This is a genomic window from Microbacterium sp., assembly GCF_051953575.1.
Classification (GTDB): Bacteria; Actinomycetota; Actinomycetes; order Actinomycetales; family Microbacteriaceae; genus Microbacterium.
Window position 1 is genome coordinate 1 of the sequence record NZ_JBQCIP010000153.1, and the last position, 52249, is coordinate 52249.

General features: G+C 71.4%; 38 protein-coding genes. 24 read left to right on the top strand and 14 right to left on the bottom strand.

From position 1 onward, the window contains the following. Positions 1-863, bottom strand: an 863-nt coding sequence (locus ACTHNQ_RS09480) for an FAD-binding protein (protein WP_440333131.1), incomplete at its 3' end; no start/stop codon positions are given. Between the two features lie 148 nt (positions 864-1011). On the opposite strand from ACTHNQ_RS09480, the gene ACTHNQ_RS09485 reads away from it, so the two are divergent. Together ACTHNQ_RS09485 and ACTHNQ_RS09490 are read left to right on the top strand one after the other, a co-directional pair. Then, positions 1012-2685, top strand: a complete 1674-nt coding sequence (locus ACTHNQ_RS09485) for an N-6 DNA methylase (protein WP_440333133.1) — start codon at positions 1012-1014, stop codon at positions 2683-2685. 56 nt (positions 2686-2741) lie between these two features. Further along, positions 2742-3869 carry a hypothetical protein gene (locus ACTHNQ_RS09490; protein WP_440333135.1) on the top strand — a complete coding sequence of 376 codons (1128 nt, stop codon included), beginning with the start codon at positions 2742-2744 and terminating at the stop codon, positions 3867-3869. Between the two features lie 19 nt (positions 3870-3888). Here ACTHNQ_RS09490 and ACTHNQ_RS09495 read toward each other — a convergent pair whose 3' ends face one another. Continuing rightward, entirely contained in the window at positions 3889-4623 is a 735-nt protein-coding gene (locus ACTHNQ_RS09495; protein ID WP_440333137.1) for a FadR/GntR family transcriptional regulator, read from the bottom strand. A 126-nt stretch (positions 4624-4749) separates the two neighbouring features. Between ACTHNQ_RS09495 and ACTHNQ_RS09500 the strand changes: the two genes are divergently transcribed. The 9 genes from ACTHNQ_RS09500 (at position 4750) to ACTHNQ_RS09540 (ending at position 14949) form a co-directional block, all read left to right on the top strand. Further along, positions 4750-6159, top strand: a complete 1410-nt coding sequence (locus ACTHNQ_RS09500) for an MFS transporter (RefSeq protein WP_440333139.1) — start codon at positions 4750-4752, stop codon at positions 6157-6159. Next, a complete protein-coding gene (locus tag ACTHNQ_RS09505) occupies positions 6156-7922 on the top strand; it encodes a dihydroxyacetone kinase family protein (RefSeq protein ID WP_440333141.1) in 1767 nt (588 codons plus the stop codon). The genes ACTHNQ_RS09500 and ACTHNQ_RS09505 overlap by 4 nt, the downstream gene beginning before the upstream one ends. After that, complete coding sequence (locus ACTHNQ_RS09510; protein WP_440333143.1) at positions 7912-8394, top strand: ribose-5-phosphate isomerase; 483 nt, start codon at positions 7912-7914, stop codon at positions 8392-8394. Before ACTHNQ_RS09505 ends, ACTHNQ_RS09510 begins: the two co-directional genes overlap by 11 nt. Next, on the top strand, positions 8394-9260 hold the full coding sequence (locus tag ACTHNQ_RS09515; RefSeq protein WP_440333145.1) for a triose-phosphate isomerase family protein: 867 nt from the start codon (positions 8394-8396) through the stop codon (positions 9258-9260). Before ACTHNQ_RS09510 ends, ACTHNQ_RS09515 begins: the two co-directional genes overlap by 1 nt. Beyond that, entirely contained in the window at positions 9257-10051 is a 795-nt protein-coding gene (locus ACTHNQ_RS09520) for a sugar phosphate isomerase/epimerase family protein (protein ID WP_440333146.1), read from the top strand. Before ACTHNQ_RS09515 ends, ACTHNQ_RS09520 begins: the two co-directional genes overlap by 4 nt. Next, complete coding sequence (locus ACTHNQ_RS09525) at positions 10048-10911, top strand: phosphogluconate dehydrogenase C-terminal domain-containing protein (protein ID WP_440333147.1); 864 nt, start codon at positions 10048-10050, stop codon at positions 10909-10911. Before ACTHNQ_RS09520 ends, ACTHNQ_RS09525 begins: the two co-directional genes overlap by 4 nt. Before the next feature lie 9 nt (positions 10912-10920). Continuing rightward, entirely contained in the window at positions 10921-11676 is a 756-nt protein-coding gene (locus tag ACTHNQ_RS09530) for an SDR family NAD(P)-dependent oxidoreductase (RefSeq protein ID WP_440333148.1), read from the top strand. Positions 11677-11819: 143 nt separating this feature from the next. Then, positions 11820-13544: a hypothetical protein gene (locus tag ACTHNQ_RS09535; RefSeq protein WP_440333149.1), complete on the top strand. Its 1725-nt coding sequence runs from the start codon at positions 11820-11822 to the stop codon at positions 13542-13544. 64 nt (positions 13545-13608) lie between these two features. Continuing rightward, on the top strand, positions 13609-14949 hold the full coding sequence (locus ACTHNQ_RS09540; RefSeq protein ID WP_440333150.1) for a threonine/serine exporter family protein: 1341 nt from the start codon (positions 13609-13611) through the stop codon (positions 14947-14949). Between the two features lie 12 nt (positions 14950-14961). On the opposite strand, the gene ACTHNQ_RS09545 is transcribed toward ACTHNQ_RS09540, so the two are convergent. From ACTHNQ_RS09545 to ACTHNQ_RS09560, 4 genes are read right to left on the bottom strand one after another with little or no spacing between them, the layout of a single operon-like run. Continuing rightward, positions 14962-17040: a beta-galactosidase gene (locus ACTHNQ_RS09545; RefSeq protein WP_440333151.1), complete on the bottom strand. Its 2079-nt coding sequence runs from the start codon at positions 17038-17040 to the stop codon at positions 14962-14964. A gap of 15 nt (positions 17041-17055) precedes the next feature. Continuing rightward, positions 17056-18564 (bottom strand): apiosidase-like domain-containing protein, encoded by a 1509-nt coding sequence (locus ACTHNQ_RS09550; RefSeq protein WP_440333152.1) that lies wholly within the window; start codon positions 18562-18564, stop codon positions 17056-17058. A 36-nt stretch (positions 18565-18600) separates the two neighbouring features. After that, positions 18601-19647 (bottom strand): LacI family DNA-binding transcriptional regulator, encoded by a 1047-nt coding sequence (locus ACTHNQ_RS09555; RefSeq protein WP_440333153.1) that lies wholly within the window; start codon positions 19645-19647, stop codon positions 18601-18603. Between the two features lies 1 nt (position 19648). After that, the gene (locus tag ACTHNQ_RS09560) at positions 19649-20479 is read right to left on the bottom strand and encodes an NAD-dependent epimerase/dehydratase family protein (RefSeq protein ID WP_440333154.1); all 831 of its coding nucleotides are present in this window, start codon (positions 20477-20479) and stop codon (positions 19649-19651) included. Positions 20480-20592: 113 nt separating this feature from the next. On the opposite strand from ACTHNQ_RS09560, the gene ACTHNQ_RS09565 reads away from it, so the two are divergent. Together ACTHNQ_RS09565 and ACTHNQ_RS09570 are read left to right on the top strand one after the other, a co-directional pair. Then, positions 20593-23184 (top strand): family 78 glycoside hydrolase catalytic domain, encoded by a 2592-nt coding sequence (locus tag ACTHNQ_RS09565; protein ID WP_440333155.1) that lies wholly within the window; start codon positions 20593-20595, stop codon positions 23182-23184. Positions 23185-23339: 155 nt separating this feature from the next. Further along, positions 23340-24317 carry a sugar-binding transcriptional regulator gene (locus ACTHNQ_RS09570; protein ID WP_440333156.1) on the top strand — a complete coding sequence of 326 codons (978 nt, stop codon included), beginning with the start codon at positions 23340-23342 and terminating at the stop codon, positions 24315-24317. Positions 24318-24467: 150 nt separating this feature from the next. On the opposite strand, the gene ACTHNQ_RS09575 is transcribed toward ACTHNQ_RS09570, so the two are convergent. The 4 genes from ACTHNQ_RS09575 to ACTHNQ_RS09590 all read right to left on the bottom strand — a co-directional run bounded on the left by ACTHNQ_RS09575 (position 24468) and on the right by ACTHNQ_RS09590 (position 28374). Next, a complete protein-coding gene (locus ACTHNQ_RS09575) occupies positions 24468-25133 on the bottom strand; it encodes an aspartate/glutamate racemase family protein (RefSeq protein WP_440333157.1) in 666 nt (221 codons plus the stop codon). A 20-nt stretch (positions 25134-25153) separates the two neighbouring features. Further along, positions 25154-26065 (bottom strand): carbohydrate ABC transporter permease, encoded by a 912-nt coding sequence (locus ACTHNQ_RS09580; RefSeq protein ID WP_440333158.1) that lies wholly within the window; start codon positions 26063-26065, stop codon positions 25154-25156. Between the two features lies 1 nt (position 26066). Then, complete coding sequence (locus ACTHNQ_RS09585) at positions 26067-26948, bottom strand: carbohydrate ABC transporter permease (protein WP_440333159.1); 882 nt, start codon at positions 26946-26948, stop codon at positions 26067-26069. A gap of 91 nt (positions 26949-27039) precedes the next feature. Then, positions 27040-28374, bottom strand: a complete 1335-nt coding sequence (locus ACTHNQ_RS09590; protein WP_440333160.1) for an ABC transporter substrate-binding protein — start codon at positions 28372-28374, stop codon at positions 27040-27042. Between the two features lie 245 nt (positions 28375-28619). Between ACTHNQ_RS09590 and ACTHNQ_RS09595 the strand changes: the two genes are divergently transcribed. The 5 genes from ACTHNQ_RS09595 to ACTHNQ_RS09615 all read left to right on the top strand — a co-directional run bounded on the left by ACTHNQ_RS09595 (position 28620) and on the right by ACTHNQ_RS09615 (position 34550). Then, entirely contained in the window at positions 28620-30623 is a 2004-nt protein-coding gene (locus ACTHNQ_RS09595; protein WP_440333161.1) for a glycoside hydrolase family 127 protein, read from the top strand. 5 nt (positions 30624-30628) lie between these two features. Next, positions 30629-31879, top strand: coding sequence for a RuBisCO large subunit C-terminal-like domain-containing protein (locus ACTHNQ_RS09600; RefSeq protein ID WP_440333162.1), 1251 nt, complete (start codon positions 30629-30631; stop codon positions 31877-31879). Then, positions 31872-33140 carry a four-carbon acid sugar kinase family protein gene (locus tag ACTHNQ_RS09605; protein WP_440333163.1) on the top strand — a complete coding sequence of 423 codons (1269 nt, stop codon included), beginning with the start codon at positions 31872-31874 and terminating at the stop codon, positions 33138-33140. The genes ACTHNQ_RS09600 and ACTHNQ_RS09605 overlap by 8 nt, the downstream gene beginning before the upstream one ends. Before the next feature lie 11 nt (positions 33141-33151). Next, positions 33152-33604, top strand: a complete 453-nt coding sequence (locus ACTHNQ_RS09610; protein WP_440333164.1) for an NUDIX hydrolase — start codon at positions 33152-33154, stop codon at positions 33602-33604. A 79-nt stretch (positions 33605-33683) separates the two neighbouring features. After that, positions 33684-34550 (top strand): AraC family transcriptional regulator, encoded by an 867-nt coding sequence (locus tag ACTHNQ_RS09615; protein WP_440333165.1) that lies wholly within the window; start codon positions 33684-33686, stop codon positions 34548-34550. A 21-nt stretch (positions 34551-34571) separates the two neighbouring features. On the opposite strand, the gene ACTHNQ_RS09620 is transcribed toward ACTHNQ_RS09615, so the two are convergent. Continuing rightward, a complete protein-coding gene (locus tag ACTHNQ_RS09620) occupies positions 34572-37694 on the bottom strand; it encodes a glycoside hydrolase family 2 TIM barrel-domain containing protein (protein ID WP_440333166.1) in 3123 nt (1040 codons plus the stop codon). 62 nt (positions 37695-37756) lie between these two features. Between ACTHNQ_RS09620 and ACTHNQ_RS09625 the strand changes: the two genes are divergently transcribed. Next, on the top strand, positions 37757-40645 hold the full coding sequence (locus ACTHNQ_RS09625; protein ID WP_440333167.1) for an FAD-binding and (Fe-S)-binding domain-containing protein: 2889 nt from the start codon (positions 37757-37759) through the stop codon (positions 40643-40645). 8 nt (positions 40646-40653) lie between these two features. Here ACTHNQ_RS09625 and ACTHNQ_RS09630 read toward each other — a convergent pair whose 3' ends face one another. From ACTHNQ_RS09630 to ACTHNQ_RS09640, 3 genes are all read right to left on the bottom strand, one after another. Next, entirely contained in the window at positions 40654-41664 is a 1011-nt protein-coding gene (locus tag ACTHNQ_RS09630; protein ID WP_440333168.1) for a LacI family DNA-binding transcriptional regulator, read from the bottom strand. A gap of 87 nt (positions 41665-41751) precedes the next feature. Next, complete coding sequence (locus ACTHNQ_RS09635; protein WP_440333169.1) at positions 41752-44583, bottom strand: family 78 glycoside hydrolase catalytic domain; 2832 nt, start codon at positions 44581-44583, stop codon at positions 41752-41754. A 50-nt stretch (positions 44584-44633) separates the two neighbouring features. Continuing rightward, positions 44634-47324 carry a family 78 glycoside hydrolase catalytic domain gene (locus ACTHNQ_RS09640; protein ID WP_440333170.1) on the bottom strand — a complete coding sequence of 897 codons (2691 nt, stop codon included), beginning with the start codon at positions 47322-47324 and terminating at the stop codon, positions 44634-44636. Between the two features lie 176 nt (positions 47325-47500). On the opposite strand from ACTHNQ_RS09640, the gene ACTHNQ_RS09645 reads away from it, so the two are divergent. The 5 genes from ACTHNQ_RS09645 to ACTHNQ_RS09665 all read left to right on the top strand — a co-directional run bounded on the left by ACTHNQ_RS09645 (position 47501) and on the right by ACTHNQ_RS09665 (position 52139). Beyond that, on the top strand, positions 47501-48910 hold the full coding sequence (locus ACTHNQ_RS09645; protein ID WP_440333171.1) for an ABC transporter substrate-binding protein: 1410 nt from the start codon (positions 47501-47503) through the stop codon (positions 48908-48910). Between the two features lie 87 nt (positions 48911-48997). Next, entirely contained in the window at positions 48998-49930 is a 933-nt protein-coding gene (locus ACTHNQ_RS09650) for a carbohydrate ABC transporter permease (RefSeq protein ID WP_440333172.1), read from the top strand. Between the two features lie 83 nt (positions 49931-50013). Then, on the top strand, positions 50014-50850 hold the full coding sequence (locus tag ACTHNQ_RS09655) for a carbohydrate ABC transporter permease (RefSeq protein ID WP_440333175.1): 837 nt from the start codon (positions 50014-50016) through the stop codon (positions 50848-50850). Next, on the top strand, positions 50850-51632 hold the full coding sequence (locus tag ACTHNQ_RS09660) for a nucleotidyltransferase domain-containing protein (RefSeq protein ID WP_440333173.1): 783 nt from the start codon (positions 50850-50852) through the stop codon (positions 51630-51632). The genes ACTHNQ_RS09655 and ACTHNQ_RS09660 overlap by 1 nt, the downstream gene beginning before the upstream one ends. A gap of 99 nt (positions 51633-51731) precedes the next feature. Continuing rightward, positions 51732-52139 (top strand): L-rhamnose mutarotase, encoded by a 408-nt coding sequence (locus ACTHNQ_RS09665; RefSeq protein ID WP_440333174.1) that lies wholly within the window; start codon positions 51732-51734, stop codon positions 52137-52139. The last annotated feature ends 110 nt before the right edge of the window (positions 52140-52249 follow it).

Consider the following 52249-nt stretch of genomic DNA (forward strand, 5'->3'; position numbering starts at 1 on the left):
ACGAAGTACTCCGTCTGGATCTCGTCGCCGAACGAGGGCTGCGCGTCCAGGCGGAAGTGCGGCAGGCGCAGAAGCCACGGTCCGGGGACGCCGCCGATCTCGGTGGCGTTGTCGCCGTCCTCGAACGGCGACACCTCGCCGAGGGTGCGGATGCCGTCCAGCAGCGTGTCGGCCACCAGCTGGTCGTCGGTCTCGAGGCGCGTCTTGACCCACACGAATCCGACCGACGGCGCCTCCCAGCGCGAGAACACCGACACGCTGTACCCCGCGGACGTGAGCTCGTCGTAGCGCGAGAGGGCGGCATCCCACGTCACGCCGGTGTATATGTCCTGCCGCAGCCGGAACGCGGGCACGATGTCGAGGGTCAGCGACACCACGATCCCGTAGGCGCCGAGGCCCACCGCGAGCGCGTGGAAGTCGGCCTCGCCGCGGCCCACCTCGTGCACCGCGGCGTCGGCGCCGACGTAGCGCAGGGACCGGACCGACGCCGAGAGGACCTGGTTGCCGTCGCCCGAGCCGTGGGTGCCGGTGGCCGTCGCGCCGCCGACGTTGATGTGCGGGAGCGACCCCATGTTGCGCAGCGCCCAGCCGCGGTCGTGCAGCCACACCGCGAGCACGCCGTAGCGGATGCCCGCGGGCACCGTCACGGTGCCGGCCGCCTCGTCCAGCGCGAACTCGGGCGCGAAGCCGGTCACATCGACGAGGGTCCCGGTCGTGTCGGGCAGATCCGTGAACGAGTGGCGGGTGCCGAGCGCACGCACGCGGCCCGGGGCCGCGAGCACGCGCCGGACGTCATCGACGGTGGATGCCGTCACGATCCGCGGCGCCGTGTACTCGTAGGTGCCCGCCCAGTTGCGCGACATCGCACTCCCCCTCAGATCCGGTCGACCTCTCCATCCTGCCCCGTCCGGCCGGAGTGCTCCGCTCTATGTCGGAACCCGCCCGTACCGTCGAACACGTCTTCGACAGCGCGCGCGTCATGTCGGAACCCGAGCGACAAGGTGGGCGAGAATGAGTATCGTGCCGGAACTGCTGGAGCGAGCCGCGGACGACTCGGCGGGTGCGCGAAAGGCGCGGGGTGCGTTCTTCACTCCCCCGGCGATCACGCGCTTCCTCGCGCAGTGGGCGATCCGGGAGGGGACGGATGCCGTCCTCGAGCCCTCCGCCGGCGACGCCGCGTTCCTCGTCGAGGCCGTGCGTCGCCTGCGCGACATGGGCGCCGCAGAGCCGCCCGCCGTGAGCGGCATCGAGATCCACCCGCACAGCGCCGAGGTCGGCCGCGAGCGCATCCAGCGCATCGGCGGTGCGCCCGCGCTGATCGTGGACGATTTCTTCAACGTCGAGCCGACCGCCCGCTTCGACGCGGTGATCGGCAATCCGCCCTACATCCGGTACCAGCAGTTCACGGGCGAGGCCCGTGCGCGCGCCCGCGAGGCGGCGTTCCGGGCCGGCGTCGCGCTGACCGGACTCGCCTCCAGCTGGGCGGCCTTCACCGTGCAGTCCGCCCTGCACCTGCGGCCCGGCGGACGCCTGGGACTGGTGCTGCCTGCGGAGCTGCTGAGCGTCAACTACGCGGCGCCCGTCCGCCGGTTCCTGTTCGAGCGGTTCGCCCGGCTCGAACTCGTCCTGTTCACCGAGCAGGTCTTCCCCGAGGCCGAGGCCGATGTCGTGCTGCTCATGGCGTCGGGCTTCGACGAAGGCGCCAGCCGTCACGCGACGGTCTACGAGACGACCAACGCCGCCGGGCTCACGTCGCTCCCCGAGGGACTGACGTTCACCCCGACCGACCCGTCCGACAAGTGGAACAGCGCGCTCGTCGATCCCGACGCGATCGAGCCGCTCCACTCGCTGCGCCAGGCGGGCGCCTTCGTCCCGCTCAAGGCCTGGGGCGAGACGACGCTCGGCATCGTCACCGGCAACAACGGCTACTTCACCCTGAGCCCCGAGCGAGCGGCGAAGCTCAAGCTCGACCCGTCGGAGCTGGTGCCGCTCTCGCCCCCGGGCAGCAGCCACCTTCGCGGGCTCGCGCTCACGCCCGTGCAGCTCGCCGAGCTCGGCGATGCGGGACGCGCGACGCTGATGTTCCGTCCGGCCGGCGACACCCTGTCGCCCGCGGCGAAGCGGTATGTGCGCTCCGGCGAGCGCGACCGGGTGCACGAGGCGTACAAGTGCCGCACCCGCAGCCCGTGGTACCGGGTGCCGCTCGTGCCGCCGGCCGATCTGCTGCTCACGTGCATGAATGCCGACACGCCGCGCCTCACGACGAACGAGGCCGGCGTCCACCACCTGAACTCGGTCCACGGTGTCTACCTGGATGCGGCGTTGCGCGAGCTCGGCCGCGACCTCCTTCCCCTCGCGAGCCTCAACTCGGTGACCGTGCTCAACGCCGAGATGGTGGGCCGCGCATACGGTGGCGGCATCCTCAAGATCGAGCCGCGCGAGGCGGACCGCTGGGCCGTCCCGTCGTCCGCCCTCATCACCGAGCGTGCCGCCGAGCTGCGCGCCGTGCGAGACCTCGTCGCGGCCGACCTCGCCGGGGGCCGATTGTGGGACGCCGTGCAGCGGGTCGACGCGGCGCTCTTCGCCGGTCGCGACCTGCCGAGCGACGCCGACCTTCACGCCGTCCGCGCGGCGCACACGCGGCTCATGGAGCGCCGCATCGCGCGGTCCCGCACCGCCCGCTGATACGACCGCGCGCGCCGTGCCGCACTCCGCCCGCCGAATCGAAGGACACCCACTCCGTGCCGATCAGGAAGCCGTCCGTCGCCGAGCAGGGCTGGGCGCTGTTCGACCGCATCGTCGAGCGGGCCACCGCCGCCGGCCACACCTCGCCGTGGACCGTCGAAGACGGCGTCGTCGCGTACCGGCCGGATTTCGAGACGCTGCGCCTGCTGCTGGGCGTTCCCCTGCATCTGGGCGCCAACTCGCAGTCGGGCGTGCCGGCCCTCGCCCTCGACGTGTGGATCGGGTACGAGCTTCGCCGCGCCGGGTTCGACCCCGACGCGGTGTGGCCACGCGAGTCCGACCCCCGCATCATGCCCGCGGCCCTCGCCGCGCTGCTCGAGGCGACACCGGCGCGCAACGGTGAACGGGCGGCGCTGGCTGAGCGCATCCGGATCAGCGGATCCAAGTCGGGACTCGTCGCGGGGAAGGCGAAGATCCTCGGCAAGAACTACCAGAAGCAGGTGGATGTCGTCCTGTCCGACTGGCGCACCGGGCCCGAGGTGCTGATCAGCACGAAGCGCATGGACTCGTCGTTCGGCAAGAACGCCGCGAACCGGGTCGAGGAGTCCTACGGTGACGCGAAGAACCTGCGGCTGCGGCATCCACTCGCCTCGCTGGGCTTCGTGTTCGGGCTGCGGACGACGATCTACGAGAAGGAGTCGGCGAAGGCCGCGTGGCTGATCGATCTGCTCGGAAAGCTCGGCCACGAGGATGACGCGTACGACGCGGTCGCCCTGGTGCTCATGGAGTACGCGCAGGATCCACCCGCCGACGGCGACGACCTGAACGAGCCCGAGAGCGGGCCCGAGCCAGAGCCGGAGGCGGCACCGGAGGGCACGGTCGACCCCGACCAGCTCTTCGCGCTCGATGACCCGGGTTCGGCCGACGCCGCCGCGGTGAGCCGGGCCGCGGAGGTCGCGGCACGAGCCGCTGCGCAAGCCGAGCTCGACGCCGCCATCGCGGTGCTGCCGCCGGTGTCGATCGTGCTCGACGACCGCGTGCCCGACGAGCTGCATCCGGCACGCTTCCTGCGCGCCATGGTCGAGCGGACGCTCGCGATCACGCCGGTCGACCACCACGCCGAGGCGCGGGTGCGCCGGGATGCGGCCGTCAGGGCGGCGCGTCGGGCGGCTGCGCCAGCCTGAGCCGGCAGGCCGGGTGCCCTCAGCCGGCCGCGGCAGCCAGCCGCTCCGATGCTGTCGCCATGTGGGTCGCCATCGCCGAGGCGGCGGCGTCGGGGTCTCCCGCTTCGACGGCGCGGAAGACGGCGCCGTGCTCGTCGATCGCGATGCGTGCCTCGGCCTCGTCGTGGACGGCACGGTCCGCGTACACCTGCAGCAGCGACCGCACCACGTGCAGCAGATCCACGAGCGTGTCGTTGCCCGCGGCGGCGGCGAGGGCGTTGTGGAAGTCGAGGTCGGCCCGGGCGAACGACGTGAGGTCGCCCACGCCGCTGCGCATGCGCTCCAATGACGACTGCAGCGCCTTGCGGTCCGACGTCGTTGCACGTCCCGCCGCCAGACGGGCGACGTAGATCTCCAGGCCCGAGCGCAGCTCCAGCAGCTCGGAGGTGTTCTTCTGGCCGATCAGAAGCCCCCAGCGGAGGGTCTGCGGCAGCAGCTCGCTCGCGGTTCCCCGCAGGTAGGTGCCCGACCCCGGCCGCACATCCACGATGCCGAGGATCTCAAGTGCGGCGAGGGCCTCCCGCACGGCCGACCGCCCGACACCGAGAGTGGCGGCGAGCTGACGCTCCGGGGGCAGTCGCGTCCCGACCTCCAGGTCGCCGCTGGTGAAGAGGTCCATCAGTCGCCGCGCGACCTCTGAGACGGGCGTACCGCTCGGCAGGGCCCCCAGGGCCGCCGTGATCTCGGCTGAACGGTCGTCAGGGTACGCGGGCATGCGAACAACCTATCCTGCGACATTTCCGGTCGAACAGATTTGGTCAACCGGTTCTTGCAATTGGTCAACCGGTTTGTCACACTGGGGCTACCCACCTCGATCACCGTCGATGAGCCAGGAGTCACTGTGGACCAGAACCAGACCACCCCCGCCGCGCCCGCCGTGGCACGGTCGACGATCCGCAAGGTGTCGATACGCCTTGTGCCGTTCGTGGCCCTGATGTTCTTCATCAACTACCTCGACCGCACCGCGATCGGGTTCGCCGCCCCCAACGGCATGAACGACGACCTCGCCCTGAGCGCCGCTCAGTTCGGCTTCGCGTCGGGGGTCTTCTTCATCGGCTACATCCTGCTCGAAGTCCCCTCGAACCTGGCGCTGCATAAGTTCGGGGCCCGCCGCTGGCTCTCGCGCATCATGGTCAGCTGGGGCATCGTCGCTCTCCTGTTCACATGGGTGCAGAACTTCGAGCAGCTGGTCGTGCTGCGGTTCCTGCTGGGCGTGGCCGAAGCCGGGTTCTTCCCCGGCGCGATCCTGTTCCTCAGCCTCTGGGTGCCGGCGCAGTACCGCGGCCGCATCCTGATGCTCTTCTACCTGGCTCAGCCGCTCACGACCGTCATCGGCGCCCCGCTGGCCGGCTGGCTCATCCAGCAGCACGGCGCGCTCGGGCTGGAGGGCTGGCGGTTCATGTTCCTCGGCGTCGCGATCCCGGCGATCGTCGTGGGCGTCATCGCCTGGTTCTACCTCAAGGACAAGCCGACCGACGCGAAGTGGCTGACCCCCGACGAGCAGGTCTGGCTGACCGATGCGCTCGATCGCGAGAAGGCCGCGACGCAGAAGCAGGAGCAGGGCCACGTCTCGGCGAAGTTCGCGTTCAAGAGCGGTCGCGTGTGGGTGCTCTCGTTCATCTACTTCGGCTTCATCTACGGGCTGTACGCGCTCGCATTCTTCCTGCCCACGATCATCGAGGGCTTCCAGACCCAGACCGGCCAGACCTTCGACACGTTGCAGAAGGGACTCATCACCGCGATCCCGTACCTTCCCGCGGCGGTCGTCATGTACTTCTGGTCGCGAAGCGCGTCCAAGCGCGGACTGAAGACGTGGCACATCGCCGGGCCCGCGATCGCCGGGGCCGTCAGCATCCCGCTCGCCCTCTTCGCCGGCTCGCCCGCCGCCACGATCGCGGTCATCACGGTCACGGCGTGTGCCATCTTCGCCGCGCTGCCGAACTTCTGGACGCTGCCCACGCGCTTCCTCACGGGTGCCGCTGCGGCCGCCGGCGTCGCGCTCATCAACACGATCGGCAACCTGGCCGGATTCTCCGCGCCGTTCATCACGGGCGCGGTGCACGACTGGACCGGAGGCTACGAGGTGCCGATGTTCATCGTCGGGTTCGTCATGCTCGTCTCGGCCGTGCTCATGGTGCTGCTGGCGCGCAGCAACCGCATCAACCCGGTGGTCGTGGACGAGGGCCACCCCGCGGATGCGGCGACCGTCCTCGCCGCACCGGCCGACGCGGGGATGGGCGACGCACGATGACGCGGCTGTGGAACGACCCCGCGGACTTCGCGGACGAGATGATCGACGGCTTCGTCGCGGCCAACGAGCGGTACGTGCGGCGGGTGCCGGGCGGCGTGGTCCGCTCGACGGCCTCGCCGGCGGGCCAGGTCGCGGTCGTCGTGGGCGGCGGGTCGGGCCACTACCCCGCGTTCGGCGGGCTCGTCGGCCCCGGTCTCGCGCACGGCGCGGCCATGGGCAATCTGTTCGCCTCGCCGTCGACGCAGCAGGTCGTCTCGGTGGCGAAGGCCGCCGACAACGGCGGCGGCGTGTTCTTCTCGTACGGCAACTACGCCGGTGACGTGCTCAACTTCGATTCCGCCCAGGAGCACCTGCGCGCCGAGGGCATCGCGTGCGAGACCGTCACCGTGACCGACGACGTCGTCAGCGCGACACGCGACGAGAGGCACAAGCGCCGTGGCATCGCCGGCGATCTGACGGTGTTCCGCATCGCCGCGGCGGCTGCCGAAGCCGGCGCGGACCTCGCCGAGGTGACCCGCCTGGCGCGCCTCGCGAACGAGCGCACGCGCTCGTTCGGCGTCGCCTTCACCGGCTGCACGCTGCCCGGCGCCGAGCAGCCGCTGTTCACCGTGCCCGAGGGCCGCATGGCGGTCGGGCTCGGCATCCACGGCGAGCCCGGTATCGATGAGACCGGGATCCCGACGGCCGACGGCCTGGCGGCGCTGCTCGTCGAGAGGCTGCTGGCCGAGGTGCCCGACGGGGTCGACGCGGTCCGGGGGGCCCGCGTCGTGCCGATCCTCAACGGCCTGGGCTCGCTCAAGTACGAGGAGATGTTCGTCGTCTACCGGCGCATCGCCCAGCTGCTCTCGCACGCAGGCATCGAGGTGATCGACCCGCACGTCGGCGAGTACTGCACGAGCTTCGACATGGCCGGCACGTCGCTCACCCTCTTCTGGCTCGACGAGTCCCTCGAGGCGCTGTGGCAGGCTCCCGTCGACACGCCCGCGTACCGGCGGGGCTCCGTGGCGCCCCGGGAGCGCGTGGGCCCCGCCGTCGCTGCGGCCGCCGGCGGCTCGGACGCGGTCGCGCCGACGGACGAGGCATCCCGAGCCGTCGCCGGGACGGTGCTCGCCGCGGTGCGGACGATCGCCGAGACCGTCGACGCCCACGTGGACGAGCTCGGCCGCATCGACGCCATCGCCGGCGACGGTGACCACGGCATCGGCATGCAGCGCGGCTCGCGCGCGGCCCTCGCCGCCGCGACAGCGGCGGTCGATGCCGGTGCGGGCGCCCGCACGACCCTCGAGCGCGCGGGCGACGCGTGGGCCGACAAGGCGGGTGGCACCTCCGGCGCACTGTGGGGCGTGATCCTCACCGCGATCGCGGCACGGCTCGGCGACGAAGGCACGCCCGAGGCCACCGCCGTCGCGGAGGGAGTGGCCGCCGGGTCGCAGGGCGTCATGGACTACGGCAAGGCCGCGGTCGGCGACAAGACCCTCGTCGACGCGCTCGTGCCGTTCGCGGCCACGCTGTCGCAAGGCATCGACGGCGGGGCCGGGCTCGTCGACGCCTGGCGCGCGGCCGCGGCCGTCGCGACCTCCGCCGCAGAGGCCACCGCCGAGCTGCTCCCCCGGATGGGCCGCGCCCGCACTCACGGGCAGAACAGCGTGGGGACGCCCGACCCGGGCGCGATCTCGCTCGCACTCATCGCCACCGCCGTCGGCGAGACGCTCGTCGGCCTGGCGGCCTCCAACGACGACAAGGAGAACGCATATGTCGACTGACAACGCGCAGCCGCTGCGCATCGTGATCGGCGCCGACGACGCCGGCTTCGACTACAAAGAGATCCTCAAGAAGGACCTGGAGCAGAACCCCGGGGTCGTGTCGGTGGTCGACGTGGGCGTGGACGCCGACGGCCACACCCCGTACCCGAAGGTCGCCATCGAGGCGGCGCAGCGCGTGGCCGCGGGCGACGCGGACCGTGCCCTGCTCGTCTGCGGCACGGGCCTCGGCGTCGCCATCGCGGCGAACAAGGTGCCCGGTATCCGCGCCGTGACCGCGCACGACTCGTTCTCGGTCGAACGCGGCGTCCTGTCCAACAACGCCCAGGTGCTCACAATGGGCCAGCGCGTCGTCGGCATCGAGCTCGCCCGCCGCCTCGTGCGCGAGTGGCTCACCTACCGCTTCGACACCACGTCGGCGTCGGCCGACAAGGTCGCCGTCATCGACGAGTTCGAGACCACGGGCAGCTGCTGATGACCGAGCACGAACTCCTCGCACACGCACCGGATGCACACGATTCCGCGGCAGATCCGCGCGGAACGCGCGACCGTGCGGAGTTCGTGCACCCCCAGGTCACGGTCGGGGTGAGCCTGAAGACCTACTTCGGGCACGAGCAGGCGCGCGCGTGGTTCGCCGAGGTCGTGCAGCGCGCGGCCGTGCATCCGGCCGTGATCTCGGGACACGTGCGGTTGTTCGTGATCCCGACCTACCCGCAGATTCCCGCCGCCCTCGACACGTTCTCGGCAACCCCGGTCCTCGTCGGTGCACAGGACGTGTCGGAGTACGAGCCGGGCGCCTACACCGGCGAGGTCACGGCCGCCGAACTCGCTGAGCTGGGCGTGGCGGTGGCCGAGATCGGGCACGCGGAACGCCGCCGGCTGTTCGGTGAGACCGACGAGGTCACCGCCCGCAAGGCGGCGACCGCCCTCGCCCACGGCATCACACCGGTGCTGTGCATCGGCGAGACCTCGCGAACCGACGCGGTGGATGCCGCCACCGCGACCGTCGCGCAGCTCGCGGCCGACCTGACCGGCGCCCCGTCCGGGCCCGTCATCGTCGCGTACGAGCCGGTGTGGGCCATCGGGGCGCCCGAGCCGGCACCGGTGGAGCACATCGCGACCGTCACCCGCGCTCTCCGCGACGCGGTGGAGGCCGACCCCGCTCGCACGGGCAGCGCCGTCATCTACGGCGGCTCGGCCGGACCCGGCCTGCTCACGCGCCTGGGCGATGACGTGGACGGCCTCTTCCTCGGCCGCTTCGCGCACGACCCGTCGGCGCTGGACGCGGTGCTGGACGAGGCGGCCGCACGGGCCGCCGCCCGTGGTGAGGTGTGCGCATGATCGGGCTGGGCACCTACGCCTTCTTCTGGCAGCACTCCGACCAGGTGCCGCAGCCGCTGTCGCTCGTGGGCGCGTTCGAAGCCACGAAGCGCCTCGGCGTCGACCTCTTCCAGATCTGCGACTACGCGCCGCTGGAGGCCATGGACGACCACGAGCTCGCCGACGCCGCCGCGGCCGCCCGCGACCTCGGGCTCACGATCGAGCTCGGCACGAAAGGCGTCGAACCCGACCGGCTCTCGCACTTCGCCGACCTCGCCGGGCGCTTCGACACGCGCCTCGTGCGCAGCATGCTGTTCTCGGCCGAGAACCGTCCGACGCCAACCCAGGCCGAGGAGTGGCTGCGCGCCGCACTGCCGGCGTACGAGGCATCCGGGATCTATCTCGCGCTCGAGACGTACGAGCAGATCGCGACGGCCGACCTGGTCGCGCTGATCGAGCGGATCGGCAGCCCGCGCCTGGGCGTGTGCCTCGACCCCGCCAACGTCGTCGCCCGCCTCGAACGGCCGCGCGACTGCGTCGAGCAGACCGCGCCGCTCGTGAAGAACGTGCACGTCAAGGACTTCGCCTTCGCCCGTCAGCCCGGCTGGGTCGGCTTCACGTACGGCGGCGCCGCCATGGGCGACGGGCTGCACGACTACCCGCACCTGCTGCAGACCGTCCGACCTCGCGAACGCGGCATCAATGAGGTCGTCGAGCACTGGTTGTCGTGGCAGGGCGACGCAGAGACCACCATCCGCACCGAGCGGGAATGGACCCGCACCACCATCGAGTACCTGAGGAGCCATTCATGAGCACCACCACCGACACCTTCAAGATCGCCGTCGTCGGCGCGGGCGGCAAGATGGGCATGCGCGTGTCGAACAACCTCGTGAAGACCGACCACCAGGTCGCGTACGTCGAGAACTCGCCCGCCGGCCGCGAGCGCACGGTCGAGGCGGGACGCGAGCTGACGGATGCCGCCATCGCCGTCGCAGACGCCGACATCGTCGTGCTGGCCGTGCCGGACCTGGCGCTCCAGTCGGTCACCGCCGAGCTCGTGCCGCAGCTGAAGCCCGGTGCGATCGTCCTGACGCTCGATCCGGCCGCCGCGTACGCCGGGCTGCTCACCACGCGCCAGGACGTCGTGCAGGCCGTCGCCCACCCGTGCCACCCGTCGATCTTCCTGCAGCGCCAGAGCCCCGAGGAGTGGGCCGACACCTTCGGAGGGATCGCCGCGCCGCAGGACGCCATCGCCGCCGTCGAGTCCGACGACCCCGCCAAGAAGGCGATCGTCGAGGCCACCGTGCGCGCGATCTACGCGCCCGTGATCGACGTGCACTGGGTGAGCGTCAAGCAACTCGCGCAGCTGGAGCCGACGCTCGTCGAGACCGTCGCCTGCATGATCGGCGCGCTCCTGAACGAGGCGCTGCACGAGACGGTGCACACCATGGGCGTCCCCGAGGCCGCGGCCCGCAGTATCCTCTACGGTCACACGCAGGTGGCCCTGGCCAACGGACTGCGCGGCGACAACCCGTTCTCGGACGCGTGTCTCATCGCGATGGACTACGGCCGCGAGAGCATCATCAAGGACGACTGGAAGAAGATCTTCCGCGATGACGAGCTCGACAGGAACCTCGCGCGTATGCTCCACCTCGACCACATCGAGCGCTGAGGAGCACCCGTGTCACGACTGCAGGGGAAGACCGCCCTCGTCACCGGATCGGGCACCGGCATCGGCCGCGCGGTCGCCGAGCGCTTCGCCCGTGAGGGCGCGCGCGTCGTCATCGCCGACCGCGACGCCGCGGCCGCGTCGGCCGCCGCCGACGCGATCGGCGAGGCGGCACGCGCCGCCGTCATGGACATCTCGGACGAGGCGTCCGTCGAGGACGCATTCGGTCTACTCGGCGCCGAGGGCTGGGCCCCCGACGTCGTCGTCGCGAACGCGGGCGTGCAGCTGTTCGGACAGGATGCCGCAGCCGCCGACCTGGATCTCGACGTGTGGAGGCGCACGATCGACATCAACCTGACCGGCACGTTCCTGACGGTCAAGCACGCCGTGCGCTCGATGCTGCAGCACGGCACCGGCGGATCGATCATCCTCACCGGCAGCCCGACCGGGGTCAACGGCGAGGGCAAGGACTTCACCGCGTACAGCGCCTCGAAGGCCGGCATCCACGGTCTCGCACGCACCGTCGCCTCGGCGTACGCCGATCGGGGCATACGCGTCAACACGGTGGTGCCGGCGTACACCGAGACCTCGCTCGTGACGACCATCACGAGCGACCCCGAGGCGCGCGCGGCCATCATCGGGCGCATCCCGATGGGACGCGCGGGCGCCCCTGCCGACGTCGAGGGCATCATGGTGTTCCTCGCGTCGGACGACGCCGCCTTCGCGACCGGAGCGCTGTTCGCCGTCGACGGTGGCATGACGATCTGACGGCGCTCGGGCATCGCGAAGACGCACGCACCGCCGGGTTCGGGGTGCATGCTGCCCGGGTGGGGCGCAGCGCGTGCGCCCCAACGGTCATCGCACGCCCCGAGCCCCGGAGGGCTCGGGCACGGACAAGGAGGATGGAGCGCATGACCGATGCGTGGCACGCGGATGAGGCACGGAGGTGGCGCAGCGGACGCTGGTCGCTGGAGGTGCGCGGCGACGAGTTCGCCGATCTCGCCTGCGACGGCCGCGTCGTGCTGCGCTCGGTGCGCGCCGTCGTGCGCGACCGCAACTGGGACACCGCGTCGCTCGTCGTCGACCGCGTCGACGCGTCGGACCTCGCGCTGACCCTGCACGTGCACTCCACCGGGCTCGACAGCGACCTGCGCGGGATCGTCCGCGCCGAGGCGCGCGGCGGGCGGCTGCGCGTGCTGACCGACCTCGAGTGCCTGACCCCGTTCCTGACCAACCGCACCGGCCTCGTTGTGCTGCACCCGCCCGCGCTCGCCGGGGCGCCGCTGCGCGTCACGCACCCGGACGGCGGGGTCGAGGCATCCCGGTACCCGTCTCGGATCAGCGCCCACCAGCCCGCGTTCGACATATCGGGCATCGCGTGGTCGCACGACGGCCTCGACATCACCGTCCGCTTCGACGGCGACGTGTTCGAGATGGAGGACCAGCGCAACTGGACGGATGCCTCGTACAAGACGTACAGCCGGCCGCTCGCGCTGCCCTTCCCGTACCCGCTCGCCGCCGGTGAACGAGTGGTTCAGGCGATCGACGTCGAGGTGGCGGGCACGCCCGTGGCCGTGGTTCCCGACGGGGCGACCCGGATCCGGCTGGCCGAAGGTCCGGCGCTTCCGCAGATCGCCGTGTCTGCGGCGACCGCGCCCGACCCGGCACCGGAGGCGCCGGTCACTGCTGCGGCGGTAATGGTGGAGCTCGACCTCGCCACACGCAACTGGCGTGCCGCGCTCACCCGGGCGGCGGCATCCGGGAGTCCCCTCGACGTGCGGTTCGTGCTCGCGGACGACGACCCGGCGCTCATCCACGAGGGAGCACGGACGCTGCGCGGACTGCCGGTCGTGCGCGCGACGGCGTTCTGGCCCACCGGGCCGGCACGTCACGTGTCCGACATCGAGGCGATCGCCCTGCTGCGCGAGGCGCTCCACGACGCCGGTGTCGAGACGGACGTCGTCGGAGGCGCCCGGTCCCACTTCACCGAGCTCAACCGCGAGCACCACCGCCTCCCGCGAGGACTCGACGGCATCGTGTTCAGCAGCACGCCCCTTTTCCACAGTCTGAGCACCGCACAGCTCGTGGAGTCGCTGCCGATCCAGCGCCTTGTGGCCGCCCAAGCCGTCGAGATCGCCGGCGGGCTGCCGGTGCACATCGGCCCGATCTCGCTGCGCCCGCACTTCAACGACGTCGCCACGACCGCGCCGCCCGTCCCGACGCACGACGATCTGCGCGACGGGTACGGCTCGGCGCTCACACCCGCCGCCGACCCGCGTCAGGGGTCGCCCGAGCTCGCCGCCTGGACCGTCGCGAGCGCCGCGGCCCTCGCCGTGCCGGGCGTCGCGACCCTCGCATACTTCGAGGAATGGGGCGGGCGCGGCCTCCGTGCCGCCGACGGAAGGCCCCTCCCCGTGCTCGATGCCGTGGCGGCCCTCGCCGCAATCGCGGGCGAGCCGGGTCTGCGCGGCGACTCCCCCGACGGACTCGTGTGGGCGATCGGCGCTCTGACCGCCGGCGACAGCACCGTGCTCGTCGCCAATCTCGACCGCGGCCCGCGCTCCGTCGAGGTCGAACTGCCCGACGGCGCCACGCGGTCGATCGAGGTCGATCCGGGCGCCTTCGTCCGGATCTGAGGGGCGTCGGCCGCGGCCCCGCCCGGCGTCGAGGTCGCGCCGGTCCAGGCGCTACCGTGGCTTCGTGCCACCTGGAGCAGAGCGGGACCGCGAGGGCGACGAGGCCCCGGCACCTGCCGCCGAGTTCGCCGAGCTCGGCGTGCTGCTCATCGACGCGGGGCTGTCGGTGACCGATGTGCGCACCTCGCTCGAGTCCGCCCACGCCGCGACCGGCACGGCCGAGGCGATGAGCTTCGCCGTGCTGCCGTCCGCGGTCTTCATCTCGCTCGACGACGAGGGCGGGCGCACCGTGATGGGCAACACCACGTCCGAGGCGCTGTCGATCCGGCAGGCGGCGCGCGCCATGCGCTTGCTGCACCGCGTCGTCGACGGCTCGGTGCCGCTGGCCGGGATCCACGGGCACGCGCGCGGCATCCGGGCGTTCCTGCCGCGGCACCGCGTGATCGCGTGGATCGGCGGCACCGCACTCGTCGCGTTCGGGCTCGCCGTGCTGTTCCGCTGTCCGTGGTGGGCCGTCGTCACATCGGCCGTCGCCGGTGTCGTGGTCGGTGCGATCACTGCGGTGCTGCGACGCTCGGGCGCTGCGTCCTCGATCATGCCCTTCGTCGCGGCGTTCGCCTCGACGCTCCTGGTCGGCGGTGTCGCCGCCTGGCTGGGAACCGGCGCCGTGCCGCTGTTCGCGGTGTGCGCGCCGATCGCGATCCTCGTCCCCGGCGCGCTCATCACCAATGCGTTGCTCGAACTCAGCGCGACCGACATCGTCACCGGATCGGCCCGCCTCGCCTACGGGCTCATCGTGCTGGGCTTCATGACGGTCGGCATCCTCGCCGGCGGCGCGGTCACCGGTCTCACCGTCGACCCAGACTCGGCCGCGCTCGTCGGCCAGGCGGTCACTCTGCAATCGCCGCCCGGCGGCTGGACCGCGCTGCCCCCGCCGTGGGTGTCGTGGGTCGGCGTGGTCGTCCTCGCGGCGGGCGTCGGCCTGGCGTTCGGCGCGGGTCGGCGCCTCATCGTGCTCAGCATCCTCGTCATGGTGTGCACCTACGCGGCCCTCGCCGGGCTCACGCCGTTCGTCGGCAGCGTGCTCGCCACCGGCATCACGGCGGCCGCTCTGTTCGTCGCCGCGCGCATGCTCGAGCACCTCAGCTTCGGCGTGCCCGCCGCGACGACGTTCCAGCCCGCCTTCCTGCTCTTGGTGCCGGGCACCGTCGGTCTCGTCGCCCTCGCGACGCTCGACCGCGGGTCGCTGGAATCGGCGCTCCTCGTCTTCGCGAGCCTCTGCATCGGCACCAAGGCGGGCTCGGTGGTCGTCGACACGCCGTGGTCCCGGGTGCTCGCACGACGGCATCCGCGCGTCCGGAAACGGGGCGGCGCACCGCTCGACGGCGGAACCGCCGCGCGGTGACCCCCGAGGGGCTCAGACCTCGCGCCACACGCGCACGTCCCACGCCCCGAGCACGATGTCGGCCCCGACGTCGTGGCGCGCGTCGTCGATGAGGGATGCCACGTCTCGGCCGACCTGCACCGTCCGGGCCTCGGGCGACCAGTTGTGGACGACCCAGACACGGCCCTGCGGCCCGCTCAGCGAGTGGGCGGTCACCGAACCCGGACGCGCGACGAGCGGTCCGCTGGCCGGACCTGCGACCGACGCGATGACCGAGGCGAGCGTCGTACGGTCGAGGATCGAGCCGATCACGGTGATCTCGCCGCCGCCGACCGCATGCTGTGTGACCGCGGCCCAGCGGCCGAACAGCTCATGCCGGTAGCCGAGCAGCGTCTCCGCGTCCGCGGCCTCGAGTCCGTCGATCCAGCCGTGGGCCGATCCGACGACCTCCCCCGACGGCGAGACGACCTCGACCGGCGCCGCGAGCGCCGCGAACTCGCGATAGCCGACGCCCGCCGCAGCGCCGACGACCGCCGGGGCGAGGGCCGCCCGCATCCGCCCCTCGTCGTCGCCGTAGCCGGTGCGCGGCCCCAGCACGAGCCGACCGCCCAGCCGCGCGTACTCGGCGAGCGTCTCGAGGGTGGGATCGGATGCCGCGACCAGCCCCGCCACGATCAGCACCGGGTACCGCCGCATGAGCTCGACCGCCTCGGGCAGCTGCCGCTCGTTCACGAACCCGACCTGCAGGCCCGCGTCGACGGCCGCGCGCCCGAATGCGCCGACGATGCGCGCGTACGAGCCGCGGTCGCCGTCCACGCCGCCGGGCGCGGCGAGGGGCGGCTCGAACGCCATAGCCCATTCGCTGTCGTGGGCGTACACGAGCCCCACCTCGGCGTCGGGCTCGGCATCCCGCAGCGCCTCGCCCACGGCCGCGAACTGACGGCCGATCGCGGCGATCTCGTCGTACACGCGCCCGGGTGCCAGGTCGTGGCCGAGGATGCCGCCCCAATGCACCTCATGACCGGAGTGGAGGGTGTGCCAGTGCCAGTACGACACGAGGCGCGCGCCGCGGGCGACGAGCAGCCAGGCCGCCTGCGCGAGCTGCCCGTCGTACGGCGGGCGGGTCAGCCACGCCGGCCCGATCGAGGCGGCGCCGGTCTCGGTGACGAGGAACGGCGCCTGCCGGGTCGCCCGCATGCGGTCGGCCATGAGCACGAACTGCGGCACGTCGTCGGCGTACCACTGGCCGCCGTCGCCGTCGCGCTCGAGATCCAGGGCGTCCTGCGCGAGGTAGTAGGCGTTGCCGCTCGCGATGTCGAGCCGTGCTCCCACCGCGACGTCGTCCATCGCCGGGCGCCCGTAGGCGATGCAGGTCGTGAGGAACGCGTCGGCGGCGACGAGCTCGTGCACGATCCCGGCCTGCCAGCCGATGAAGTCGGCGGTGAGCTCGGCCTGGAACCGCCGCCAGGCGAGATCGTACGCGGGGGTCGTGTTGCCCGCCGGCGCCCAAAGCTCATCCCACTCCGCGATCCGGTGCGACCAGTACACGAGGCCCCATTCGCGGTTGAGCGTCTCGACGTCGCCGTAGCGGTCGGCCACCCAGTCGCGGAACCGCCGCATCACGTGGTCGGTGTGGATGAGGTGCAGCCCGGCCTCGTTGTCGAGCTGCACCCCGATGACGGCGGGATGCCGCCCGTGGCGCCCGATCACGGCGCGGATGACCCGCTCGGCGTATCGCCGGAACAGATCCGACGTGTAGTCGACCTCCTGGCGGCCGCCCCATGGCACCGGCGAGCCGTCGCGGCGCACGACCGCGAGCTCGGGATGCCGTCGTGCCAGCCACGGCGGAACCGCATAGGTCGGAGTGCCCAGGATCACGCCGATGCCGCGCCGGTGCGCGGCGTCGAGGATCGGCGTCAGCCAGTCCAGGTCGAACTCACCGTCCCGCGGCTCCCACGTCGACCAGACCGACTCCCCGACGCGGATGACGGTGATGCCCGCCTCGGCCATGAGCCCGAGGTCGGTCTCGAGCCGGCCCGGATCGGGCAGGTACTCGTTGTAGTAGGCGGCACCGAGACGCGGGCCCCCGCGCCATGCCTTCAGCCGATCCATTGGCGCGCCCATTGCTCAGCCTTCGATTCGCGTCATGCGCAGCGCGACCGCGGCCCCTTCGGGGAGCGCGACGGGATCCGAGACGCGGTCGTACGCGTCGTTGCGCTGCACGTCCGTCAGCGTGAAGCGGCGGCCGACCGGCGTGACGGTCATGTTCCATGTGTCGATCACATCGACCTCGAACATGTCGCCCACCTCCACCCGCTCACCCGGCACGCCGATGGGCAGGCGGAACGCCCACGCTGCCGGCGCCGACCGCCCGAGGTACTGCACATACTGACGGCGAGGGACGCCGGCCATGTGGGCCGGGTCGTCCCACTTGTCGATGGGATCCAGGCCGACGACGTCGAGGTCATCGAGCACCTCGCGCAGGAACCCGAGGCGCGCCGGCGAGGCGCCGCGCAGCGGCCCGCCCTCGACCATGTGCAGGCTCCCCGACGCAGTCACGAAGCTCTCGCCGTGGGACGCGTAGCAGCCCGCCACAGTCGCCACCCAGAACTGGTGGACGAGCTGCTCGGCGTCGAGGTGCCCCCAGCGCTCGGGGATGTCGCCCTCGTACTTGATCTCGTCGAGCACGACCGGCTTTCCCCACACATCGCGGTACAGGTTGGCGCGGCCGAAGTCGGTGGTCGCGGAGCCGTTCTGGATCGACGCGTGGGTCACCCACCGCTGATTGTTGTCGTAGAGCTCGATCCAGTTGTGGATGGAGCGCAGGTGGTCGTACGGGTCGATCTCGGCCAACAGCGCGCCGATCCGGTCCCATCTGTCGTCGGGTCGCTCCAGCTGGTCGAACTCGTTGCACAGCGACCACCACACATGCGGGTGCGCGGCGAGGCGGGCGACGAGGTAGCGCAGGTAGGCGGCGTCCTCGTCCTCGGTGAGTCTGTCGAGCCCGAACTGCCCGCGGTCATAGGCGTTGTAGATGAGGACGTCTGCCTGGATACCGCGTTCGCCGAGCACCTCGACGGCGCGGTCGAGTCGCTGGAAGAACTCGGGCACGGGCTTCGCGACGTCCCAGCGGCCGTCCGTCTGCTCGAACGGCATGAGGGTCGGCACGTGCTCGACGTAGCCGCCGCCCTGCGGGAAGACCATGAATCGGAGCTTGTTGAAGCCGGCTTCGGCGATCGCGTCGACGGTCTGCGTGAACAGCGGCTCGTCCTGGTGGAGCCAGTTGTATGCGGTGGCGCCCACCGGCCGGAACGGTGTCCCGTCGGCGTGGGCGAAATGGAACCGGTGCGCCACCCGCACGGGCCCGCGCTCGGTGCCGTGGCCGACCGCGAATCCACCGGATCGCCCGGAGAGCGCGGTGTCGGCACTGTCGGTCCTCCACGTCCACTCCCCCTCGAGGTCGGGAGCGAACCGGGCACGATATGTCGTGCCGCCGTCCCAGAATCCCGGCACGACACGTTCGGTCCGGGATGCGGTATGCCGCAGCCGCACCGTCAGCGGCGTGCGGTCGGCGGGGATGACGGTCGCGCCGTCGAAGGTCAGCTCGATCGGGCGGTACAGCTCGGGGGAAGACACGGAGTTCTCCTTCGATGTCGTGTCGGTCGGGGTCGGTCAGCCGCGGCGCGAGGTCTCGCGCACGATCAATTCGGGTGCGAAGACGCGCCGGGCGGCGGTGAGCTCGGTCGCCGGCCGCGGCCAGTGCTCGATGGCTTCGAACAGCAGGTCGACGGCGGTCGCGCCGAAATCCTCGTGCCGGGCGCGCACACTCGTCAGCGGGATGAGCGAGGCCTCCGCGAACTCGTTGTCGTCGTAGCCGACGAGCGCGACCTCTTGCGGCACCGCGACGCCGCCCGCGACGAGCGCCTGCAGCAGGCCGAGCGCGAGCACGTCGTTGGCGGCGAACACGCCGTCCGGCCGCTCGGCGGCCGGACGGGCGGCCAGCGCGGCGCCGACGGCGCGGCCGGCGGCGATGGAGCGCTCGGCGACTTCGATCACCTCGAGGTCGTACGCACCCGACGTGGCCCGCAGGGCGGCCTGCGCACCGGCGAGCCGGTCGGCCACCTGCTGCACCGGCAGGGGGCCGCCGACGAATGCGGGGCGGCGGCTTCCCTGAGCCACCAGGTGCTCGACGGCCTGGCGCCCCCCTGAGACGTCGTCGATCGAGACCGAGGGCTGGCCGTCGTCGCACGCGCGACGCCCGACGAGCACGGACGGCGTGCCGCGCTCGCGCATGGCGGCCAGGCGATCCTCGACGGGCGCGAACGACGACACCAGCAGCCCGCGCACCTGTCGCTGCTCGAACGCTGCGAGGTAGGCGTCCTCGCGGTCGCGGTCGCCGTGCGAGTGAGCGAAGAACACCGTCATGCCGAGCCGCTCGGCGCGGTACTCGACCTCCTGCGCGATCTCGCTGAAGTGCGGATTGCTGACGTCGGGCGACAGATAGCCGATCAGGCTGCTGACGCCGAGCCGCAGCTGGCGGCCCGCGATGCTCGGCACGAAGCCGAGCTCCTCGATCGCCTGGGCGATGCGTGCCGCCCGCTCGGTCGACACCCGTTCGGGGTGGTTGATGTAGGCCGACACCGTCCCGATCGCGACGCCGGCGCGAGCGGCGACCTGGCGGATGCCGGGCCGTTGGCCCGGGCCGCTCTGCCGCGACACGTCAGCGCCAGTCGTGCTCGGCGACGAAGCCGAGTCGCTCGCGGATGCGGCGGGTCGACAGGAGCGACTCGAACTCGCCGAGGTCGTCGGCCACCGGCGTCCCGGGGAACCAGCGCTTCGCGAGCTCTCGCGACGGCGCGGCGCAGCCCGAGTCGGGCGCGGCGACGTTGTAGACCTCGAAGCCGGGGGCGGCATGCGCGAGGGCGAGCGAGACGGCCAAGGCCCCGTCGCGCGCGTCGACCCAGGAGCCCAGCAGGTCGCGGCGGTAGCCGGGGTCTGCGGCCCGGTCGAACGTGCCGTACTCGTCGGCGGCAACGACGTTCGTGAAGCGCAGCGCGGTGATCGAGGCCTCGGGCGCCCAGTGGACCAGCTGCCCCGCGATCGCCTCCTCTGCCACCTTGCCCAGCCCGTAGGTGTTGTTCGCGCACGTGTAACCCTCGTCGACCGGGAGCACCGGCGGGGCCTCGTCGAACGGGAAGCCCATCGTGGTGATGCTCGAGGCGAGCACCACCGTGCGGATGCCGGCGCGGTGCGCGGCGAACAGCGCGTTGAACGACACCGTCATGTTGTTGTGGAACGTGGCGGCGTCGGGCACCAGTCCGTTCACCGGGATCGCGGCGAGGTGGACGAGTGCATCGAGACCGTCGTGGCGGGCTGTGACCGACAGGAAGGCGTCGAGCGTCTGACCGAAGTCGGTGAGGTCGACGCGGGTGAACCCCGGTCCGGGGGTGCCGACGACGTCGAAGCCCGAGACCACGTGGCCCTCGGCACGCAACCGATCGACCGTCGCACGGCCGAGTTTGCCGCCGCTCCCCGTGACGCCGATCCGCATGCCGTACCTCCTCGCGGGCGCCGACGCACCCGCCACTTGAAACGTTTCGTTCAGGATGCCACACTCACTGTACACCGAAACGAAACGTTTCATCTTCTTCAGGAAGGACCTGGATGTCCGTCATCGTCGACGCGCCCCGCATCGAACACCACCGCGAGCCCCTCGGCATCGGCGAGCGCACGCCACGCCTGTCGTGGCGCATCTCCGACGCCCCCGCGGGCTGGCGGCAGACCGCCTACCGCGTCGAGCTCGAGCACCACGCCGAGACTGCGACCCATGAGGTCGATGGCCCCGACCAGGTGCTAGTGGAATGGCCCGGTGAGCCGCTGCGCTCGCGCCAACGCGTGAGCGTGCGCATCGCCGTCCGCGGCACCGACGGCGCGTGGTCGGCGCCGTCCCCCGCCACGACCCTCGAGGCCGGACTGCTCGAGCCCACGGACTGGATCGCCCGCCCGGTGGGAGCGCTCCGCAACGAGAACCCTCACTCCGACGAGCGGCGCCCGTCGCTCGTGCGGCGCGGCTTCGACGTGCGCGACGGGCTCGTCCGCGCCCGGCTCTATGCGACCGCCCACGGCGTCTACGAGGCGGAGCTGAACGGCGAGCGCGTCGGCGACGACACCCTCTCGCCCGGCTGGACCGTGTACGGGCAGCGGCTGCGGTACTACACCTACGACGTCACAGACCTCGTGCAGCCCGGCGCGAACGCGCTCGGCGCGTGGCTCGGCGACGGCTGGTACCGCGGACGCCTCGGCTGGCGCGGCGGGTTCCGCAACGTGTACGGCTACGACCAGTCCTTCCTCGGCCAGCTCGAGCTGACCTACGCCGACGGCACGCGCGAGGTCGTGGCGACCGACCTGTCGTGGCGCTCGGCACCGAGCCCGATCCTGCACAGCGGCCTGTACGACGGCGAGGACTACGACGCCCGCGAAGAGCAGGCCGGCTGGTCCACCGCGACGTTCGACGATTCGGAGTGGGAGGACGTGTCGGAGCGCCACCGCGACCCCGCGACGCTCGTCGCCCCGACGGCTCCCCCGGTGCGCGCGACGCAGGAGGTGCGACCGGTCGAAGTGCTCACCGGTCCGAGCGGCAGGCGCATCCTGGACTTCGGGCAGAACCTCGTGGGGCGCGTGCGGATCCGCGTCAGCGGGCCGGCCGGCGCGACGGTCACCCTCCGCACCGCCGAGGTCATGCAGGAGGGCGAGATCTACACGCGCCCACTGCGCGGCGCGCGCTCCACCGACAACTACACGCTCGCCGGCCGCGAGAGCGAGGAGTGGGAGCCGCGGTTCACCTTCCACGGCTTCCGGTACGTCGAGGTCACGGGCTGGCCGGGCGACCTCGACGCCGATGTCGCGGCCGGCGCCTTGGTCGCGCGGGTCTATCACACCGATCTCGAGCGCACCGGATGGTTCGAGTCGTCCGACCCGGCCCTCAATCGCCTGCACGAGAACGTGGTGTGGGGCATGCGCGGCAACTTCGTCGACATCCCGACCGACTGCCCGCAGCGCGACGAGCGCATCGGTTGGACCGGTGACATCCAGGTGTTCGGGCCGACCGCCTCGACGCTGTTCGACGTGTCGGGAATGCTGTCGGGCTGGCTGCGGGACGTCGCGCTCGAGCAGCTCCCCGACGGCACGGTGCCGTGGTACGTGCCGGTCATCCCCGCCGTCGACAAGTGGACGCCGCTGCGGCCCGGCGCCGCGTGGGGTGACGTCGCGACGCTGCTGCCCTGGACGCTGTACGAGCGCTTCGGCGACACCGGCGTGCTGCGCGCGCAGTTCGACAGCGGACGCCGCTGGGTCGACCTGCTCGAGCGCCGCTCAGGACCGTCGCGTCTGTGGAACACGGGGTTCCAGCTCGGCGACTGGCTCGACCCGGCCGCGCCGCCGAACGACCCCGCCGACGCCCTGACCGACCGCTACCTCGTCGCCACGGCGTACTTCGCGAAGTCGGCGCGGACGGTCGCGCGCATGGCCGAGGTGCTCGGCCTCGCCGACGAGCAGGCTCACTACGACAGCCTGGCCGACGAGGTCGCGGCCGCGTTCGTCGCCGAGTACGTCCACCCCGACGGGACGATGACCAGCGACGCGCAGACCGCCTATGCGCTGGGGCTGCAGTTCGACCTCATCACCGACCCCTCGATGAGGGAGGCCGCAGCCGCCCGCCTCTCGCAGCTCGTGCACGATGCGGGCAACCGGATCGCCACCGGCTTCGTGGGCACCCCTCTGGTCTCGGACGCACTGAGCGCGGGGGGGCACGTCGACACCGCGTACGACCTGATCCTCGAGCGCGAGTGCCCCTCGTGGCTCTACCAGGTGGAGCAGGGCGCGACGACCGTCTGGGAGCGCTGGGACTCTCTCCTCTCTGACGGCACCGTCAACCCGGGCCAGATGACGTCGTTCAATCACTACGCGCTCGGCGCTGTAGCCGACTGGATGCACCGGGTCATCGCGGGGCTCGCACCCGCGGCGCCCGGCTACCGTCGCATCCGGTTCGCACCGCGGCCCGGCGGCGGCCTGACGTCCGCGTCGGCCCGGCAGCTCACCGCGTACGGCGAGGCGGCGATCTCGTGGCGCATCGACGGCGGACGACTGCACGTCGAGGCGACCGTCCCCGTCGGCGCCGAGGCCGTGCTCGACCTGCCGGGCGCCGACGAAGAGACCTTGGGCGCCGGCATCCACTCGCGCGAGATCGCGATCGGCTGAGCCGCGGGATTTCGGATGCCGCACCGGGCGGCATCCGAAATCCCCGGTCGGTCTGCGAATCCCGGTTCCGCGGGCACTGGCGCCGCGCGCGGAGAGTGAATATCCTTTCGTTAGCGAATCCGAATACACACTGGATCGCCGCGATCGGAGACACCGTGCCACTCACTCCATACACCCGCCCCGCCGACGGGCAGGTGCGCCTGCTGACCAAGGTCGCCCGCATGTACCACGAGCGGGGCGTCCGGCAGGCCGACATCGCAGCCGCGCTCAATATCTCACAGGCGAAGGTCTCTCGTCTGCTCAAGCGTGCCGAGACCGTCGGAATCGTCCGCACCATCGTCACCGTCGCCCCGGGCGTCTACGCCGAGCTCGAAGAGCAGCTCGAAGACAAGTACGGCCTCGCCGAGGCGGTCGTCGTCGACGTCGACCCCGAGGCCGACGAGCGCGAACTGCTCGCCTCGCTCGGCGCCGGCGCGGCCGCCTACCTCGAAGCCACCCTGTCGGGCGGCGACCGCATCGGCGTCTCGTCGTGGAGCCAGACGATCCTCGCGATGGTCGACCGCATGCGCCCGTTCACCGTGCGCGGCGCGACCGAGGTCGTGCAGCTGCTCGGCGGCATCGGGGCCCCTGAGGCGCAGAGCCACTCCAACCGCATCCTCGGCGAGCTCGCCCGCACCCTCGGCGCCGACCCCGTCTACGTGCAAGCGCCCGGCATCGTCGCCGATCCCGGCATCCGTGACAGCCTGCTGTCGGACCCCTCGATGCAGGAGGTCACGCGGCACTGGAACGAGCTCACCATGGCGATCATGGGCATCGGCAGCATCGAGCCCTCGGACGTGCTCGCCACCAGCGGCAACGCGTTCGACGACGACGAGCGCCGCTCCCTGCTCGACCAGGGCGCCGTGGGCGACATCTGCCACCGCATCTTCCGCGCCGACGGCTCGCTCGTCCACGGCGCGCTCGACGACCGCATCATCGCGATCACGGTCGAGAACCTGCTGCGCATCCCCCGCCGCGTCGGCATGGCCGGGGGCGACCGCAAGCTCGAGGCCATCCACGGCGCCTTGGCCGGCGACTGGGTGACGACGCTCGTCACCGACCTGCGTTCGGCCGAGGCCCTCGCCGAGCGCTGAACCCGAGGCACCGACCGATCTCGTGCACCACGCTTCGTCTCGCTGGCGCTCGCTCAGCGACCGCTCCCGAAGCCCACGCAACCCGCCGGTCGCCGAGGGAGGGAGGAACGACCGAGACGAAGCGTGACGCGCGGGCAACCCCGCGCGCGCTCAGCGAGAGGAGACGAGCGACGCTGCCAGGCGCTCGACGCCGAGGCGGGGGCTCGTGAGCACCGGCACGTCGACCGACACCGCCTCGGCTGCGGAGGCCATGGATGCCTGGGCCAGGACGATGACGTCGGCCTCGGCCGCACCGCGCTCGATCGCGGCCGCGACGAGGCGGTCATGCGTGGCACGATCGCCTCCGGCCACGGCGGCGAACGCGCCCTCGATGACCTCGCTCGTCACCTCCGGCTCGACGCCGGCGAGCGCCGCGCGCTCCTGCAGCAGAGCGAGGGTGGGGCGGCACGTGGTCGGGAGCGTCGCGAGCACCCGGATGCGGCGGCCGGCCCGGACGGCGGCATCCGCCATCGCCTCGTCCACGCGCAGCACGGGAATCCCGGCGCCCGCTGCGGCCGGGGCCGCGAGCTCAGAGATGGACGAGCAGGTGAACAGGACGGCATCCGCTCCCCCTGCGGCAGCCGCGCGCACGAGGTCGTCGATGCGCTCCGGAACGGATGCCGCGCGCTCCGCGTCACCGAGGTCGGCGACGATCCGGTCGTCGAGGTAGTTCACCACCGTCGCACCCGGGATCAGCTCCGTCGCCAGCATCCCGAAGGGCGCGATATTGACGGCGCCGGTGTGCAGGAAGGCGATGCGGGGGGCGGCCTGTGTCATGCGAACAGCCTTTCAGCTTCTCAGCCCTTGAGGGCGCCGCCAGCCATGCCGGCCATGATCTTCTTGTTGAGCGTCAGGAAGACGATCAGCAGCACGATGATGTTGATGCTGACGGCCGCGAACAGCGGGCCGTACTGCGTCGAGCCGTACTCGTCGCTGAGGCTCAGCAGCCCGACCTGGATCGTCGCGAGCTCGGGGCGCGTCGTGAACGTCAGCGCGATCAGCAGGTCGTTCCACACGCTGAAGAACTGCACGAGGCCGACGGTGAGGATCGCGTTCTTCATCATCGGGACGCCGATGACGAAGAACGAGCGCAGCGGGCCCGAGCCGTCGACGGTCGCCGCCTCGAAGATCTCACGCGGCACAGACCGGAAGTACGTCGCCATGAGGAACGTCGTCAGCGGCAGGCCCATCACCGTGTACGTGATGATCAGCGGCAGCAGCGTGTCGGTGATCCCCATGCGGAAGTACACGATGAACAGCGGCACGAGGATCATCTGACCCGGCACCATGATGCCGGCGAGCACGTACAGCAGGACCGCGTTGCGACCCTTCCAGATCATGACCTCGAGTGCGTAGCCGGCCGCGACGCCGATGAACACGATCAGCAGCACCGACGGGATCGTCACGATGATGCTGTTGAGGTAGTTCTGCGCCACGTTGCCGTTGGTGAGCGCGGCCACGTAGTTGTCGAAGTTCCACGTCTCCGGCAGCGACAGCGCGGGGTTCGAGAGGAACTCGGACTGCGTCTTGAACGAGCCGAGCACCATCCACACCTGCGGGTACAGCACCACGACCATCAGCAGCGCCACCACGATCCACACCGGGATGCGGCGCACGAGACGCAGCGCGGTGCGTCTGGTCCGGCTGGGAGCCGGCTTCCGCCGGGTCGGGACCGCGACCGTGGTCGGGGCATCCATCGTCGTCGTCATGTCAGACCTCCGCCTTGCGCCGCGACGACCGGAAGATCGCGAGCGTGAACACCAGGCACAGCAGCGTCAGCACCAGGGCGATCGTCGAGCCGTAGCCGTATTCCGCATACTCGAACGCGGTGCGGTACATGTACAGGGTGAGCGGGGCTGTCGACGTGCCCGGGCCGCCGCCGTTCAAAGCCAGCAGGCTGTCGAAGACCTTCAGCGTCGAGTTGAGGCTGAAGATGATCGACGACATCAGGATCGGCAGCGACAGCGGCACGATGATGTGCCGCACGAGCTTCAGGCCGTTGGCGCCGTCGAGCCGTGCCGACTCGATGACCTCCTCGGGGATGTCGAGCAGGCCCGCGTACAGCAGCACGGCGTAGAAGCCCATTGAGCCCCACAGCGTCATCACGATCGCCGTGGTCATGGTGCCGGCGGTCGAGGCGAGCACCTCGACGCTGTCACCGCCGAAGAAGTTGATGATGTCGTTGACCGGCCCCTGGTTCTGGCCGACCGCGACGAAGCTCTTGAAGAGCAGGGCGACCGCCACCGTCGGCAGGATCGCCGGGAAGAACACGATCGTCCGCACGAACGACGAGCCCTTGCGCAGCACGAACACGTACAGCAGGGCGAGGCCGTAGCCGAGGGCGACCTGGCCGACCGTGGCCACGATCGCGAAGAAGATGCTCACCCACATCGACTGCAGGGCGGCGCCGTCGGTGAAGAAGGTCGCGAAGTTCTGGAACCCGACCCATTCGAACCCGCGGAGGGTGTTGCCCTCGAAGAACGACAGGCCGAACGACCATGCCACCGGCACGATCTTGAGCAGCGTGTAGAGCAGGAGCGCAGGCGCCAGCAGGATGAAGATCGTCTTGCGATCTCCGAAGATCGAGTTCATCGGGCGGATGCCTCTCCCGGGGATTTCTGGAGTGTGCCGGCCTTCTCCGAGCCTAGGCCGAAGCCCGGCGCGGAGAAGACCGGCACCATCGTCACTTGTTGGCGTCGAGGCTGGCCTGGAGGTCCTTCATGTAGTCCTCCGGGCTCATCTGACCGGTCGTCAGCAGCGTGACGTTCGTCGAGGCGAGCGAGTTGCTCTTGGGGTCGAACAGCGCCTCGAACCACAGCACCGTCTCGTCGATGCCCTCGATGCGCTGCTGGATGTCGGCCGTGTTCTCCGAGATGCCGGTGACCTCGCCGTTGACCTTGAAGCCCGAGATGACGCCCGCGTCCTGCAGCGCCTGCTGGCCGTAGTTCTCGGCGATGCAGCTGATCCAGTCCTGCACCTTGGGGCCGAACTGCTCGGCGTTGACGATCATCGGCGCGCCGGCGTTGGCCGGGTACTGGTCGATGCTGCCCTCACCGCCGTCGACGGCCGGGAACGGCATGAAGCCGACGTTCTCGCCGCCGATCTGGTTGCGGTCGGGGTCGTTGATCGCGCTCAGCAGCCAGGTGCCGTCGTACGTCATCGCGGCCTGGCCGGTGAGGAACATGTTCGACGAGGTGTCGCCGTCGCGGGTCGAGAACCCCTCGCCGAAGTAGCCCGCCTCGGCGAAGTCCTGCAGCGCCTTCGCGCCCGCCACGTACTCGGGGTCGGTGAGCTTCGCGTCGCCCTTCTGAATGGCCACCATCGCGTCGGGTCCGACGTTGCGGTAGATGTACAGGCCGAGGATGCGGGTGAGCGGCCAGCCGTTCGCACCGGCCTCGGTCATCGGGACGATGCCGGCCTTCTGCAGCTCGGCGGCGTCGTCGACGAGGTCGTCCCACGTCTGCGGCTCTTCGATGCCGTTGTCGGCGAAGATCTGCTTGTTGTAGAAGATGCCCTCGATGTTGTACTGGTACGGCATCGAGAACATGCCACCGTAGACCTGCTCGACGGTGGAGGCCGCGGCGGGCAGCACGTTGTCCCACGCGCCGGCGTCTTCGAGCGCCGCCTTCAGATCGCCGACGAGACCGGCCTTGCCGAGGTCGCCGTCGGGGCGGATGAGCGCGGTGCCGGCGATGGTGTGCGTCGCGAGGGCGCCCTGGCTTGCCAGCAGTGTGACCTTCTGCACGACGTCCGCCTGCGCGACCTTCTGGTGCTCGATCGGCAGCGCCTTGTTCTCGGCCTTGCATGCGCCCGCGGCGAGCGCGTCGAGCTCGTCCGACAGGACCGGGTTCTCGTTCGCGGTCATGACCGTGAACTTGCTGGGGTCCGTGCCGCCCGCGCCGCCGGCGTCGGTCGATCCGGGGGCGGCGGTGCCGCCGGCGCAGGCGGCGAGCGGTACGACCGCGGCGAGCGCGATCCCGAGCGTCGCGATGCGGCGTCGGTTGCTGCGTGTGTTCATAGCGTCCTCCTTGACGACGACCATGCGGGTGAAAGGTACGACCACGACAGTAGGCAGGATTTCAACGTGTGTCAACAGTCAGTACTGAAATTCTATTCACTTTGAGACGATTCAGGGGTTAGACTGCATTTCCATGCAGCATTGCTAGATCTTGCAATGCCTGTGCAGTGTGACCCGCATCGGCCCGTTTCTTGCCGCGACGCCGCGACGAGCACGAGACTGAACGCCACTCGGAAGGAACCGACATGACCGCCACGACCGCGACCCGGGCGCACGCCCGGTTGCGACCCCTCGGCGCCGCGAACGCGCGCTGGGCCAGCGGGTTCTGGGGAGATGTCCACGATCGCACGCGCGATGTCACGATCCCGCAGATCTGGTCGTCGCTCAGCGACCCCGCCATCAGCCCGGGCCTGGCCAACTTCCGCATCGCCGCCGGCCTCGACGCCGGCGAGCACACCGGCCCGCCCTTCATGGACGGCGACTTCTACAAGTGGCTCGAGGCCGCGATCGCCCGGCTCGAGACCGATCCCGATCCCGAGCTGGCCGACCGCCTCGAGCAGATCGCACAGCTGATCGCGTCGGTGCAGCGCCCGGACGGGTACCTCCACACCCCCACCATCATCTCGACCCGCAACCACGAGGACGCGATCGCCCTCGCCGACCGGTTCAACTTCGAGACGTACAACCTCGGCCACCTCATCACCGCGGGCGTGCGCCACTACGAGGTGACCGGGTCGACGACGCTCCTGGATGCCGCACGCAAGGCCGCCTCGTTCCTCGAGGACCTCGCGACGAACAAGCCGCTGGAGCTCGCCCGCAGCGCGATCTGCCCGTCCCACTACATGGCCGTCATCGACCTGTACCGCGCAACCGGCGACGAGCAGTACCTGCGGCTGTCCGAGGCGTTCATCCGGGTGCGCGACGACTTCGAGGGCGGCGACGACAACCAGGACCGCGTGCCCGTGCGCGAGCAGAAGGTCGTGGCCGGCCACGCCGTGCGCGCCAACTACCTCTACGCCGGTCTCGCCGACCTCGTCGCCGAGACCGGCGACCGCGAGCTCGAAGCGGTGCTCGAGCGGCTGTGGCGCGACGTCGTCGACACCAAGCTCTACATCACGGGCGGCGCCGGCGCGCTGTACGATGGCGCCTCGCCCGACGGCTCGCCCTGGCAGGGCGACATCAGCCGCGTGCACCAGGCGTACGGCCGCGCGTTCCAGCTTCCTCACACGACGGCCCACAACGAGTCGTGCGCGAACATCGGCCTCATCCTGTGGGGCGAGCGGATGCTGGCGCTCACCGGCGACGCGTCCTACGCCGACGTGATCGAGCAGGTGGCGTTCAACAGCCTGCTCTCCAGCATCAGCCTGGCGGGCTCCGAGTACTTCTACACGAACCCGCTGCGTCAGGTGCGGGACCTCCCCTACCCGCTGCGCCGTCCCGGCGACACCGCGCTGCACCCGGTGCCGTCGCCGCCACCGTCGGACGAGCGCCTGCGCGAGCCCTACCTCAGCTGCTTCTGCTGCCCGCCCAACATCGCGCGCACGCTCGCGCGGTTCCACGAGCGTGCGGCGTCGCTCGGCGCCGACGGCCTGTACGTGCACCTGTACGGCGGCAGCGCGCTCGACGTGACGGCCGACGACGGCGCGCGCCTGGCCTTCCGCGAGGACGGCGGCTACCCGTGGGGCGAAACCGTGGTCTTCACGGTCACCGCTGCGGTGGGGGATGCCGGCGGCCACGGCCTCCCGCTGCACCTGCGCATCCCCGGCTGGGTCTCGGGTGCGACGCTCACCGTGAACGGCAAGGACGTGCCGGTGACCGCACCGGGAACATACACACGGGTCGACCGCGACTGGCAGGAGGGCGATGTGATCGCGCTGACCCTGCCGATGCCGGTGCGCGTCCTGCGTGCGCACCGCCTGGCCGAGGAGGCGACGAACCAGGTCGCGGTCCGCCGCGGCCCGGTCGTGTACTGCGTCGAGACCGCCGACCTGCCCGAGGGTGTCGTGCTGGAGCAGGTCGCACTGCGTCGCGGCGCGGCCTTCACACCGGTCGAGGCCGACGTCGCCGGGCAGCGCGTGGTGGCGCTCGACGCCGAGGCCGTCGTCCTGCCGCCCTCGGACGAGGATGCGCTGTACGACGATCTCGCCGACCTGCCGCTCACGACGTCGCCGGTGCGCCTGGTCCCATACTTCGCGTGGGGCAACCGCGGCGCCGGCGAGATGTCGGTCTGGCTCCCGCTGGTCTGGTGACGCGCATGGAACACGTCATCGCGACCTACATCATCGAGACCTCGCTGCCGCTGCAGCGTGCCGCGGAGGTGCTCGCCGGCGAGCAGTCGACCGGCACGTTCGTGCGCGTCGAGCGCGAGTCCGACGACCTGCGCGCCCGGTTCGCGGCACAGGTCGAGTCCATCGACGAGCTGCCGCTCACCGGCGCATCGCCCCTGCCCGGCTCCGTGGGCGATCCCGCGCTGCGTCGCCGCGCGCGGCTGCGGCTGCGCTTCCCGCTCGACAACTTCGGCCCCTCGCTGCCCAATCTGCTGGCGGCAGTGGCGGGCAACCTGTTCGAGATCAAGGAGCTGTCGGCGATCCGCCTGGTCGACCTCGAGCTGCCGCCGGCGTTCGCCGAGCGGTACTCGGGTCCGGCGTTCGGCGTCGCGGGAACGCGCCGGCTGATGGGCCGCCCCGATGGCGCGATGATCGGCACGATCGTCAAGCCCAGCATCGGCCTGTCTCCCGCCGACCTCGCCGAGGTGGTGGGGCAGCTCGCGGAGGCGGGCATCGACTTCATCAAGGACGACGAGCTGCAGGGCAACGGCCCGACGGCGCCTCTCGCGGCACGTGTCGCCGCGGTCATGCCGGTGCTCGAGCGCTACGCCGACCGCACCGGCCGCAAGCCGATGTACGCGTTCAACATCACCGACGACATCGGGCGGCTCGAGGCCAACCATGACCTCGTGGTGGCCGCCGGCGGCACCTGCGTGATGGCGTGCATCAACCTCGTCGGCCTGCCGGGGCTGGAGTTCCTCCGCCGTCACAGCAGCGTGCCGATCCACGGCCACCGCGCCATGTTCGGCTCGTTCGGACGCTCCGAGCAGGTCGGGATAGGGTTCCGTGCGTGGCAGAAGCTCGCGCGCCTCGCCGGCGCCGACCACCTGCACACGAACGGCATCAGCAACAAGTTCTACGAGACGGACGACCAGGTGCTCGACTCCATCGCCGCGGTGCGCGAGCCGCTGCTGGGGCTGACCCCCACGGTGCCGGTGCTGTCATCGGGCCAGTGGGGCGGGCTCGCGCACGCCACGTACTCCGCGGTGGGCACGACCGACCTCCTGGTGCTCGCCGGCGGCGGCATTCACGGTCACCCCGACGGTGCGGCCGCAGGCGTCGCGAGCATGCGCGACGCCTGGGCGTCGGCCGCTCGCGGCGAGAGCGCCGACGACGCGTACTCGACCTCGCCGGCGCTGCGCCGCGCGGCCGAGCTGTTCGGGCCGGTCCGTGCGTAGCGAAGGCGCCGTCGTCTTCTACGGCGACGACTTCACGGGCAGCGTCGACGCCCTGCTGCAGTTCGCGCGGCGCGGCTGGTCGGGCCGGCTCTTCACGCGGCTCCCGGATGCCGCCGGCCTGGCCCGCGCGGCCGCCGAGGTCGACGTGGTCGGGGTGGCGGGCATCTCCCGGTCGCTGGCTCCCGACGACATGGACGCCGAGCTGCGACCGGTGTTCGCCGCCTTCGCCGCGCTCGACCCGGCCCTGGTGCAGTACAAGGCGTGCTCGACCGCGGACTCCGCGCCGCACGTCGGGAGCCTCGGCCGCGTCGTCGAGCTCGGCCGCGAGGCGTTCGGCGAGCGCCCCGTGCCGATGCTCTTCGCCCAGCCCGACTTCGGGCGCTACACCGTGCTCGGCCAGCACTTCGCGGCCGAGCAGGGCGTCGTGTACCGCCTCGACCGCCAGCCCACGATGTCGCGGCATCCGTCGACGCCGATGACCGAGGCGCAGCTGGCCGTGCACATCGGCCGCCAGACGGCGCTGCCGGTCGGCTCGCTCTCGCTGCTGTCGTACGACGGTCTGGCAGAGCGGCTGCGTGCCTCCGCCGATGCCGCCGTCGTGCTCGACGCACTCACCGACGAGCATCTCGTCGAGGTGGGCACGGCGCTCGGCGCGCTGCCGGCGCCGGTGTTCGCGATCGGCTCCGGCGGGCTGTCGCACGGCGTCGCGGCGGCATCCCCCGGTGAAGGCACGGCGATCCCCGCCACGTCGTCCGCGACGGGTCCGGTGCTCGTCGTGTCGGGCAGCCGGTCCGCGCAGACGCGGCGACAGGCAGATGCCGCGGCCGCCGCGGGCTGGCTGGTCGGGGCCCTGCCGCTCGAGGCCGGATCCTTCGCGTCCACGACGTCCGAGGTCCTCGCCGCGCTGCGCGCGGGGCGGAGCGTGGCACTCACGTCCGACGACGCCGACGTCGACGCCGCAGGCGGGCGGCCCCTGCTGCCGGCGATCGCGGAGGCCGCGGCATCCCTCGTCTCGGCGGCCGCACGCGAGGGCGCGTCGCGGCGGATCATCGTGTGCGGCGGCGATACGTCGAGCCGGGTCACACGGCTGCTCGGCGTCGACGCGCTCTCGATCGCGGCCAACCCGTGGGGCAACGTCGTGCTGCTGCGCGCCCACTCGGACGACGCCGCGATCGACGGGCTGGAGCTGCTGCTCAAGGGCGGCCAGGTCGGCGCGGACGCACTGTTCACCGACGTCGACGCCATCTCGGCCGCCCGGTAGGGTCTCGTGGGGTGAGCCGCTTCTCCGTCGTCCCCTCGTCCTACGTGTACCTGCGCCGCGGCTCGTCCGTGCTGCTGCAGCTGCGGCAGAACACCGGGTACATGGATGGATGCTGGGCCGCGGGTGCCGCCGGCCACATCGAGCGGGGCGAGACGGCTTCGGGGGCCGCGGTGCGCGAGGCCCGCGAAGAGCTGGGGCTGACGCTCGACCCTGCCGCGCTGTCGGCTTTCGCCGTCATGCAGCGCACCGACGGCACGGACGATCCCCGGGAGCAGCGCGTCGACTGGTTCTTCGCCTGTGACGCGTGGGACGGCGAGCCCCGGATCCTGGAGCCGCGCAAGTGCGCCGAGCTCGCGTGGTTCGATCTGGATGCCCTGCCCGAGCGCATGCCGGAGTACGAGCGCACCGCGCTCGCGGCGCTCCGCGCTGGTGGCTCGGCGACCCTGCTCGACGTGGGCTTCTGACGGCACCGACCGGATCGGACTCGGAAAGTCGGGCGCGGCGACGCGCGGGCGACGAACGTGGAGGGCGAAGGGACAAGCCATGATCGCAACGCTCAACCGACTCGTCGACCACGTCGAAGAGCATCTGACCGACGATCTCGACATCGCGGGGTTCGCCCGCCGGCAGGGCACCACGGAGTACCACCTGCGCCGGATGTTCTCGGCACTGGCGGGATTCCCGCTGTCGGAGTACATCCGGCGGCGGCGCATGACCGTGGCGGCCGCCGACGTGCTCGGTGACGACGATCTGCTGGGCATCGGGGTGCGTCACGGCTACGGCTCGACCGAGGCGTTCGCCCGCGCGTTCCGTGCCGTGCACGGTGTCGCGCCCGGCGACCTCCGCCGCGGTCACGGCTCCCTTCGGACCCAACCGAAACTCAGGTTCCGCCTGACCGTCGAAGGAAGCACCACCATGGACACCCGCATCGCCGACCGCCCCGCGTTCCGCCTCATCGGCCACGCCGCGCGCGTGCCGCTCATCCACGAGGGCGTCAACCCTCACATCCAGGCGCACATCGCCGCGCTGCCGGTCGAGGAGCACGCCCGGCTCAAGGAGCTGAGCTCCGCCGAGCCCGCAGGCCTGCTGCAGGTGTCGGCCGACGTCGATCCCGACTACGCCGAGGGCACCCCGCTCACGTACCTGCACGGCGTGGCGGTGGGCGCGGACGCGTCCGTGCCCGACGACCTCGACGCGATCGACGTGCCCGCCGGCACCTGGGCGGTGTTCCGCTCCACCGGCGACTACCCCGCAGCCCTGCAGCAGACGTGGGCGGCCACGGCCGCCGACTGGTTCCCGTCGAACCCGTGGCGGCTGCGCCCCGGCCCGTCGATTGTCGCCGTCCTGGATCGCTCGCCGGACTTCGCCACCGCGACCTGCGAGCTCTGGCTCCCCGTCGAGCGCGCCTGACCCCCGCCTGCAGGCGGTCGGTCAGTCCGCCTGCAGGCGCACGCTCCAGGCCGTGGGCACGCGAGGGATGCGGTACTGCTCGGGCAGCGCAGGGCCGACCGAGGCCGAGCCGATGCCCTGCTGGGCGTGATCGAGGTTGAGCCACACCCGGCCCGAGTCGGCGAGCTCGTGGGGCTTCGCGGCGCGGGCGAGGTCGTGCGACGTCCAGCGGCGCGCGGTGAAGTCGAACTCGGGCCGGCCGTCGACCCGCAGCGACGGCATCCCGGATCCGCCGATCTCGAGCCACCGGGTCTGCACGTGGTTGCCGTTCTCCTGCGGCACCGGGTAGCGAACCTGAAGGTCGTCGACGGATGCCGCGAACCGCCCCACCCGTGACCCCTCGCAGGAGTCGACGTAGGTCTCGCCCGGGCCGCGGCCGAACCACGTCACACGGTGGGCCGCTGCGGGCAGCGCGAACAGCAGGCCCAGGCGCGGCACGAGGATGTCGCGGCCGAGGTACGGGGTGTCGGTCCACGGACCGACGAAGTCGGCCTCGGCGTCGAGCACCAGACCGTCGCCGTCTGCCGACCACGACATGGTCCACGCGACGCCGTGCGGATGCGTACGCGGGGAGGTCCGTCCGCGCACCGTCAGGCGACCCGCTCGCGCTGAGACCTCGTCGATGCGATGCAGCAGGCGGTCGAGCATCGTCTTGTGCCACACCGAGGCGAGATCGTTCAGCGAGCCCTGCCCGTGGTCGTTCTCGGTGGGCGCCCGGTACAGGTCGAGCGTCGGTCCCTCGATGTGGAGGTCGCCGAGGCGCACGAGGCGCCCGGTCGCCGCGTCGAACGTGCCGGCGCCGACCTCCACCACCTCGCGCGCCGCAGCCGTCGAGAATGCGAACCTCGGCACCGGCACCGCCGCGGCCGGTGCCGGTGCAGCGACGGCTCGCGCCGCGCGGACCACCCGCTGCCCCCACGCGACGACGTGCCCGGCCGGCGCCCACGATGCGTCGGCGGCGAGCGCGGCCTCGACCGTCAGCACGACATCGTGAGGACTGGATGCCGCACCGCCGGCCGTCGCGAGCGCCCGGGCCGCGGCATCCGGGATCGCGATCTCGACGACCGAGCCCGCGGCCGTCGCGGGGACCTCGAGCACTCCACCCGTGACGGGGAGGCCGTCGGCCTCTACGCTCCAGCGGAAGGCCAGGTCGGACGTGTCGATCGTGTGCCGGTCGTTCTCGACGCGCACGGACGCATCGCCCACCGTGATCAGCACCGGCTCGTGCGCCTTGGCGAGCTCGACGAGGCCGGGCGTGGGCGTGCGGTCGCTGAACACCAGGCCGTGCAGGCTGAAGCGGCCGCCGCGCGGCTCGTACGCCACGTCGTCGCCGTGCATCACGTACGGCACGCCGTCGGCGGTCTCGGTGTGGAAGCCGTGGTCTATCCACTCCCACACGAACGCGCCGCACAGGCGATCGTGCGCGCGGATGATGCGCCAGTAGTCCTGCAGCGAGCCGGGACCGTTGCCCATCGCATGCGCGTACTCGACGAGCAGGAAGGGCAGTCCGCGGCGGCGCTCGTCGTCGGCGTCCGAGATGCCGTCGGGAGCGTCACCGTCGGCATCGAACACCATGCCGTGCATGCTGAGGCGGCCGCCGCGCGGCTCCTCCCGCCTGCCGATCCGCTCCAGCAGCTCCAGCGACGGGTACATCAGCGAGTAGAAGTCGGAGTCGCGGTAGCGAGGGTCGCGCTCGTACAGCACCGCGCGCGACGGATCGCGCGCGTCGAGCCACGCGCGCATCTCGCCGAACCCGTCGCCGGTCATGCTCTCGTTGGCGAGCGACCACACCACGATGCTCGCGTGGTTCTTGAGCGGTTCGACGGTGCGGCGCAGGCGGTCCGTGATCGCGTCGCGCCACTCGGGCATCGCGGGCGGGTTGTGCTCCCAGCCCTCGTAGATGAACCCGTGGGTCTCGAGGTCGACCTCGACGACGACCCACAGCCCGTACTCGTCGCACAGTCGCAGGAACTCGGGATGCGGCGGGTAGTGGCTGGTGCGCACGGCGTCGATGTTGGCGCGCTTCATCATCACGATGTCGCGGATCATCGTCTCGCGATCGAGCGTGCGCCCGGTGTTCGGGTGATGCTCGTGCCGGTTGACGCCGCGGAAGGTCACCGGCCGCCCGTTCACCGTGAACACCCCGTCGACGACCTCGACGTGTCGGAAGCCGATCGCGAGCGACACGGTCTCGGTCGCGGTACGGACCGTGCCGCGGTACAGTCGCGGGCTCTCGGCACTCCACGGCTCGACCGGTACGGTGACGCTCTCGCCGGCGCTGACGCGGATGCCGAGCTCGGGCACCTCGACGAGTGCCGCCCTCGCGGCGGAGGCCGCGGCATCCACCCCCGACAGGGTGACGTCCACCCGCAGCGTGCCGCGCCCGGTGACGGCGTCGTAGTCGGCGTGCACGAAGTGGTCGTCGATGCCGCCGACCGGCCGCGCGAGCAGCTCGACGTCGCGGAAGATGCCGGGGAGCCACCACATGTCCTGGTCTTCGAGGTACGTCCCCGCCGACCACCGCTGCACGCGCACGCACAGCACGTTGCGGCCGGGGCGCACCGGCGCGTCGAACTCGACCGGCAGCCGGCTGCCGGTCGACCAGCCGAGCTCCTCGCCGTTGAGCCAGACCTTGGCGCACGAGTCGACGCCCTGGAATCGCAGCACGGCGGAGCCGCCCGCACCTGCGAAGGCGCCGGGCGCATCGAACACGAGCCGGTAGTCGCCGGTGGGGTTCTCGTCCGACACGAACGGCGGGTCCAGCGGGATCGGGTACGCGGTGTTCGTGTACAGCGGGCCCTCGTCGGTGCCGAGCATACGGCGGGCGGGTCCGCCGGCCAGCGGCGTGAAGGGCTCGAGCACCCAGTGCGAGGGGACCGCCATCTCGTCCCAGCCGCTGTCGTCGAAGTCGTCGGCGACGAAGCCGTCGCCGGTGCCCTCAGCGGTCGGGGAGAGGCGGAAGCGCCACGTGCCGTTGAGGCTCAGCACGTCGGCGTCCGTCACCGCCTCGGCACGCGGCGTGCGCCGCCCCGCTCCCGGATTCGTGCTCTCCCAGTACCGATCCGACGCCGTCGCCCGCACGAATCCGCTAGTCTGCATGTCCATAAGAGGTTGCATATCCATTCCTTATTGAATGCGATTGCAGTCTAACTCAGCGAGGAGTCGCCATGGCAAGAACGACCGCCCCCTCCCGGACGCGCAGCACGCAGCCGCCGCACACGCCCGCCGCGGCCGTCCCCGCCGCGATCGCCCGTGCGGTGGGCGAGACATCCCGCATCAAGGCGCGGGCGATCGACCGCGTCGCCTACGCGAGCGACGCCTCCCACTTCCTCCTGACGCCGCGGGCCGTCGTGGTCGCCGCCAACGCCGCCGAGGTCGGCGCGGTGATGCGGGCCGCCGCCTCCTCCGGGGCGTCGCTGACCTTCCGTTCCGGCGGCACGAGCCTGTCGGGCCAGGCATCCACCGACGGCATCCTCGTCGACGTGCGTCAGCGGTTCCGCCGCATCGACATCGAGGACGACGGCCGGCGGGTGCGTGTGCAGCCCGGCGCGACGGTACGGCAGGTCAACGCGCGCCTCGCGCGCCACGGCCACCGCCTCGGCCCCGACCCTGCCAGCGAGATCGCCTGCACGATCGGCGGCGTCGTGAACAACAACTCCAGCGGCATGGCCTGCGGCATCACCGAGAACACCTACCGGACGCTCGACTCGCTCGTGTTCGTGCTGCCGTCGGGAACGGTCGTCGACTCCGGAGCCGCCGACGCCGACGCGGCGCTGCGGGCGGCCGAGCCCGAGCTCGTCGACCGCCTGATGCGGCTGCGAGACCGGGTCGTGTCGAACCCGCGGTCGGTCGAGATCATCCGCCGCCAGTTCGCCATGAAGAACACGATGGGCTACGCGGTCAACGCCTTCCTCGACTTCGATACCCCCGCGCAGCTGCTCGCGCACCTCGTCGTCGGCAGCGAAGGCACGCTGGCGTTCGTCGCCGAGGCCACCTACCGCACCGTGCCGATCCTGCCGCGCATCTCGACCGCGCTCACGGTGTTCCCCGACCTCGAGGCCGCCACGCGCGCCCTCCCCGACCTCGTCGCGACGGGTGCGGCGACGCTGGAGCTGATGGATGCCGCGTCCCTGCGCGTCGGGCAGTCCCTGGCGGGTGCACCGCGGCAGATCACCGGCCTCACGGTGCGCGACCAGGCGGCGCTGCTCGTCGAGTACCACGCGCACACCGACGCGGAGCTCGCCGAGCTCGTCGACCGCGGCACCCGCACGCTCGCGGCCCAGCCGTTGGAGGCGCCGGCCGGCTTCAGCGCCGACGCCGCCGAGCGAGCGCTCGCGTGGAAGCTGCGCAAGGGCCTGTACGCGTCGGTCGCCGGCGCCCGGCCGAGCGGCACGACAGCCCTGCTGGAGGACGTCGTGGTGCCCGTCGAGCGGCTCGCGGCCACGTGCGGGCGCCTGCAGACGCTGTTCGACCGCTACGGCTACGACGACAGCGTGATCTTCGGGCACGCGAAGGACGGCAACATCCACTTCATGCTGACCGACCGGTTCGAGTCCGCCGACCAGCTCGCGCGCTACTCGGCGTTCACCGAAGACATGGTCGACCTCGTGCTCGACGCCGGCGGCAACCTCAAGGCCGAGCACGGCACCGGCCGGGTCATGGCGCCCTACGTCCGCCGCCAGTACGGCGACGAGCTCGCCGAGGTGATGCGCGAGCTCAAGCGGCTGTGCGACCCGCGCGGCATCCTCAACCCGGGGGTGATCGTCGACGACGACCCCGAGGCGCACCTCAAGCACATCAAGCTCGCCGATCCGATCGAGCCCGAAGCCGACCGCTGCGTCGAATGCGGCTACTGCGAACCGGTGTGCCCGAGCCGGGATCTGACCCTGACCCCGCGTCAGCGCATCGTCACGCGTCGCGCGATCGCGCGGGCCGAGGCGGCCGGCGACGACGCGCTCGCCCGCGAGCTGGCGCAGGACTACGACTACGCCGGCGTCGACACGTGCGCCGTGGACGGAATGTGCCAGACCGCGTGCCCCGTGCTCATCAACACCGGCACGCTCGTCAAGCGGCTGCGCCGCGAGGACGCGGGCCGCGTGGCGAGCACCGCGTGGGCCGGGGCGGCGAGCGCGTGGGGTGCGGCGACGCGTGCCGCGAGCGCGGGGCTGAGCGTGGCGGACCGGATGCCGCCGGCCGTGGTGACCGCGGCCACCGACCTGGGCCGCGCCGTGCTCGGCGCGGACACGGTGCCGCGCTACACCGCCGACCTGCCGCGCGGCGGCCGCGCGCGGTCGAAGCTCGGCACGTCGGTCGGAGGCGGAGCCGACGCACCGGTCGCGGTGTTCCTGCCGGCGTGCGTGGGCAGCATGTTCGGCCCCGCCGACGCCGCCGACGGGACTCCCGGGATCGGCGCGACCGAGGCGTTCCGCCGGCTCGCCGAACGGGCCGGAGTGCGCCTGGTCGTGCCCGAGTCCGTCGACACGCTGTGCTGCAGCACGCCGTGGACCTCGAAGGGCTTCGCGGGCGGACGTGAGGCGATGTCGCGCCGCGTCGTCGCGGCGGTCGCCGAGGCCTCACCGGGCGGACGCCTGACCGTGGTGACCGACGCCTCGTCGTGCACGGAGGGCTTCGTGCACCTGCTGGCCGACGCGGGCGTCGAGACCACGGTCGAGGACGCCGTCGCCTTCACCGAGCGCGAGCTGCTCCCACGCCTGGGGGCCATCGCACCGCTCGTCGACACGCTCGCCCTGCATCCGACGTGCTCGTCCACACAGCTGGGCCTCGACCTGGCGCTGAAGACCGCGGCCGCGGTCGTCGCGAACGAGGTCGTGGTGCCCGACGCGTGGGGGTGCTGCGGCTTCGCCGGCGACCGCGGGATGCTGCATCCCGAGCTCACCGCGTCGGCCACGGCGCCTGAGGCGGCCGAGGTGCGGGAGCTCGGTGCCGACGCGCACGCGTCGTGCAACCGCACGTGCGAGCTCGGCATGACCCGGGCCACCGGAGCGGACTACCGCCACGTGCTGGAGCTGCTCGAGGAGGCCACGCGCCCGGCGTGACCCGAGGCTCAGGCCGGCGCCGTCGACTCCCGCACGACGAGCTCGGGCTGGAACCGCACCGTGCGCTCGTACGCGCCGTCGGGCTCCTCGAGCTCTTTGAGCAGCAGGTCGACCGCGGTGTAGCCGATCAGATGGGCGGGCTGGCGCACCGAGGTGAGCGGAACGACGGTCGCCGACGCGAAGTCGATGTCGTCGTAGCCGACGAGCGCGATGTCGCGCGGCACCTGCACGTCCGACATGAGAGAGAAGGCCTGGAGCGCGCCCACCGCGAGCAGGTCGTTCGCGGCGAAGACCGCATCCGGCCGCTCGCCGGGCGCACGCACCCGCAGCTGCTCCCCCGCCGCGCGCCCCTGCAGGACCGACAGCGCGGCCATCTCGATCACCTCGAGCGTCGCACCCTCGACCTCGGCCACGGCCCGGCGCGCCCCTTCGAGGCGATCGGCCACCTGCCGGATCGAACGCGGGCCGCCGATGAACGCGATTCGCCGGCGTCCCGTCGCCAGCAGGTGCGCCACGGCGAGGTAGCCGCCCTCGACGTCGTCGACCGACACCGAGGCGAGCGCGGTCGCGGAGTCCTCATGGTCGACGAGGATCACCGGCACGCCGGCGTTCTGCAGCCGCACCAGAGCAGCCAGGTCGCCGTCGACGGGCGTCACCAGCACGCCGTTCACGCGCTGCTCGCGGAACAGCTCCAGGTACGCGTCCTCACGGTCGGAGCGCTCGTCGCTGTTACCGAGCAGCACGCTCATGCCCGATTCGGCGGCGCGATCCTCGGCGCCGCGCGCGACCTCGGCGAAGAAGGGGTTGCCCGAGTCGAGCACGATCAGCGCGATGCTCCGGCTGCGTCCGGCGCGCAGCTGACGGGCAGCGTCGTTGCGCACGAACCCGAGCTCCTCGATCGCCTGCGTGACGCGCTCGACCGTCGCCGGCGACACCTTCTCCGGCCGGTTGAGCACGTTCGACACGGTCCCGACCGATACGGACGCCGCGGCAGCGACATCCCGCACACTCACCACCATGACGCCCCCAGGGTTTCTTTCCGCTGTCCGCGAGTGTAGGGCACCCCGTGGCCCGGGCAAGCGGTGTCCCGCCTGCCCGGGCCACGGTCAGGCGTCCGCCGCGACCGTCGCACCGGCCTCACGGCGCGCCGACAGGTCGGCCAGCCGCTCCGCGATCGTCTGCTGCACGTCGGGCCCGGCGAACATGAACAGCGCCTCGCCCAGCTCGCGTCGGTCCGACCACCGCGTCGTCGTGCGGAACGCGTGCGCGGCATCCGGGTCGGCAGCCTCGAGCACCGTGCCGATCGCCCGGTAGGCCTCGAGGTCGTCGATGACGTCGGCCAGGGTCGACTCCATGCCGATGCGGGACGGGGATGCCGGCGGTGCGGCATCCACCGTCTCCCACTCGTGCGCACCCGAGCCGACCTCGAAGGACCGGCCGTCGGGCAGCACGACGACGGCCGTCGTGTTGGGCGGCACGGTCGCCGTGAACCGCACGACGCCGCTCTCGCGCGACCAGCCGGAGCGGGCCGTGCCGTACGGGGTGAGGTGCTCGGCCGATGCGGAGTCGAACTCGGCGAGCGGGCGCGGCTCGATGCGCAGGCGCGCGTAGCCGGGCGCATCGGGGGCGAGCCCGGCGACCACGCGGTGCAGCCAGTCGCCGATCGCGCCCAGCGCGTAGTGGTTGAACGACGTCATCTCGCCCGGATTGATGGTGCCGTCGGGCAGCATCGAGTCCCAGCGCTCCCAGATCGTGGTGGCGCCCATCGTCACCGGGTACAGCCACGACGGGTTCTCGGTCTGCACGAGCAGGCGCCGCGCGGTCTCGAGGTGGCCGGTGCGGGTGAGGGCGTCCTGGATGATCGGCGTGCCGACGAACCCCGTGCCGATGCGGTAGCCCGACAGGCGGGTGAGCTCGGCGAGCCGGTCGCCCAGCACTGCCTGCTGCTCGGCCGGGGCGATGTCGAACGTGATCGCCATGGCGTACGCAGTCTGCGCGTCCGACATCATGCGCCCGGCAGGCGTGACGTACTCGGCGAGGAAGGCCTCGCGCACCTCCTCGGCGACCGCGGCGTACTCGCGCGCGTCGGCGTCGTGGCCGAGCAGCGCCGCCGCACGGGCAACGGCATCGGCCGAGCGGAACAGATACGCCGAGGCGACGATGTCGGCGTCCGTCTTCGCCTTGGCCGCCTGCTCCGGCGGTGCGTCCGGGTCCAGCCAGTCGCCGAACTGGAACATGCCCTCCCACAGCCGTCGCGGACCGGCCAGGCCGATCAGCACATCGGCCCAGGACTTCATGCTGTCGTACTGCCGTGCGACGGTCGCTGCGTCGGCGTACCGCTCGTGCAGCACCCAGGGCACGATCGTGGCGGCATCGCCCCACGCGGCGGCGGGGCGCGCGACGCCGAGGGCGTTGGGCACCACGAACGGCACAACCCCGTCGACCTGCTCGAGCGCGAGGTCGCGCAGCCACGAGTCGAGGAAGCCCCGCACGTCGTACAGGAATGCGGCCGTGGGCGCGAAGACCTGGATGTCGCCCGTCCAGCCCAGGCGCTCGTCGCGCTGCGGGCAGTCCGTCGGCAGATAGAGGAAGTTGCCGCGCAGCCCCCACACGATGTTCTCGTGCAGCTGGTTGACGAGCGGGTGGGATGCCTCGAACCAGCCGGTGCGCTCCATGTCGCTGTGGATCACGACGGCGGTGACGGCGTCCGGGTCGAAGTCTCCTGGCCACCCGTCGATCTGGGCGTAGCGGAAGCCGTGGAACGTGAACTCGGGCTCCCACTCCTCCACCCCGTCGCCGGCGAGCGTGTAGCGGTCGGTTGCGGCGGCCGCGCGCAGCGGGCGCGTGCCGAGCTCGCCGTGCTCGAGCACCTCGGCGTGACGAAGCGTGATCTCGGTGCCGGCCGGGCCGGACACGCGGATCCGCAGCCGGCCGACCAGGTTCTGCCCGAAGTCGAGCACGGTCTTGCCCGCAGGGGTCGTGATGACCTCGCGCACAGCGAGCTCGTCGAGCCGTCGCACGAAGGGCGACACCCGGGCTTCGGGCGTGTGCACGGGTTCGCACTCGACCGCCCGCCCCCAGGCGAAGGCGTCGTACCCCGGTTCGGCGAAACCGCGGCCGGCGTCGTCGACGAGGTCGCGACGGGCGTCGTGGTCCTCGCCGGCGTAGAGCCCGCTCGCCGTGACAGGGCCGGTCGATACCTGCCACGAGGCATCCGTCGACACCCACTCGGCCGCGCCGTCGGCGTACTCGATCAGCAGCTGCGCGGCGAACCGGGGTTGGTCGGCATAGAGCGGGCGGGCGTTCTCGCGGAATCCGAAGTGCTCGGTCGCCCAGGCGCCGGCGAGGCGCACGCCGATCGCGTTGCGCCCCTCGGCGAGAAGGGCCGTGACGTCGGTGGTCTCGTGGATCAGGCGCTTCGGGTACGGCGTCCACCCGGGCTTCATCACCTGGTCGTCCACGTCGACGCCGTCGATCGCCACCTGGTACACCCCCAGGGCGGTCGCGTACAGCGTGGCTCGCGCTACCTGGCCGGTGACCTCGAACTCGGTGCGCAGGTACGCAGGCTGCGCGGTCTCGGAAGGCGAGGGCAGGCCGATGGTCTTCGCCTGCCACTCCCCCTCGGCGAGGAACCCCGCGACGACGCGGGCCGGAGCGCTCCAGTCGCTGATGGCTCCGTCCAGGCCCGACACCCGTACACGCAGCGACACCTCCTCGCGCGGCGCCAGCGGTGCGAACGGCCAGGGGACGCGCGTCGAGCTGCGGCCCTCGACCACGTGCGTCGAGACCTCGCCGCTCCGGGTGAGCTCGATTTCGGCCGACGCCTGCAGCCAGTCCGCCCTGTCGGTGTCGGTGCGCCACCCGATCTCTGGTGACGGCGACGCGACGGTGGCGCTGCGGTACGGCGCGTCGATGATGATGTGGGGAACGGTGCTCATGGCACTCCTTCGTGCGTGTCTGGGTCTGGGCTCGGCGCGGCGCGCCGTGGTCAGGTCCGCGCCGGCGCGAGCGCCTGCGCGATGCGGGGCTCGGTCACCACGAGCCGATGGCTGCCCTGGGCGAGTTCTTCGCGCCCCGTGGCTCCGTCCACGGTGACGACGGATCCCTCGGTGACCGGGAGGTCGAGCACCGCACGGGAGCCGAACGGCACGTCGAGGATCGCCTCGAAGACCCCGTCGACGACCCGCCAGTCGATCGCCAGCCGGCCCTGCGGGGTTCGGATCGACGCGGAAGCGTGGTCGAGGCCGCTGGCCGGCCGCGGCGCCACCCGGACTGTCCGGTACCCCGGGTCGGCGGCATCCGGAGCGAGGCCGGCAACGGTGCGATAGACCCAGTCGATCACCGCGCCGTACGCGTAGTGGTTGAACGAGAGCATGCTGCCCTCCTCGCGAGCCGACTCCTCCGACGGCAGCGCGTCCATCGCGCCGGAATGGATGCTGCCGTCGGGCAGGATCGCGTCCCAGCGCTCCCACACCGTGGTCGCGCCGCGGTCGACCTGGTAGAGCCAGGACGGCGCCTCGCGGCGCAGCAGCATCAGGTACGCCTCGTCCAGGTACCCGGCGTTCGACAGTGCGAACAGCACGAGCGGCGTGCCGAGGAACCCGGTGGCGATCCGGCCGCCCTCGCGACGCACGTTCTCGGCCAGTCCCGCGGCGATCTCGTCGCGGCGTGCGACCGGCGCGATCCCGAACTCCAACGCCATGGCGGCACCGGACTGGGTGAGGATCGCCTCCTCGCCCCAGCGCTCGAACGTGGCCGCGCCGACGCGGTCGGCAAGGTTCTCGTACTCCTCGGCTGCGTCAGCGTCGCCGAGGACGCGCTCAGCCCGCGCCAGCAGCCGGGCCGAGTGCGCGTAGAACGCGTTCGCCACGAAGTCGGACGAGACCTTCGCCTCCCACGGACGCTCGCCGGGGGCATCCGGGTCGAGCCAGTCGCCGTACTGGAACTCGCCGCCCGGCAGCACGACGTCGTCGGCCGCTCGACGCCGCAGGTGCTCCACCCACCGTCGCATGCTGCCGCGCTGCCGCGCGAGGACCTCGTCCGAGCCGTACGACTCATAGACGGCGAGGGGCACGATGGTGGCGGCATCCGCCCACCCGGCCCGCCCCATGTTCTCGGTCGGCACACCGCCCATCAGCATGTCCTGCGGGCGGATGATGTCGGGGACGACCGAGGGCACACCGCCCTCGTCGGTCTGGTCGATCTCGAGGTCGCGCAGCCACGACATCCAGAACGACTCCGCGTCCATGAGCGTGTTGGCGGTGGCGGCGAACGCCTGCGCGTCACCGGTCCAGCCGAGGCGCTCGTCCCGCTGCGGGCAGTCGGTGGGGACCGACACGAAGTTGTCGCGCTGCGACCAGAACACGTTCGAGTGGAACCGGTCGAGCGCCTCGTGCGACGACGAGAACGTGCTGCGGGGGGCGAGGTCGCTCGAGATCGCGACCGCGGTCGCCGAGACGACCTCGGCGCCGTCGACATCCGCGTACCGGAACCCGTGGAACGTGAACGCCGGCTCGAGCGTGTGCTCGCCGTCGCGGTCCAGCGTGTAGACGTCGGTCGCCCTCGCCGAGCGCAGCGCCTTGACGTGCAGGTCTCCCGACGGCTCGAGCACCTCGGCGTGCCGCACCGTGACGACGTCGCCGGCGCGGCCGCGCACGGTGAGCCGCACCCACCCCGACACGTTCTGGCCGCCGTCGAGCCGGGTCCGGCCGTCATGCGAGGACGCCGTCATGGGCAGTTCGGCGACGACCCGGACAGGAGGCGCCGAGCGCGGCTCGAAGCGTGCCTGGTCGACCTCGACGACGGATGCCGCCGTCCACCCGCCATCCGCGAACCCGGGGCGGTGCACGCCGGGGTCATCCAGACGCAGGTCAGTGACGGTGCCGTCGTAGATGCTGGCGCTGCGGATGGCGCCGAAGCCGGCCTGCCACGAGGCATCCGTCTTCGCGACGATCTCGCCGTCGGCCTCGATCTGCGCGAGGGCGCCGGTGCGGTCGCCGTAGATCGCCTGCCGACGGGCGAACCCGAAGCTTCCCCGGTACCAGCCGTCGGCGACGGCCAGCACGACGACGTTGACTCCTTCGCGCAGCAGCGCGGTCACGTCCAGGGTGTCGACGAGGACGCGCTCCTGGTACGACGTCCATCCCGGCGTGAGCAGCGCGTCGGTGGCGCGCACGCCGTTGATCCAGGCATCCACGAGCCCGAGGGCGCTGAGCCGCAGGCGCGCCAAGGCGGGCACGCGATCGAGGAGGAACTCCGTGCGCAGCAGCGGGACGGGGCCGTCGGCGGGGGTGTCCCGTCCGATCACCGCGGCGACGAGGTCCGGACCGTCGACCCCGGCCTCGACGACGAGCGGCGGGCTCCATGCGCTCCAGCCGGCGGTGGTGGCCACCCGCACCGAGAAGGCCCGACGCTCGCGCGGAGCGAGTTCGCCCGGGATCTCGACGCCGGTGGTGCGGTGCCCCGCCACCGCGTCGAGGGGCTCCAGCTCCCCCTCGGGAGCGCCCGAGGCGATCTGGTAGCCGATGAGGTGCGCTTCGGGGTCGTCGGTCTCTGCACGCCAGCTCAGGCGCAGACCCCGCAGGGGCACGCCCAGCAGGCCGGCGCCGTGCTGCGTGCGCAGACCGACCACGCGCGTGGCGGCATCGCAGGACGAGGAAGTGGGGAGGGATGCCGTCATGGCCGGGTCCTTTCGGCGGAGCGGCCGCTTCGCCGCCCGCCCCACCATCGTGAAACGATTCACGGTTGCGTGTCAACAGATGCGTAGACCGTTACACGATCGTGATAGACCGATCTACATGACCTGTTGACCTCTGGTGGTGAATCGCCGTACCGTACCAGAGTTGAATGGTTTCAATGCTCGGCATCGATCCGTACAGCACAGGCATCAAGGAATCCGGCAGCGTGGACGGACTCACCGTCCAGCTTTACAAGGAGGTAAAGATGAAGAGCTCCCCGACCAGGAGAGTGCTCCTCACAGGCGCGGGCATCGTGGCGCTGGCCCTGCCACTGGCCGCATGCAGCGGCGGCGGCGGATCGAGCGACGGCAAGATCGAGATCAGCTACCTGACGCAGAGCGACGACGCCAACACGAACCAGGCGAAGGCCCTCATCGCCGCCTTCGAGAAGGCCAACCCCGACATCACGGTCAAGCTCGAGACGCAGCCCGGCGGCACCGAGGGCGACAACCTCATGAAGACGAAGCTGTCGACCGACTCGATGAACGACGTCTTCCACTACAACTCGGGGTCGCTGTTGCAGGCCCTGAACCCCGACCAGACCCTCGTCGACCTGAGCGACCAGGACTGGGTCGACGGCCTCACCGACGACTTCAAGGCGGTCGTCTCCACCGACAACGGACTGTACGGCGCTCCCTGGGGAACGTCGTTCGCCGGCGCGGTCCTCTACAACAAGAAGGTCTACGAGAAGCTCGGGCTCGAAGTCCCGACGACGTGGGACGAGTTCATCGCCAACAGCGAGAAGATCAAGGCCGAGGGCGGCGGCGTCGCCCCGATCCTGCAGTCGTTCGGCGACACCTGGACGAGCCAGCTCTTCGTGCTCGGCGACTTCGCGAACGTCTCGGCCGTCAACCCCGACTGGGCCGAGGAGTACACCGCCAACGACCCGAAGGCCAAGTATGTCGAGGAGCCGGCGTTCGCCGGATTCGCGCACGGCGCCGAGGTGTTCGAGAAGGGGCTGCTCAACGAGGACTTCGCGTCGATGACCAACGCCCAGGCCATGGGCGCACTCGCGACCGGCGCGGGCGCGCAGTACCCCATGCTGTCCGCGACGATCTCGGCCGTGCAGCAGGACTATCCCGACAACGTCAACGACATCGGCGTGTTCGCCCTGCCCGCCGCCGACGCCGCCGACACGTCGATCACGATGTGGCAGCCCAACGCGATCTACATCGCGAAGTCGACCGAGGGCGACAAGCTCGAGGCGGCCAAGAAGTTCGTGGCCTTCGCGAACTCCGATGAGGGCTGCCAGGTGCAGAACGAGGGTGGCTCCATCGCAGGCCCGTATGTCACGAGCGCGTGCACCCTGCCCGATGACGTGCCGGACCTCGTGAACGACATCCAGGCGTACTTCGACTCCGGTAAGACGGGATCGGCCCTCGAGTTCCTGTCCCCGATCAAGGGCCCGAACCTCGAGAACATCACCGTCGCGGTCGGCTCCGGTATCACCTCGCCCGAGGACGGCGCCGCGCAGTACGACGAGGACGTGAAGAAGCAGGCCCAGCAGCTGGGCCTCGAGGGCTGGTGATCCGCACCCGGATCCGCTGAGATCAGGTACCCAGGGGCCGGCGGGCGGCACGCCGCCGGCCGGCCCCGCTTCACAAAGGAGTGATCAATGACGACCGCAGTAGCCCCGACCGGGGCGGCCCCGCCGACGACGACGCCGCAGGAGCCCGCGCGCAAGCGCAAAGGCATCCGCAGCCCCTACCCGAGCTGGTTCTACATCCCGGCCGCGGTGCTGTTCATCGTGTTCTTCGCCGTCCCGACCTTCGCGTCCTTCTACTTCTCGCTGACGCGCTGGACGCTGTTCGACGTCCAGTTCATCGGCTTCGACAACTTCGTCCAGTTCTTCCAGGAGCCTCAGCTGGTGCAGGGCTTCGTCAACACCTTCATCTACGGGTTCGTGACCTCTGCCGCGAAGGTCGTGCTGGGACTGGCGCTGGCACTGCTGCTCACCGGTCCGACGCTCGGCCGCGGCTACCTTCGCGCCGTCGTCTTCTTCCCGGTCCTGGTCTCGACGATCGGCGTGGGCCTGACCTTCAAGGCCCTGCTCGATCCGTTCCACGGCGTCGTCAACGCCGTGCTCGGATTCTTCGGCCTCCCCGAGCCGGGGTGGTACACCGACCCGAGCCTGGCGCTGCTGACCGTCGCCGGGGTGGACATCTGGAAGGGCGTCGGCATCGCGACGCTCATCTTCATGGCCGGCATCGTCGCCATCCCCGCCGAGTACTTCGAGGCGGCCCGCATGGACGGCGCCGGAGCCTGGTCGGTGTTCCGCAACATCACCCTGCCGCTCGTGCGCCCCGCCACCGCGACGGTGATCATCCTGTCGCTCATCGGAGGCCTTCGCGAGTTCGCCATGATCTGGGCGATGACCAAGGGCGGACCCGGGTTCTCCAGCGACGTGATCGCGTCCGTCATCTACAAGCAGTACCAGGCCGGCTTCTTCGGCCTGTCCACGGCCGGCAACGTGATCCTGTTCGTGGTGGTCACCGCGATCATGGTGCCGGTCTCGTGGTTCCTGAACCGAAGGGAGGCGGACCTGTGACCGTCACCGAGACCCGGACCCTCACGACCGCCGACGCCCGCGGACTCCGCGGCCGGCGCCGCCCGAGGGAGGACCGCCGCCCCATGACGGTGCGCCGCTGGATGCGGCAGTACCTCGTCGGCATCATCGCGATCATCGTGTCGATCGTGGTCTTCCTGGTGCCCTTCATCTTCGTGTTCCTGCAGGCGTCGAAGTCGTCGCAGGAGGCGGGCCTCATCGAGTTCAGCCTTCCGACCGAGTGGCAGTTCTGGCCGAACTTCGTCGAGACGGTGCAGAAGAACGACTACCAGGTGCTGTGGGCGTTCCTGTGGACGACCGTCATCACGGTGTTCAGCTGCGCGATCATGGTCGTGTTCGCGGCGATGGTCGGCTACGTGCTGCAGCGCAAGCGCTCGCGACTCAACCCGATCATCAACTTCTTCGTGCTGGCCGCGCTCATCGTTCCGCCCGCAGTGGTCCCCACCATCTGGGTCCTGCAGACCGTCGGCCTGTTCAAGACGATTCCCGGCATGGTCCTGATCGAGGCGACGTTCGGGCTGGCGTTCTGCATCCTGCTGTTCCGCGCATTCGTCGCCACGATTCCGAAGGAGCTCGACGAAGCGGCGATCATCGACGGCGCAGGACCCATGCGCCTGTTCTTCACCGTCGTGCTGCCGCTGCTGAAGCCGGTGATCGTCACGGTCATCGTCGTGCAGGCGGTGTTCGTCTACGGCGACTTCCAGAACCCGCTGTACTTCCTGCCCGGGAACGATTACCCGACGGTGCAGCTGGGCCTGTACAACTTCCAGAGCCAGACCGTGAGCCAGTTCAACCTGCTGTTCATGTACATCCTGCTCACCACGATCCCGCCGCTGATCATGTACATCTTCTTCAACCGGCAGATCGTCGCGGGCATGACCAGCGGGGCCATCAAGGGCTGATGGAGCAGCACGAGCGGGCGCTCGCCGCGTACGTGGACTCCGTCCGCGGCGAGCCCGGCGCCCTGGGCGTCGTCCTGGTCGGCTCGGTCGCTCAGGGCAGGGAGCGCCCCGGCTCCGATGTCGACGTGTACCTCGTCGTGGACGACGAACGCTTCGCCACCGAGACCGGTCGGGGCCGCTTCGCCTGGGTGGAGCGTCGGGATGCCGACTATCCGGGCTCGTACATCGACGTCAAGCTCGCCAGCCCGTCGTACCTGACCGCAGCGATCGAGCGCGCCGACGACCCGACGCGCGCGTCCTTCCTCGGCGCGCGGGTCGCGTGGAGCGAGCTGGCCGACCTCGGGGCCACGGTCGCACGGATCGCGACGCTTCCCGACGATGCGTGGGACGGGCGCATTCGTTCCCACGTCGCCCAGGCACGCTTGTACGGCGCCTACTTCCTGCGGCAGGCGACCGAGCGGGGCGACGGGTTCCTGCGCCGGCATGCCGGTGTGCATCTGGCGCTGTCGGCCGCACGCGCGGCGCTCGCGGCGAACCGCATCCTGCTGCCCGGGCCGAAGTACATCTCGGAGCTGATGCGTGCGGCTTCGACGCCCGCGGGCTTCCTCGCGGCCTGGGAGCTGGTACTGGACGACCCCGACACGGCGTCGGGCGCCGAGCTCCTGCGGGTGCTGGACGCCTGGCTGGGCGACGGGCTGCTCCCCGACGACGCGCTGTCGACCTTCATTCGCGACAACGAGCTGCACTGGCTGCGAGGAGGCGTTCCCGCCGAATACTGGTGAGCGCTTTCCGACTTGCGAAGGAACGCGTCGCCATCTATCGTTGAAACGATTCACGAACGGATGCCTCCGCACCGCATCCCCGTCCTACAGGAGTCACCGATGACGAGCACCACCGCGACGACGCGGGTCTGCTTCCAGCTCGTGGTCCGCCCCGAGCTGCTCGACGAGTACATCGCCCGGCACACGCCGGTGTGGCCCGAGATGCTCGCCGAGATCGCCGCGGCGGGCCGACGCAACTACTCGCTGTTCCTCGGCGAGGGCGGGCGGCTCATCGGGTATTACGAGACCGACGACGACGCGGCAGCACAGGCGTACCTCGCGAACTCCGAGGTCGCCGCCCGCTGGGAGGCCGAGATGGCCCGCTTCTTCGTCGGCCTGGACGGCCGGCCCGACCAGGCGGCCACACCCCTCACCGAGATCTTCCACCTGCACGACCAACTGACCGCGGCGCAGGCTGCGGCCGCCGCATCCGACACCCCGCACGAGAACGAGAGCACCGCATCATGACGACGCTGTCACCCGACATCCTGTCCGCCCTGGAGGGCCAGGGCATCGAGCTGCCCAGCTGGGCGTTCGGCAACTCCGGCACGCGCTTCCGCGTGTTCACGACGCCGGGC

Coding starts and splice junctions, on each gene's coding strand:
- ACTHNQ_RS09485 (WP_440333133.1), top strand. CDS start 1,012: ATGAGTATCGTGCCGGAACTGCTGGAGCGAGCCGCGGACGACTCGGCG.
- ACTHNQ_RS09495 (WP_440333137.1), bottom strand. CDS start 4,623: ATGCCCGCGTACCCTGACGACCGTTCAGCCGAGATCACGGCGGCCCTG.
- ACTHNQ_RS09505 (WP_440333141.1), top strand. CDS start 6,156: ATGACGCGGCTGTGGAACGACCCCGCGGACTTCGCGGACGAGATGATC.
- ACTHNQ_RS09510 (WP_440333143.1), top strand. CDS start 7,912: ATGTCGACTGACAACGCGCAGCCGCTGCGCATCGTGATCGGCGCCGAC.
- ACTHNQ_RS09515 (WP_440333145.1), top strand. CDS start 8,394: ATGACCGAGCACGAACTCCTCGCACACGCACCGGATGCACACGATTCC.
- ACTHNQ_RS09520 (WP_440333146.1), top strand. CDS start 9,257: ATGATCGGGCTGGGCACCTACGCCTTCTTCTGGCAGCACTCCGACCAG.
- ACTHNQ_RS09525 (WP_440333147.1), top strand. CDS start 10,048: ATGAGCACCACCACCGACACCTTCAAGATCGCCGTCGTCGGCGCGGGC.
- ACTHNQ_RS09535 (WP_440333149.1), top strand. CDS start 11,820: ATGACCGATGCGTGGCACGCGGATGAGGCACGGAGGTGGCGCAGCGGA.
- ACTHNQ_RS09545 (WP_440333151.1), bottom strand. CDS start 17,040: ATGGATCGGCTGAAGGCATGGCGCGGGGGCCCGCGTCTCGGTGCCGCC.
- ACTHNQ_RS09560 (WP_440333154.1), bottom strand. CDS start 20,479: ATGCGGATCGGCGTCACGGGGAGCGGCGGCAAACTCGGCCGTGCGACG.
- ACTHNQ_RS09565 (WP_440333155.1), top strand. CDS start 20,593: ATGTCCGTCATCGTCGACGCGCCCCGCATCGAACACCACCGCGAGCCC.
- ACTHNQ_RS09575 (WP_440333157.1), bottom strand. CDS start 25,133: ATGACACAGGCCGCCCCCCGCATCGCCTTCCTGCACACCGGCGCCGTC.
- ACTHNQ_RS09580 (WP_440333158.1), bottom strand. CDS start 26,065: ATGACGACGACGATGGATGCCCCGACCACGGTCGCGGTCCCGACCCGG.
- ACTHNQ_RS09585 (WP_440333159.1), bottom strand. CDS start 26,948: ATGAACTCGATCTTCGGAGATCGCAAGACGATCTTCATCCTGCTGGCG.
- ACTHNQ_RS09590 (WP_440333160.1), bottom strand. CDS start 28,374: ATGAACACACGCAGCAACCGACGCCGCATCGCGACGCTCGGGATCGCG.
- ACTHNQ_RS09595 (WP_440333161.1), top strand. CDS start 28,620: ATGACCGCCACGACCGCGACCCGGGCGCACGCCCGGTTGCGACCCCTC.
- ACTHNQ_RS09600 (WP_440333162.1), top strand. CDS start 30,629: ATGGAACACGTCATCGCGACCTACATCATCGAGACCTCGCTGCCGCTG.
- ACTHNQ_RS09615 (WP_440333165.1), top strand. CDS start 33,684: ATGATCGCAACGCTCAACCGACTCGTCGACCACGTCGAAGAGCATCTG.
- ACTHNQ_RS09620 (WP_440333166.1), bottom strand. CDS start 37,694: ATGGACATGCAGACTAGCGGATTCGTGCGGGCGACGGCGTCGGATCGG.
- ACTHNQ_RS09625 (WP_440333167.1), top strand. CDS start 37,757: ATGGCAAGAACGACCGCCCCCTCCCGGACGCGCAGCACGCAGCCGCCG.
- ACTHNQ_RS09630 (WP_440333168.1), bottom strand. CDS start 41,664: ATGGTGGTGAGTGTGCGGGATGTCGCTGCCGCGGCGTCCGTATCGGTC.
- ACTHNQ_RS09635 (WP_440333169.1), bottom strand. CDS start 44,583: ATGAGCACCGTTCCCCACATCATCATCGACGCGCCGTACCGCAGCGCC.
- ACTHNQ_RS09640 (WP_440333170.1), bottom strand. CDS start 47,324: ATGACGGCATCCCTCCCCACTTCCTCGTCCTGCGATGCCGCCACGCGC.
- ACTHNQ_RS09645 (WP_440333171.1), top strand. CDS start 47,501: ATGCTCGGCATCGATCCGTACAGCACAGGCATCAAGGAATCCGGCAGC.
- ACTHNQ_RS09650 (WP_440333172.1), top strand. CDS start 48,998: ATGACGACCGCAGTAGCCCCGACCGGGGCGGCCCCGCCGACGACGACG.
- ACTHNQ_RS09655 (WP_440333175.1), top strand. CDS start 50,014: ATGACGGTGCGCCGCTGGATGCGGCAGTACCTCGTCGGCATCATCGCG.
- ACTHNQ_RS09660 (WP_440333173.1), top strand. CDS start 50,850: ATGGAGCAGCACGAGCGGGCGCTCGCCGCGTACGTGGACTCCGTCCGC.
- ACTHNQ_RS09665 (WP_440333174.1), top strand. CDS start 51,732: ATGACGAGCACCACCGCGACGACGCGGGTCTGCTTCCAGCTCGTGGTC.